The organism is Amycolatopsis sp. NPDC051372, from assembly GCF_040682095.1.
In the GTDB taxonomy this organism is placed as follows: Bacteria; Actinomycetota; Actinomycetes; order Mycobacteriales; family Pseudonocardiaceae; genus Amycolatopsis.
Genome location: NZ_JBFBAF010000013.1, coordinates 114,187 through 169,961, shown reverse-complemented (window position 1 = coordinate 169,961; position 55,775 = coordinate 114,187). Strand labels below are relative to the sequence as shown.

Sequence of the window (55,775 nt, the reverse complement as noted above, 5' to 3'; positions counted from 1 at the left end):
CATCACCGTGAGCGACGCGCCCGCCGAGCTGCTCGACGCGTTCGTCCGCCTGCTGCGCCTGGCCGACCACCCGGCCGACCGCCACGTGCTCGCGCCGCTCATCGAGAAGGAGATCCTCTGGCGCCTCGTCACCGGCGCCCAGGGCGCGACCATCCGCCAGATCGGCCTCGCCGACAGCAGCCTCTCGCACGTCGGGCGCGCCATTCGCTGGATCCGCGACCACCACGCGGAGTCCCTGCGCGTCGCCGACCTCGCGCGCCTCGCTGCGATGAGCGAGTCGTCCTTCCACCGCCACTTCCGCGCCGTGACGGCCATGACGCCCATCCAGTACCAGAAACACATCCGCCTCCAGGAGGCCCGCCTGCTCCTCCTCTCCCGCACCGACGACGACGTCGCGTCCATCGGCTACACCGTGGGCTACGACAGCGCGTCCCAGTTCAGCCGCGAATACCGCCGCCAGTTCGGTGTGCCGCCGGGCCAGGATTCGACGAGGCTGCGAGCGGGAATCGTGAACTGAATTCACCTGCCCCAGGCACCACACGGCGCAACGCGAAGAAATCCCTTCGGGGCAACAAAGGTCGCACAGCGTGCAGTTCACCCTTCGCCAACAGCGGCGAATTCCCTCGTGGGCAGCTATCGGACGAATGGCGAAGATCAGTAGCTTCGGTTCGCATGGTCAGAAAAAGCACGAAGAAGATTCTGCGGAGGCTGTGGGGCTACCTGATCCTCATCGCGGTCGGATTCTTCTGGCTGGTGCCGTCCGTCGGACCGGGCGTCATCGCGGTTCTGTCGGTCTTCGTGGTGCTGTATTGCCTTTTCCAGGCTCCGATGTGGTGCTGCGCTCCGACGAGGGCGGGCCAGTTCTGCCGCAACAACGCCAACGGCATCCTGCTCGGCTGCCACCTCCGGCAGCACAAGTTCGAGAAGCTCAAGCTCGCCGTGCGACAGCGGGCATGGAGCAAGGCCGCCGAGGCCGTCTTCAAGAGTGTCGGCGGTCAGGCCGCTACCTTTTCGGCGTTCGCCGGGATGGTGTCGGCAGGTGCGGCGACCGTGACGCTGGCTGTCAAATAGCCGCCAAGGCGTCATCCAAAGCTTTCGTGATGCGTTTCAGCGACACCGGATACGCCGTCCCGAGCGTCTGGGCGAAGAAGGACACCCGGAGTTCCTCGATCATCCACCGCACCTCCGACAGCGCGGGCGACGAAGTCCCCGCAGGCAGCGCGGCCAGAGCCGACCGGTACTCCTCCGTGATCCACGCGATGTCGGCGGTGCGCTGAAGGTCGCGGGTGGGCTCGGAGACGAGTTTGTCCAAGCGGCGCGAGATGCCCCTCAGATAACGCTCGACATCACGCAGCCGCGAAGCGCCCGTTTCCGTCACGAAGCCCACGTGGACCAGGCCGGAGAGCTGGGCTCGCATGTCCGCCAACGACTCGGCCGGGCCGCGGGTGTCGGGCAGGACCGACTCCACGTCGATGTCCGCGCGCAAGATCCGCTCGACGTCCGTCAGAACCGCAAGCACAGCGGGGTTCAAGCCGGCGCGGACGTGCTCCAGCAGCGAAGCGAAACCCGCCTCGTCCCAAGCCGGGCCGCCGTACGACGTCATCAACGAGTCCACCGCGCAGTCGACGCAGTCCTCCAGCAGGGCGGCGACGCTGCCGTGCGGGTTGCGGTTCAGCACGAGCTTGGAAGAGTTGGACAGCGACCGCGTGATGAACTTCATCGGCGAGTTCAGGTTCAGCCGCAGCATGCGCCGGGTGCCGGCCCACATCGCGTGCTGCTGTTGCCCCGGAGTGTCCAGCAGGCGGACGGCGACCGACGACCCCTCGTCCACCAAAGCCGGGTACGCCTTGACGTCGTGGCCGCGCTGGGTGGACGCGAAAACCTTGGGCAGGGAACCGAAAGCAGGCTGCGTGAGGCCGGCCTTCTCGATGCTGTTGGCGGCCTTCGAAATCGTCTCGCGCACCTTCGGGGCGAGGCTGAGCTTCAACGCCTCCAGGTCCTTGCCCTCGGCCACCTTACGGCCGCGGTCGTCGACCACGCGGAACGTCACCCGCAGGTGGTCCGGCACGGCGGACAGGTCGTAGGCCGACAGCGGTACGTCAACGGCACGCAAAGAAAACAGCTCGTCGGACAGGACCTCGATCAGCGGACCGTCCGAAGGCGATACTCGCGAAAGGACATACGCGGCCGTGTCGGGAGCCGGGACGAAGTTGCGCCGCAAGGCTTTCGGCAGAGACTTGATCAGCGCGGTGGCCAGTTCCAACCGCAGGCCCGGCACCTGCCAGTCGAACCCGTCGGGCGTCACCTGGTTGAGCACGGGCAGCGGGATGTGCACGGTGACGCCGTCGGCGTCCGCGCCGGGCTCGAACTGGTAGGTGAGCCCGAAGACCTGCGAGCCCTGCGTCCACGAGTCGGGGTAATCCGACTCGCGCACGCCGCCGGCGGTCTCGTTGATGAGCATGGACTTCTCGAACGACAGCAGGTCCGGGTCGCCGCGCCGCGCCTTCTTCCACCAGCTGTCGAAGTGGCGCACCGACACCACGTCGGCCGGCACGCGCTGGTCGTAGAACTCGAAGAGCGTCTCGTCGTCCACGAGGATGTCGCGGCGGCGAGCGCGGTTCTCCAGGTCCTCGACCTCGTCGAGCAGCGCGCGGTTCTCCGAGAAGAACTGGTGGTTGGTGTGCCAGTCGCCCTCCACCAACGCGTGGCGGATGAACAGCTCGCGCGACAGCTCGGGATCGATGCGCCCGTAGTTCACGCGGCGGTCGGCGACGAGCGGCACGCCGTAGAGCGTCACCTTCTCCACCGCCATCACGGCGCCCTGCTTGCGCTCCCAGTGCGGCTCCGAATACGACCGCTTCACGACGTGGGCGGCCAGCGGCTCGACCCACTCCGGCTCGATGCGCGCGTTCACGCGCCCCCACAGCCGCGAGGTCTCCACCAGCTCCGCCGACATCACCCAGCGCGGCTGCTTCTTGAACAGCGCCGAACCCGGGAACACGGAGAACCGCGCCCCGCGCGCGCCGAGGTAGTCACCCTTGGCCGGGTCCTTGAGGCCGATGTGGGAGAGCAGCCCCGCGATCAGCGACGTGTGCACGTGCTGCGGGTCGGCCGGTGTGGTGCTCAGCGAAATGTCCAGGGGCTTGGCCAGCTGGCGCAGCTGACTGAAGATGTCCTGCCACTCGCGGATGCGCAGGTAGTTGAGGTACTCGTTGCGGCACAGCCGGCGGAACTGGTTGCCCGTCAACGCTTTCTGCTGCTCGCTCACGTACTCCCACAGGTTGAGGTACGCGAGGAAATCCGACGTCGGGTCGGCGAAGCGCGCGTGCTGCTGGTCGGCCGCCTGCTGTTTCTCCGCCGGACGCTCCCGCGGGTCCTGGATGGACAGTGCCGCGGCGATGATCATCACCTCGCGCACACACCCGTTGCGCGCGGCCTCCAGCACCATGCGCCCCATCCGCGGGTCCACCGGCAGCTGGGCGAGCTTGCGGCCGATGTCCGTCAGCTTCGACGCGTCGTCCACCTCGAACGCGCCGAGCTCCTGCAGCAGCTGCACGCCATCGGTGACCTGGCGCCGATCCGGCGGCTCCACGAACGGGAACGCCGCCATGTCGCCGAGGCCGAGCGAAGTCATCTGCAGGATCACCGACGCGAGGTTGGTGCGCAGGATCTCCGGGTCCGTGAACTCCGGGCGCGACTCGAAGTCCTCTTCGGAGTACAGCCGGATACAGATGCCGTCGGACGTCCGGCCGCTGCGGCCCTTGCGCTGGTTGGCCGAGGCCTGCGAGATCGCCTCGATCGGCAGCCGCTGCACCTTCGTGCGGTGGCTGTAGCGCGAGATGCGCGCGTTGCCCGGGTCCACCACGTACTTGATGCCCGGCACGGTCAGCGACGTCTCGGCGACGTTGGTCGCGAGCACGATCCGGCGCCCGGTGTGGCGCTGGAACACGCGATGCTGGTCGGCCGACGACAGCCGCGCGTAGAGCGGCAGCACCTCGGTGTTGCGCAGGTCGAGGCGGTTGAGCGCGTCGGCCGTGTCGCGAATCTCGCGTTCGCCGGAGAGGAACACCAGCACGTCGCCGGGGCCCTCGCTCTGCAGCTCCAGGACGGCGTCGAGGATGCCCTGCGTCTGGTCGCGATCGGGATCGGCCTCGGGGTCGTCCGGGTCGATGAGCGGCCGGTAGCGGACCTCGACGGGGTAGGTGCGGCCGGAGACCTCGACGATCGGCGCGTTGTCGAAGTGCTTCGAGAAGCGCTCCGGGTCGATCGTGGCCGAGGTGATGATCACCTTGAGGTCGGGCCGGCGCGGCAGCAGCTGCTTGACGTAGCCGAGGATGAAATCGATGTTGAGGCTGCGCTCGTGGGCCTCGTCGATGATGAGGGTGTCGTACTGGCGCAGCATCCGGTCGGTCTGGATCTCGGCGAGCAGGATGCCGTCGGTCATCAGCTTCACGAGCGTGTCCTGGCCGGACTGGTCGGTGAAGCGGACTTTGTACCCGACGGCGTCGCCCAGCTCGGTCTTCAGCTCGCTCGCGATGCGGTCCGCGACCGTGCGCGCGGCCAGCCGGCGCGGCTGCGTGTGCCCGATCTGCCCGCGGATGCCGCGGCCGAGTTCGAGGCAGATCTTCGGCAGCTGGGTCGTCTTGCCCGAGCCGGTCTCGCCCGCGACGATCACCACCTGGTTCTCGGCGATCGCGTGGGCGATCTCGTCCTTGAGCTTGCTGACCGGCAGCTCTTCGGGGTACTCGATCTTGGGCACGCTCTCGCGCCGGCGCTGCACCCGCAGCTCGGCGGCGGTCACGTCGGCGGCGATGCGCTCGGCCACGGCTTGCTTGTCACGCGACCGGCGCGCGCCGTCGAGCCGACGGCGCAGACGGTGCTCGTCGCGCGACATCAGCTCGGGCAGCCGCGCGCGCAACGCCTCGAGGGGGAATTGAGTGGACATACTTGTTTCGAGGATAGCGGTGCGTGACAGGCCTGGCTCCTGAATATGCCCGGCGTCTCCCGTCACACCCGCAGCCGGACCAGCCGGGCCGGCAACAGCCAGGTCAGCCGCTCCGAACGCACCGCCGCGAGCGGCCCGATCACGGCCAGGAGCAGCACATATCCCGCGACGAACGGGGCCACTCGCTCGTCGAGCCCGGCCGCCACCGCGAGCGTCGCGAGAACCAGCGAGAACTCGCCCCGCGTGAGCACGGTCAGGCCGATGTTCACCCCGGCCTGGCGGTCGAAGCCGTGCAGCCGGGCGGCGAACGCGCCGGCGGCGAGGTTGAGGACGAGCGTCAGCGCGACGGCCGCGAGAACCGGGACCACGACCGTCCCCACGGCACCCGGGTTGATCGAGAGGCCGAAGATGAAGAAGAACAGCGCCCCGAACGCGTCGCGCAGCGGCAGCACCAGCTTGTGCACGCGCGGGGCGACCTTCGAGCCGCCGAGCATCATGCCGACCATGAACGCGCCGATCGCGTCGGACACGCCCACCTTCTCGGCGACGGCCGCGCCCAGCACCGCGACGCCGACGAAACACACGGTGAGCAGCTCGTCGTCAGCCGAGCCGAACAGCCGCGACACGAGCCGGCCGCCCCAGCGCGCCAGCGCCGCGAGCACGAGCAGGAAGCCGAGTGCCTTGCCGAAGTCGGCGAGCGCCGCGCCGAAGCCGTCGGCGCCGCTGAGCACGGGCTGCAGCAGGGCCAGGTAGAGCGCGAGGAACAGGTCTTCGAGCACGATCACGCCCATGATCAGGCGGGATTCGGGGTTGGCGGTGCGGCGCGTTTCGAGCAGCAGCTTGGTCACGATGGCCGACGACGAGATGCCGATCGCCCCCGCGATCACCAGCGCTTCGCGTGTGCCCCAGCCCAGCGTGAACCCGAACGCGAGCCCGCCGCCGACGTTGAGCACCAGGTAGCCCAGCCCCGCCGCGGCCAGGCGTCTGCCGCCGCGCGCGAGGTCGTCGAGCGAGAACTCGAGGCCGAGGTAGAACAGCAGGAACACGAGACCGAGCCCGGCCAGGACACCGAGCTCGGCGGGGTCGTCCACAAGCGACAACCCGGGCGTGTGTGGGCCGAACACGAAGCCGGCCAGCATGAACAACGGGATCGTCGGCAGCCCGATCCGCGCCCCGACGCGCGCGACGACCCCGGCCGCCAGGAACGCACCGCCGACGGCCAGCAAGGCATGACCGTTGGTCATGGGAAACCTCCAACAGCTGAGTACGGGTGAGGGGACGGCGTACTCAGCCGGCGGGAGGCGCGCGGGTGGGTGCTTTCGGGTCGGACCGGTGCTCCGCGGTGGTGGTTTCGTCGACGAGCGTGGTGCTTGTCGTGGCCGGCCGCTGTTTCTTTTGCTCCGGCGGCGTGGCGTCCGGGATCGGTTGCGCGGCAACGAAGTGCGGCGACTGCTGGGCAACCAGCACCGGCTTCGCGTCCTCGTGCGACAGGCCCGGGTGCACCGGCCCGGGCGCGGCGACGCCGAGGAGCAGCAACGCGGCGAGCAGGACACTGAGGATGGACCGGTGCCGTGGCGCGGTGGCGGCGGCAGCAGTCATCGTCGGGTCAGTTTACCATCTCTTTAATATTGATCAGGGGATCCACAGTGGACGCTGGTGACCGGGAGTGGCCGGATAGCGTTGCCGTCATGTCCACCGACGCGTGCAGGTGCATGGTCTGCCTCGACTACGGCGACCGCGACCGCCTCGGCTCCGTCGACGCCCGCCTGTTCGAGCACATCGCCGACCCGGGCTGGGGTCTGCTGGCCATCCCGGAGGACGAGGTCAGTGCCGGGTGGACGTTCACGATCGGGCTGTGGCACTCGTTCCGCGTGCCGGAGCTCGCCGTGTTCGGACTGGAGCCCCAGCCCGGGATGGGGCTGCTCAACGTGATCGGCGAGCAGGTGGCCGCGGGCCGGCGACCGGCCGCCGGTGACGAGCTGGACGACGTCCTCGAATCCGGCCGCCTGGCGCTGCGGCCGGTCGACGAGGGCTGGCACGACGTGTTCTTCGGGACGGCACAACGCTTCTACCGCGCCACCCACCCGGCCGTCCCGTTTCTGCAGGTGCTCTGGCCCGATCGCGACGGCCGTTTCCCGCCGCAGGAAGGGTTCGCTCCGGAACTCGCGCTGAGGCAGCCTCAGCTGTGGCTCAGCCCACCCCAGCACGCGAAGGGGCCCTGGACCGCCGACCTCTGAGCCGCCGTCACACCGAGCGTTCCGCCGCCACCTGCTCCCGGACGTCCGGGATCGTCTCGCCGAGGAACGCGCGTGACGCCCGGTCGTCCGCGCCGGAGAGGACGAAGGTGTCGAAGCCGCCGGCGAGGGCGAAGTCGGCGAGTTCCGGGGCGGTCGGGGTGGCGCCGACGTTGAGGACGCGGCGGATCGAAGCCGGGTCGCGGCCGGCGTCGACGGCGGCCGCGTCCACGGCCGCGGCCATGCGGAGGGCTTCGGCCGGGTCGTCGCGGAGGCTGACGACCCAGCCGTCGGCCAGGCGGCCGGTGAGGCGCAGCGCGCGGGGGCCGTACGAGCCGAACCAGAGGCCGATGGGACGCGTCGGCACGGGGCCGGAGTGGGCGCCGGCCAGGGTGTGGAAGCGGCCGTCGAAGCGGAGGTTGCCCTCGCCGCTCCAGATTTTCCGGATGACGGTGATCGCCTCTTCCTCGGCGGCGAGCGCGTCGCCTGGGCTCCGGCGCGGGCCGCCGTACGCGACGATCGCGTCCCAGAACGCGCCGGCGCCCACGGCGAGGTCGAAGCGGCCGCCCGACAGCAGGTCGAGGCTGGCGGCGGCCTTCGCGAGCACCGCGGGGTTGCGCAGCGGCAGGTTGGCGACGTCGGGGAACACCCGGATCTTCGTAGTCGCGCCGAGGAGCACGCCCATGAGCGCGAAGGTCTCCACGTACCGGCGCTGGTAGGGGTGGTCCTGCACGGCGAGGTGCTCGAACCCCATCCGTTCCAGCTCGCGCGCGTGCTCGACCAAAGGGTCGGCCGCGTTCGGCACCAGGAAGTAGCCCGTCGAGATGTCCCGCCCGAAGTCCGTCACCACGCGTTCAACGACCCCGGACGGGCGGAGATTCCGGCCCTGAAGTGACCCGGCGGTAACCTCGGGACCGGACCTTCGGGAGGCACGCGCATGGCCGACTACGACCTGGTGCTGTTCGGCGCCACCGGCTTCACCGGCACGCTCACGGCGGAGTACCTCGCGCGTTCCGCCCCGCCTGGCTGCCGCTGGGCGCTCGCGGGCCGCAACCGCGCCAAGCTCGAGGACCTGCGCACGCGGCTGGCGGCGATCGACGAGCGTCTGGGCACGTTGCCCCTGCTCAGCGCGGACATCGCGGATCCCGACTCGCTGCGCGCGGTCGCCGCGTCGGCGAAGGTCGTGGCCACCACGGTCGGGCCGTACCTGCACTACGGCGAGCCGCTGGTCGCCGCGTGCGCTGCCGAGGGCACCGATTACGTCGACCTCACCGGCGAGTCCGAGTTCGTCGACCGCATGTACCTCGCCCACCACGCGAAGGCCACCGACACCGGCGCCCGGCTCGTGCACAGCTGCGGCTTCGACTCGATCCCGCACGACCTCGGCGCCTGGTACACCGTGCGCCAGCTGCCCGAGGACGTCCCGCTGCAGGTCGACGGCTACGTCCGCGTCGGCGCCATGCCCTCGGGCGGCACCTTCCTCACGGCGATGACGGCGTTCTCCCGCCAGCCCGCCGCCAACCGCGCGGCCAAGGACCGCGCGGCGGCCGAACCACCACTCGCCGGCCGCCGCGTGCGCACCCCGATCGGCGGCCCGCACCGCGTGCCCGGCACCGGACAGTGGGCCGTGCCGCTGCCGACGATCGACCCGCAGGTCGTGGGCCACTCGGCGCGAGCGTCCGCGCGCTACGGCCCGGACTTCCGCTACCGCCACTTCGCGGCCTTCTCCGGCCTGCCGTCGGTAGCGGCCGCGACAGCCGGCGCGGGCGCGCTGTTCGCCGCCGCCCAGCTGGCCCCCGCGCGCGAGGCTCTGACGAAGCTGCTCGCGCCGGGCCAGGGACCCAGCCTGGCGCGCCGGGCGAAGTCCTGGTTCACCGTCCGCTTCACCGGCTCAGGCGGCGGCGAGCACGTGACCACCGAAGTCTCCGGCGGCGACCCAGGCTACGACGAGACGGCGAAGATGCTGGCGGAATCGGCCCTGTGCCTGGCTTTCGACGAGCTGCCCACCACCGCCGGCCAGGTCACCACGGCGACGGCGATGGGTGACGCGCTGATCGAGCGGCTGATGCGGGCGGGTATGTCGTTCAGGACTTTGTGACGTAAAGTCCTTTGTGGAATTACCATAGTCCACAAAGACCCGAACCCGGTTCCGTAATCCCTGGCCCCAGCAAACTTCAGGTTCTGCAAAGCAGCGACTTCGCGACTTGGGAGGCGGCGGGCACCAGACTGTCCCACAGTGATCGTGGCTCGGAAATGCTTTGGTGGAGCCAGATTCCCCAGATCTCCACCGCCAGCGCAGTGCGCACCTCGGCCGAGGTCGACCGCCACACAGGAATTGCTTCGCACCACCGGTCGGCTTCCTCGACGCCATGCCTCGCGGCGACCAGTCGCGCGAGGAGGAACGCGACATCGACCGGCGCGGCACCTTTGCGGGACCACGCCCAGTCGATGACCACGGCACGCTGGTCGATGAGCATGTTCAGCGAGTGCAGGTCGGTGTGGAGCAGATCGTCGCCATCGGCGGCTTCGAGGGAGCGGGCTTCCCAGGTGATCAGCTGGTCGAGGTGTTCCCGCGTCCAGTCGTCGAGGACTGCGGTCGGGTCTTTGGCCAGTCGGCGCCAGGGCGCGAGCCGGGCCCACTGCTCGGCCAGGCGTGGAGCGGGTGCGGCGGAGTTCGCGAGCTCCGTGGTGAGAATGGTGACGGTGTCGGCCACGGCGTCGAGGTCGGGTGATCCCGGTGAGAGATCGGCGTGGTGACCGCGGACGTGGTCGAAGCCGAGAAGCAACCACTCATCGGCTTCGGTCCGCCAGCGCAGACGGGGCGCGATCGCCGGGGGCAGCCACTCGTTGATGTCCGCCTCGTGGCGGTGCATCCGGCCGCGGCTGCCCTCGGCGTCGCTGATGCCCTTGCAGAACACCTCGCCCCGCTCGGTGTGCAGCGTCGCGGAGAAGTCGGAGTTGCGGCCGGCCGTGGGGAGCTCAATCCGCGCGGCCAGTCCGGCTTCTCGCTCGATCGCCACCCGCACCGATGCGGGAAGGTCGTCCCAGGAAGAGCGGGGCATCAGGCGGGTCGCTCCTTAGCGCGGCGGGGGCGGCGGGTCGTTGTGGCAGCCATTGTGACAGCCGGTGCACGTGCTCACCGGTGCACACGGCCACAGCTCGTGATCGACGGCGAACCCTGCGGCCTCGATCGCTCGCACCGTGCGGGACAGCACCGCGCGAGCGGTCTCACCGGTTGCGTCGGGATCGCCGGGCTCGGTGGGAACGTGGTGGATGAACCGGCCGGCGACCTGGTCGCAGAACAGCGCGTAGTCGCGGGTGTAGAGCAGGAAAGCGTGCCAGCCGAGGTCGACCTGCTCGCTCGGCGCGAGCAGGCCGCCGCTGTTCCCCGCGCACGCGCCGAGGTAAGCGAGCGCCTGATCGACGGTGCGCTCGGCGAGGCGTTGGTCCAGGTGGTCTTCGGCGACGACGCGGCGCACGAGCGTCGCGAACAGCTCGTCCGAGATCAGTGAGCGCCCGCTCGCGCGTTCGGTGACGACAGCGGTCATCAGTACATCCCTCCGTAGGAATGATCCGGATTCGTGCAATCCGCACGTGGGATTGATCTTGATTCCCCGTCCGGAGGCCGAGGAGGCCGGCGACGAGGGATTCACGGGGAAACCCGGGGCAGCCGACGCGCAGCTCGTGCTTCACCGGTCGCCCCTTGATTACACTTCGTGTAGGTGGGAGGGGGTGTGATGACCGAGCCGAATCGGCTGCTTCGCGCCGCGCGCGAACGGCTTCCCTCCCCGACCGCGCCCGGCGAGCACGCGAGCCGCAGCGACGTCGCCGATGCCGTCAACGTGTGGCTCTGGGAGAACACCGGCAAGCGGCACGCCCTCGACGCCCACTACCTGGCCAAACTCGAACGAGGCGTCGCCCGGTGGCCGAACGCCGCCTACCGCTCCGCGCTCCGGCACGTGCTCGGCGCACCCAACGACCGTGCACTCGGCTTCGCCCCGCCTCGCCGGGCCGCCACCGGTCCGGTCACACCGCCAGGCCAGCCGGCGCACGGGTGGGATCCCACTGCCGTCGTCGACCACGCCCAGCTCGTAACGGAACAGGACTTGACCACTCACACCCGCCGCCACGTCCTGACCAGCGCGGCTCTGCTCGCGGGCACGGCGCTGGCGACGGAGCTGCAACCCTTTCTCTTCCCACTGGAACTCAGAGCTCGCCACGCCGGCGAGAGCTACACCGGCGACGAGCTCGATGTCGCCGAACAGTTCGTCGCCGTGCTGCGTTCTTGGAGCACGAAGCACAACGCCATCTCCTGGCAGACGGTCGTCGCCCAGCTCAACGCCCACACCCGCCGACTACGCGCCGCGCCGCAGGGCCGGCCGGAAACCCTCCGCGGCTTCCGCGTCGGAGCCGAGCTCGCCGACATCGCCGCGACGATGGCCTGGGACACCGCCCGCCACGCCGACGCCCAGCGCTACTTCATCCTCGCGGCCAAGCTCGCCCACGCCGCGCGCGACGACGGGCTGGCCGCCGTCGCACTGTGCTCGCTCGCCCGGCAGTGCTTCGACCTCGGCCGCGGCGCCGAAGGTCTCGAGGTCGTGCAGCTCGCCCAATACCGCACCCGCCGCACCGCCTCACCACGGCTGCGAGCGGTGCTCGCCACCCGCGAGGCCTGGGCGCACGCGCTGCACGGTGACGCCCGAGCTTTCCGCCGCGCCGTCGGGCTGGCCGAGGACTACTTCAGCGAAGGTGCGAACGAGACCGACGCGCGAACCCCGTCCACCCGAAGCCTCGACGAGGCCGAACTGGCCGGCACGATCGGCGCCCGCTTCCGCGACCTCGCCCGCTTCGACCCCCGCCAAACCCGCCCCGCGCAGGACTACCTCACCCGCGCGCTCCAACTCCGGGCGCCCGAGCGGGTACGCAACCGAATGTTCGACACCATCAGCCTCGCGCGTTCGCACCTGATCAGCCGCGAGCCGGATCGAGCCGGCGAGCTGATCACCGAGGTACTGCCGGCGGCCGCCCAGTGGGCGTCCGGCCGGGTCGGCACCAAGCTCCAGGACTTCCGACGCGAGTCCGCGCCGTTCGCTACCGTGCCTGCCGTGCGCGACGCCCGCGAGGCGATCGCCGACCTGATCGCCGCTTGAAAGGGAACCTCGTGCCGCGTATCGGAATCACCGGGCACTCCAACCTGGCCGAGGCGGCGATCCCCGTCGTCGCCGACAGCATCAAGAACGCCCTCGCGAACCATCGGCCCGAAGACATCGCCGGGGTGACCTGCCTGGCCCGCGGAGCCGACCAGGTCTTCGCCCGCGTCGTGCTGGAACTCGGCGGCACCGTCGAAGTCGTGCTCCCCGCCACCAGCTACCGCGAACACACAGTGAAACCGGACAATCTCGCCGAGTTCGACGAGCTCCTCGCCAAGGCCACCACCATCACAACGCTGCCGTTCGACGAGTCCAACCGAGCCGCGTACATGGCTGCCAGCGAACACGTCCTCGGCACTGTCGACAGCATGATCGCCGTCTGGGACGGCGGCCCCTCCGGCGGACACGGCGGCACAGCCGACGTCGTCGACGCCGCCCGACAACGCGGAGTCCCCGTGACCGTGATCTGGCCGGCAGGCGCACACCGCCAATAGCCCACCTCCGCTCACCCGACTTCCGGCACCCTTCACAAGGCCAGCAGAGGGAAGGCTGCCCCATCCCCACGTGCGCACCGTTTCTGCGCACTCGAAACTGATTTCCACACCGGACGTTCGACGTGAAGAATGTCCTTTGCGGATAGCCAAAGCTCACTGACGAGCAGACAACTCTCGAGCACGGAACAGTTTCCCGATCACCGGAACCCCGTACCACCCTCCGGGCCACAGATCCCGCCGCGTGTTCACATCCGCGAAAACCTGATCTGCCCCTTGCCGCCGGGATCACGCGCGGTTATCGTTGCGCTACGCCGCAGCAGCACCGGAGCCGTGTTTACCCTGGTACGCCAGGGAATTCACGGCTTCGTCCGCCTTGCCCACCTGTCATGGTCCCGCCCTGACATTCCTGCGGAAAGGGAATTCCCCCATGCGCAAGACGATGCGGCCTGCTCTCGTTGCCGGCCTCACCGTGGCGTCGGCTCTCACCGTCGTCCTGGCCACACCGGCTCTCTCGAGTGCCGCCCCGGCTCCCGCCCCCGTAAGCGCTGCCCCCATCCTCGCCTCCGGCGGCGACCTCGCCTCGCCGGAGAAGAAGGACATCGCGATGCAGCTGGTCTCCAGTGCGGAGAACTCGAGCCTCGACTGGAAGGCCCAGTACAGCTACATCGAGGACATCGGCGACGGCCGCGGCTACACCGCCGGCATCATCGGCTTCTGCTCGGGCACCGGCGACATGCTCGAGCTCGTGCAGGCCTACACCGATTCCGTGCCGAACAACCCGCTGGCGAAGTACCTGCCGGCGTTGAGGAACGTCAACGGCACCGACTCGCACGCCGGCCTCGGCCAGGCGTTCGTGGACGCGTGGAAGGCGGCGGCGAAGACGTCGCAGTTCCAGGCCGCGCAGAACAGCGAGCGTGACCGTGTGTACTTCAACCCGTCGGTGAACCAGGCGAAGTCCGACGGTCTCGGCGCGCTGGGCCAGTTCATCTACTACGACGCCATCGTGATGCACGGCCCCGGCAACAGCTCCGACAGCTTCGGCGGCATCCGCAACTCCGCCATCAAGAAGGCGAAGCCGCCGTCACAGGGCGGCAACGAGACCACCTACCTCAAGGCGTTCCTCGACGCCCGCAAGGTGATCATGAAGCAGGAGGAGGCCCACGCCGACACCTCGCGCGTGGACACCGAACAGCTCGTGTTCCTCAACGCGGGCAACCTCGACCTCCACACGCCCTTGAAGTGGAAGGTCTACGGCGACTCGTACACGATCAACTGAGCACCAACCCGGGCCGCCGATTTCCCCACGGTGGCCCGGGTTGGTGCCGTAAGCTCACGCGCCATGAGAACCGTTCTGGGGACGCTGGTCTGCGTCGCGCTGGGTACGCTGGCAACCGCCGCACCGGCTTCGCCCGCCCAGAATCCCGTACAGAATCCCGTACAGAATCCCCCGTTGCCGTACCACGGTCCCGCCGGCCAGATGGTCACGGTCACCGCCTCGGATCCGTCGTCGACCACCGCCACGCTGATCGCCTGGCAGCGCCACGGTTCCCACTGGGTGCGCGCTCTGGGGCCGTTCCCGGCGTTCGTCGGCACGCAGGGCATCGGCGAGGCGAGCGAAACGACGTCGCACACCCCCGCGGGCGTCTGGACGCTCACCGAAGCGTTCGGCATCCAGCCCACCAACGGCACCCGGCTGCCCTACCGCCAGGTGACCGAGAACGACTGGTGGGTTTCCGACGTCACGTCGCCCTTCTACAACACGCACTACTCGTGCGCGCCCGGCACCTGCTCGTTCAACGAGGCGGCCGGCGAAGACCTCGGCAAGGCCGGCCCCGTCTACGACCACGCGACCGTGATCGACTACAACCGCTCGCCCGCCGTGCCGGGCAAGGGTTCGGCGTTCTTCCTGCACGTCGCGTCGGGCAAGCCGACGGCGGGCTGCGTGTCCATCCCGGGCGCGGACCTCGACGCCGTGATGCGCTGGCTCGACCCGGCCGGGCATCCCGTGATCAACATCGGGATCAGTCCACAGTAGACTAGACGAGCTCGTCCGCCGGCCGGGTGTTGATCACGCGATCCGCGGTGAGACCGACCTTTTCGGCGCGTGCACACCCGTAGACCTGCCAGTCGAGCTGACCGGGTGCGTGCGCGTCGCTGTCGATGGCGAACTCGCAGCCCAGCTCCACGGCCATCCGCAGCAGCGGCATGGGCGGGTCGAGCCGCTCCGGGCGCGAGTTGATCTCCACCGCCACGCCGTGGTCCCGGCAGGCGGTGAACACCTTCTCGGCGTCGAACGTCGACGGCGGCCGCGCGCGAGGACCGCGCACCAGCCGGCCGGTGCAGTGGCCCAGCACGCGCACGTGCGGGTTCGCGACGGCCGCCAGCAGCCGCGGCGTCAGCTCGCGCGAAGGCATGCGCAGCTTCGAGTGCACGCTGGCGACCACGAAATCCAGCCGCTCCAGCAAGTCCGAACGCTGGTCGAGCGCGCCGTCGTCGAGGATGTCGACCTCGATGCCGTGCAGCAGCCGGAACGGGGCGAGTTCGGAGTTTACGCGCGCGACCTCGTCCATCTGCTTGCGCAGCCGTTCGGGCGAAAGACCGTTGGCCACGGTCAGGCGCGGCGAGTGGTCGGTGAGCACGATCCACTCGTGGCCGAGGTCGCGCGCGGCCTCGGCCATCTCCTGGATCGGGCTGCCGCCGTCGGACCAGTCGGAGTGCGTGTGGCAGTCACCGCGCAGCGCGGCGCGCAGTTCGCCACCGTCGGGCAGATCGGCTTCGGCGACCTTCGCCGCGTACGCGGGCACACGGCCCAGCCACGCGTCCTCGATGACCCCGGCCGTCGCCTTGCCGATGCCCTTGAGCGCCTGCAGCGTGCCCGAGCGCACCCGGCTCTCCAGCTCCTCCTGCGACAGGTGGTCGACCACCGCCGCCGCCTGCCGGAAGGCACGAACGCGGTAGGTCGGTTCAGCCGCGCGTTCGAGCTGGAACGCGATGTCGCGCAGTGCGCGTGCCGGGTCCATGTGTCCTGTTCTACCCGTTCAGGCGCGCCGGGGCAGCTCGTGGAGCTCGACGTCGGTGAGTTTCCCGGCGCGGATCTCGGCGGTCTGGTAGGTGCAGAACTGCTGGCGCCGCCGGTCGGTGGGCGAGCCGGGGTTGAGCAGACGCAGGCCGCCGGGCGTCACGGTGTCCCAGGGGATGTGGCTGTGGCCGAACACGAGCACGTCGGTGTCGGGGAACTGCGCTTCACAACGCGCTTCGCGGCCCTTCGCGTCGCCCGTTTCGTGGATCACGGCCAGGCGCACGCCACCGAGCGTCACGCGGGCGACCTCGGGCAGCCACTCGCGCAGCTCGGGCCCGTCGTTGTTGCCGTAGACCGCGACGAGCCGTTTGCTGGCCACGGCGAGCGCGTCGAACGCGTCGAGATCCACCCAGTCGCCCGCATGCACCACCACGTCGGCCCGCTCCACCTCGGCCCAGACCTCGTCGGGCAGGTCTTTGGCGCGTTTGGGCAAGTGGGTGTCCGCGACGAGCAGCAGCCGCACGGTCGTTACGCCCCCTCGTCCGGGATCGCGGCCAGCACTCGCTCGAGGAACGCGCCGATGTGCTTGCGCAGCAACTCGGCCGCGCCCTCGGCGTCACCCTTCTTCGCGGCGCCGAGCACAGTCTTGTGCTCGGTCCACTCCTTGCGCCAGCTGGGGTTCGCGTCCCAGCCGACCACGGTGATGAGCGCGGCACGGTCCTTGAGGTCGTCGAGCATCGAGACCATCAGCGGGTTGCCGCAGCCGGCGTAGAGCGCGCGGTGGAAGCGGCGGTTGAGCAGGCTGAGCGCGGTGTGGTCCTTGTCCGCGAGCGCCGCCTGCGCCTCCTTCAGCGCTTCGGCCGCGTCGTCGAACGACGCCCCCGCCGCCACCGACCGGCGCAGCGCCTCGGGCTCCAGCACCATCCGCACGTCGTACACCGAACGCGCGAGCTCCGCGTCGACCACGCACACCGACGCGCCGCGGTACGGGCTGAACGTGACCAGCCCGGAGTTCGACAGCACCTTCAGCGCCTCACGCACCGGCGTCTTCGACACGCCGAGGCGCTGCGCCAGCTCGGCCTCCACCAGCGGCTGGCCCGGGAGCAGCTCGCGGGTCAGGATGCCACGCCGGATCTCCTCCAGGACCACTTCGGTCCGGGAGGCAGGCAGGCTGAACGTCGGTGGCATCGGACACTCCAGGCTCGCGCGGTCTGCCGCGGTGAACAGACCGACATTCAACCAGGCGAGCGCGGGCGCTGCCCGCGACCCGCGTGGCGGGCCGTGATCATATATCAGATGCCATACTGCTCGTAGCGACGAAAGGCGGCCCGGCCATGAAAACACCGGAGGATCTGCGCAGCCACCGCTGGTTCGGGGGCGACGAGCTGCGCAACTTCAGCCACCGTGCCCGGGCTCGCCAGCTCGGTTACGAGCCCGAGGAACACCTGGGCAAGCCGGTGATCGCCGTGCTCAACACGTGGAGCGACATCAACCCGTGCCACATGCATCTGCGCGAGCGCGCCGAGCAGGTGAAGCGCGGCGTGTGGCAGGCCGGTGGATTCCCGCTGGAGTTCCCGGTGGCGACGCTGTCGGAGACGTACCAGAAGCCCACGCCCATGCTGTACCGCAATCTGCTGGCGATGGAGACCGAGGAGATCCTGCGCTCCTACCCCGTCGACGGCGCGGTGCTGATGGGCGGCTGCGACAAGACCACGCCCGCGTTGCTGATGGGCGCGGCGAGCGCCGGCCTGCCGGCGATCTTCGTGCCGGCCGGGCCGATGCTGCGGGGCCACTGGCGCAACGAGGTGCTGGGCAGCGGCACGGACATGTGGAAGTACTGGGACGAGCGCCGCGCCGGCACGATCGGCGACGAGGAGCTGTCCGAGCTGGAACGCGGCCTGGCCCGCTCCCCCGGCCACTGCATGACGATGGGCACGGCGTCGACCATGACGTCGGCCGCGGAGGTCCTCGGGGTGACGCTGCCGGGCGCGGCGTCGATCCCGGCCGTGGACTCGGCGCACCACCGGATGGCGGCGTCGAGCGGCTCGCGGATCGTGGACATGGTGTGGGAGGACCTCACGATCACGAAGGTCCTCGACGAGCGCGCGTACGCCGACGCCATCACCACCGTGCTCGCGCTCGGCGGCTCGACCAACGCCGTGATCCACCTGATCGCGATGGCCGGGCGCAGCGGCCTGTCGCTGAGCCTGGCCGATTTCGACGAGATCGCGCGCCGCGTGCCCGTGCTCGCCAACATCCGCCCGGGCGGCGCGTGGCTGATGGAGGACTTCTACTACGCGGGCGGCCTGCCCGGGCTGCTGTCGCGCCTGACGGACCTGCTGCACACCGAGCGGCTCACCGTCTCCGGCCGCACCCTGGCCGAGACGCTCACGACCGCGCGCGTGCACAACGACGACGTGATCCGCCCGCGCGACAACCCGCTGGCGGCCGAAGGCGGCGTCGCCGTGCTGCACGGCAACCTGGCGCCCTCGGGCGCGGTGATCAAGCACATCGCCGCGACGCCGGAGCTGCTGACCCACACCGGGCCCGCCGTCGTGTTCGACGACTACGCCGACCTCAAGAAGCGCATCAACGACCCGTCACTCGGCATCACGGCCGACTCCGTGCTGGTGCTGCGCGGCTCCGGCCCGCTCGGCGGCCCGGGGATGCCCGAGTACGGCATGCTGCCGATCCCCGACCACCTGCTCGCGCAGGGCGTGCGGGACATGGTGCGCATCTCCGACGCGCGCATGAGCGGCACGTCGTACGGCGCGTGCGTGCTGCACGTCGCCCCGGAATCGCACGTCGGCGGCCCGCTCGCCCTGGTCCGCGACGGCGACCTGATCACGCTCGACGTGCCCGCCCGCGCGTTGCGGCTGGAGGTGCCCGACGACGAGCTGGCGCGCCGGCGAGCGGACTGGCTCGAGCCTGCGCCGCGCTTCGAACGCGGTTACGGTGCCCTGTACGCCGAGCACATCACCCAGGCCGACGAGGGCTGCGACTTCGACTTCCTCGCGCGCGCCGGCGCCAACCCGGAACCCGACGCTCGCTGACCGGTTTGTTCCACAAGGGGCACTAGTCCGGCATGTCCGGCTCAGGCCGTACGCTGTGGCGCGGGACGCAGCAAACGGAGGGTCGAACTGGTGCCGTACGAACCGCGCTGGCCGGAGTCCGAGGACGAGCAGACGGTCGTGCTGCCGGCGGTCCCCGCCGAGCCCGAATCGCGCCCTCGCCTGCGCAAAGCCCTGTGGATCTCCGGCGGCGTGCTCGCCGCACTGCTGGTCGTGTACCTGATCGACCTGCTCACCAGCCAGGGCAGCGTGCCACGCGGGACCACGGTGGCGGGCGTCGATGTCGGCGGCCTCGACCGGCCGGTGGCTGAGCGAGAGCTGCGGGGTCTCATCGAACCGCGGCTCACGCAGCCCCTGACCGTGACTGCGGGCGAGGCCCGCACCACGCTGTCACCGACGCTGGCCGGCTTGCGCCTCGACTGGTCCGCGACGCTGGACCAGGCCGGCGACCAGCCGCTGAATCCGTTCACGCGGCTGGCGTCGTTCTTCTCGACGCACGAGATCGGCGTCGTGTCGCACGCCGAGGGTGACCGGCTCGATCCGGCTCTGGAGGACCTGCGCGGGCGGGTGGATCGCGCCGCGGTGGAGGGCACGGTGCGGTTCGACGGCACCACGCCGGTCGCAGTGCCACCGCAGCCGGGACAGAAGCTCGATGTCGCCGCGGCGAAGGCTGCCGTGCTTAGTCAGTGGGCTTCGGGTGCCGAGCTGGCGTTGCCGGTTGTGCCGGCGCCGGTGCGGACCACTGCTGCCGGGGTGCAGGCGGCTTTGGCGCAGTTCGCTCGGCCCGCGGTGGCTTCACCGGTGACTGTCGAGGGTGAGGGCGCTGCCGCTGTTTTGGAGCCGCGTGACATCGCGGGGGCTTTGACTTTCGCGCCCGCTGACGACGGCGGGCTGTTGCCGGTTGTGGACCAGAAGAAGCTCGTCGCGGTTGCCGGCCCGCAACTGAAGTCCACCGAGAAGGAGGGCAAGGAGGCGACCGTCGGGTTCAGCGGGGGGAAGCCGGCCGTCGAGCCTTCGGTGGACGGCAAGACGGTCGATTGGGAGCCCAGCCTGAAGCCGCTGCCGGACGTGCTGAAGCGCGCCGACGGTCGTTCGCTGAAGGCCGTGTACAAGAACAGCCCGGCCAAGGTGACGACCGAACAGGCCAACGCGCTGGGCGTGAAGGAGGTCGTCGGCGAGTTCACCACCGGCGGCTTCGCCCCCGACTCGGGCGTGAACATCCGCGTCGTCGCCCAGAAAGTCAGCGGCGCCATCGTGAAACCTGGCGAAACCTTCAGCCTCAACGGCTTCACCGGCCCCCGCGGCAAACCCCAGGGCTACGTCGAGGCCGGCGTGATCGAGAACGGCGCCCCGGCCCGCGAAGTCGGCGGCGGCATCTCCCAGTTCGCGACCACGCTCTACAACGCCGCGTACTTCGCCGGCATGAAGGACGCGGGGCACAAGGAGCACAGTTACTACATCAGCCGCTATCCCGCGGCGCGCGAGGCGACGGTTTTCCAGAACCCCAATGGGTCCAGCGTGATCGATTTGAAGTTCACGAACGATTCGTCCACGGGGATTGCCATTCAGACGATTTGGTCGCCTTCGTCGTTGACGGTGAAGCTGTGGGGCACGAAACGGTACTCGGTGGAGTCGATTCCCGGCGAGCGGACCAATCCGACGCCTCAGCCGACAAAGCCGGGACCGGCGGAGAATTGCCACGCTTCGAACGGCGCGCCTGGGTTCACGACTACGGACACCCGGGTGTTGAAGGACGCGGCCACGGGGCAGGAAGTCTCGCGCCACACGCGGACGGTGCGGTACAACCCGCAGCCGAAGATCACCTGCGGGGCTTAGGTGCTTGTGGTCAACATGGTGGAGAAGTTCGGCGCGGACGAACTCCTCGAACGGGAGTGGGATCTGCCGGCGGAGGTCGTCGAGCCGTTGCGCGGGCAGGTCGACATGACGCCCGAGGGCTGGATCATGCATGTATGGCGGATAACCACGGAGATCGCCGACATCGTGCAACCTTGGGTCGATGAGCCCATCGACGTCGAGTCGGGCTCCTGGTACGTCAGCTCGGCACAGGTCGACTGAAGCGGCTCGGGCAGCTGGGCGGCGGTGGTTCGGCCGGTGCGTTTCGCCCTGAAGATCGCCGGCTGGCATCCTCCTGACAGAGCTTCAGGAGGATGCCTTGGCGACTGTGCTGATCCCTGTCCCGGCCCAGGACTCGGACCCGTCCGAAGTGGCCGTCAGCCGGGCAGTGCTGGCCGGGCACACGTTGTCTTCGCGACTCCCGAGGGCGCGCAGGCGAACTGCGACGAACTGATGGTCACCGGCGAAGGCCTCGACCGGTGGAGCCGTGTGCCGGGTCTGCGGAAGCTCACCGCCGTCGGCCGCGTGTTGCGGGCCGACTCGGCCGCACGCTCGGCGCACAGCGCGTTGCTCGCCGACCCGGCGTGGCGCGCCCCGATCCGCTGGGACGAGATCAGGCTCGACGACTTCGACGGCCTGCTGCTGCCGGGCGGGCACCGGGCCCGCGGCATGCGCGAGTACCTCGAAAGCCCGGTGCTGCGGAACGTGGTCGTCGAGGCGTTCCGGCGGGACCTGCCGGTCGGCGCGATCTGCCACGGTGTGCTGCTCGCCGCCCGCAGCGTCGACCCGGACACCGGCCACTCGGTCCTGCACGGCCGCACGACAACGGCGCTGACCTGGCAGCTGGAACGCACCGCCTGGCGCCTCGCGCGGCGGACCCGGTTCTCGGACCCGGATTACTACCGCACCTACCGCGAGGAGCCGGGGCAGCCCGCCGGGTACCTGTCGGTGCAGCAGGAGGTCACCCGCGCCCTCGCGCGTCCGGAGGACTTCCGCGACACGACGGACCGGGTGCAGGCGAGCGGCCGGGCTCGCGACTCGGTGGACGACGCTCGCCCGGCCTTCGTCGTCGAAGACGGCAACTACGTGTCGGCGCGGTGGCCCGGTGATGTGCACACGTTCGCGAAGGCGTTCGCCACGCGACTCTGACTCACGCGGGCGACCAGGACACCGTGGCGAGCTCCCGGCCCGACGACCCCAGATCGGGCGGCAACGCCGGATCGACACCCAGCTCCAGCAGCGCGTCGGCCACCTCACCTGAGCGCGCAACGGGCAGGCACAGCCGGCGCCGCGTCACGTCGACGAGGTCGGCGAACGTCTCGTGCTCGGCCTCGTCCAGGCGGCGCCACAGCGTGGTCTTCGGTTCGACGCCGAGTTCGACCAGCGCGGCGCAGAAGTCCTGGGCGGTCGGGCCGGCGGGGCGGCGGACGCCGTGGAACCGCGCCCACAGCTCGTTCAGCTCAGTCAGCGGGTGCTTGAGCGCGGTCTCGACCACCACGCGCCGGCGGGCCCGCTTCGTGAGGGCGTGGACGAACGGCGCGAGGTCGGGCACGTTGTAGATCACGTTCCCGCACAACACCAAGTCGGCGTCGGCCACCTGCTCCGCGACGCCGGGCCAGCGCCCGAGCACCGTCTCGGCGGGCACGCCGAGACGCGCGGCCCGGGCGGCGAAAGACGCGAGCAGCTGCTCGTCCCCGTCGACGCCGCATACCGCGGTGACGCCCACCCGCCCCACCAGCGACAAGCTCGTCGCGCCGGCCGCGACGCCGACGTCGAGCACGGTGCCCGGCTCGGCCAGCACCGCCGCCGCCTCGGCGAAAGTCGAGCCGATCGGCGCCGCGATCTGCGCGTCGGCGCGGCGCTCGAACACCCGCCGGGGCAGCACCCACGGCGGGTCCGCGACGGCGTCGGCGATCTCACCGGGAACCGCCCACGCGGCCAGCTGCTCCGCCCACCTCTGCACCTCCGACACTCGCATCGCCTCCCACTCGGATTCGTCCCCGGAATCCTCCCGCAAACACCGCGCGCACCTCCCCCAACCCGCGTAATCTCCCCATCCAGACCACGGAAGGGGGCACTCGTGGCCGACAACGGCACAGACGCCGCAATGGGCCTGTACGGGCTCACCAAACGGTTCGGCACCACGCTCGCAGTCGACAGCGTCACCTTGGAGGTCCCGCGCGGATCGTTCTTCGGGCTCGTCGGGCCCAACGGCGCGGGCAAAACCACGTCGCTGTCGATGGCGGTCGGGTTGTTGCGGCCGGATCAGGGCCAGGCGAACGTGTTCGGAGTCGACGTGTGGCGGGAGCCGGAGCGGGCGAAAAGTCTGCTTGGTGTACTTCCGGACGGACTGTCCATTCCGGAGCGCCTCACGGGCCGCGAGCTGTTGACCTACATGGGACTTCTCCGGGGTCTCGCTCCCGGCACCGTCGCGGAGCGGGCGCAGGAGTTGCTCGGCGTGCTGGAGCTGCTGGAGGCCGAGCGCACGCTCGTGATCGACTACTCCGCGGGTATGCGCAAGAAGATCGGGCTCGCGATGGCGCTGCTGCACGGGCCGCGGCTGCTCGTGCTGGACGAGCCGTTCGAAGCGGTGGACCCGGTGTCGGCGTCGACGATCCGGACGATCCTGCAGCGGTTCGTCGCCTCGGGTGGCGCGGTGGTGCTCTCGAGCCATGTGATGGCGCTGGTCGAGCAGCTGTGCAGCCACGTCGCGGTGATCACGCGCGGCCGGGTGGTCGCGGCGGGCGCCGTGGACGACGTGCGGGGTGGCGGAAGCCTGGAAGACGCGTTCGTGCACATCGTGGGCGGGCGCACCGGCGGAGCGGAAGGGCTGTCGTGGTTGGCGTCCTCGTCCGACTGAAGCTGTGCGTCCTGCGCAATTCCCTGCGCGGCGGCCGGGTCGCGGGCATGGTCGTCGGCGGGGTGATCGGGCTCGTCGCCGCGGTGCTGACGATCGTGCTGGGTCTCGTGCCGATCCGGGGCGGCGACGGGGTCACCGTCGACCTCCTGACCACGGTCTACGCGGGGTGGGCAGCCGGCTGGGTACTCGCGCCCATCGCCACCGGCGGCGGGGACGACACGCTGCGCCCGGAGCATTTCGCGCTGCTGCCGATCGGCCGGCGCAAGCTCGCCGTCGGGCTGCTGGCCGCGAGCTTCGTCGGGGTGACGACGCTGGTCAGCCTCGTCGCGTTCCTCGGCCTGTTCTTCTACGGCCTGCGCCTCGGCGCGGGCGCGGCGCTGGTCGGGCTCGTGTTCACGGTGCTGCAGCTGGCGTTCGTGGTGCTGCTCTACCGCGTGGTGATGGCGGCGCTCGGCGCGCTGCTGACGTCACGCAAGGGCAAGGAGCTCGGCATCATCCTGGTCGCCCTCACCGGTCTGTCCGGTGTCGGTGTGAACCTGGCGATCAACAGCCTCGGCCCCGCGATCATCAACGGCCGCGTGCCGGGCTTCGTGAACGTGATGCACGTGCTGCCGTCCGGCTGGGGCACGGTCGCGGTGCACGCGGCAGGCACCGGCGAATGGGGCACCGCGCTCGGGTTGCTGGTCGCGATGCTCGCGCTGATCGCCGTGCTGATCGCGGCGTGGGGCGCGCTGCTCGCGCGGCAGGTGACGAGCCCGTCGTTCCGCGGCGCATCGCGCACGAAGGTGCGGGCCGAGGGGGCGCGCGTGCGCCGCAGCCTGCTGCCCGCGACGCCCGTGGGTGCCGTGGCACGCAAGGAGCTGTTCACGTGGTGGCGCGACGCCCGCCGGCGCGTCGCCCTGCTGTCGACGCTGATCGTCGGCGCCGTGGTCACGGTCCTCCCGGCGCTGTCCGGCGGCGGGCGGCCGGCGATCGTGCCCTATCTCGGGGTCGCGGTGGTGTTCTTCGCGTGCATGCAGTCGGGCAACCTCTACGGCTTCGACGGCAGCGCGCTGTGGCACACGCTCACCGTGCCCGGCGCCGAGCGCGCCGACGTGCGCGGCCGGCAGCTGGCGTGGGCGTTGATCGTGGCGCCGGTGGCGCTGGTGCTGGCCGCGGTCCTGCCGGGCGCGGTCGGCGAGAGCGGCGCGTACCCCTGGGTGTTCGGTTTGGTGCCGGCGCTGCTGGGCGCCGGCGCGGGCGTGCTGATGCTGCAGTCGGTGTACCTCGCCTACCCGCTGCCCGACCAGCGCAAGAGCTCGAGCCCGTGGTCGTCCGGCGGTCGCCCGGGCTGCGCGCGGCTGCTGCAGATGTTCGCGACGATGCTGCTGGTCGCCGCCGGAGCGCTGCCGGTGCTCGCGCTGTGCATCGCCGGCGCGGTGCTCGGCTCGCCGGTGCTGCAGTGGCTCGGTGTGCCGGTCGGGATCGTGGTCGGCGCCGTGCTGGCGTGGTGGTGGGGCGGGCTCGCGCGCCAGCGTCTGGCGACGCGTGGCCCCGAGCTGCTGGCGACGGTGTCGAAGGAGCGGTGAACCCCGGGCCGCGGGTCCGGTGACCCGCGGCCCGGGGTGTCACGGCAACGCGGCCAGCGAAGTGGCGAGCACGTCGTCGGACAGCTCGTTGTCCACCATCTCCCCCGAGAGGTAGGCGCCGTACGCGGGCAGGTCGAGGTGCGCGTGGCCGCACAGCGCCGTGAGGATCACCTTCTCCTCGCCAGTTTCCTTGCAACGCAACGCTTCCTGGATGCACGCGGCCAGCGCGTGCGTCGGCTCGGGCGCCGGGACGATGCCCTCTGCGCGGGCGAAGCGCACGCCCGCAGCGAAGCACTCCTGCTGCCCGACGGCGAGCGCCTCCATGAGGCCCAGCTCGTAGATGTGCGAGATGAGCGGCGACATCCCGTGGTAGCGCAGGCCGCCCGCGTGGATCGGGTCGGGGATGAAGCCGTGGCCGAGCGTGTGCATCTTCAGCAGCGGGGTGAGGCCCGCCGTGTCACCGAAGTCGTACGCGTACGTGCCGCGCGTGAGCGTCGGGCACGCCGCCGGCTCGACGGCGCGGATTACCGGGTTCATCCGGCCCGCCAGCTTCTCGCGCAGGAACGGGAACGCGAGCCCGCCGAAGTTGGAGCCGCCGCCGGTGCACCCGACGAGGATGTCCGGGGTGTCGCCCGCGAGTTCGAACTGCTTGAGCGCCTCCTCGCCGATCACCGTCTGGTGCATCAGCACGTGGTTGAGCACGCTGCCGAGCGCGTACCTCGCGTTCGGGTCAGCCGCGGCCTGCTCCACGGCCTCGCTGATCGCGATGCCGAGGCTGCCGGTGGAATCGGGGTCGTCGGCGAGGATCTTCCGCCCGGACTCGGTGAGCGCGGACGGACTCGGGTGCACGGTCGCGCCGAACGTCTCCATCATGAGCTTGCGGTAGGGCTTCTGGTCGTAGGACGCGCGGACCTGCCACACCTCGCACTCGAGCCCGTACTGCGCACACGCGAACGCCAGCGCGCTGCCCCACTGGCCGGCGCCCGTCTCGGTCGTCAGGCGCGTGACGCCCTCCGCGGCGTTGTAGAACGCCTGCGGCACCGCGGTGTTCGGCTTGTGCGAACCGACGGGGCTCACGCCCTCGTACTTGTAGTAGATGCGCGCCGGCGTACCCAGCGCCTTCTCCAGCCGGTGCGCGCGGTAGAGCGGCGAGGGGCGCCACAGGCGGTAGACGTCGCGGACCTCCTCGGGGATGTCCACGTAACGCTCGGTGCTCACCTCCTGCGCGATCAGCGCCTGCGGGAACAGCGGCGCCAGGTCCTCGGGCCCCACGGGCTCGCGCGTGCCCGGGTGCAGCGGCGGGGGCGGCGGCTCCGGCAGGTCGGGCACCACGTTGTACCACTGCGTCGGGAGATCGGCTTCGTCCAGGATGTACTTGGTGCGCTCCGCCATCACGCCTCCTGAGGTCTGGAAAACTCAACATAGATCGCCGGAGGCCGGTGGGCCAGCCCGTCGTGATTGTCCACAGTGGAATTATTCGGGAGGAAACTTGCCCACTCGTGTCGATCGCGTGCAGCTCGCCGACGGTCCCGTCGACCTGCCCGTGTGGCTCCCCGCCGGCGGCCACGGCCCCGGCCTGGTGCTGATCCAGGAGATCTTCGGCCTGGACGCTTATCTCTCCGGCGTGGCCTCGGACCTCGCTGAGCTGGGTTACGTGGTCGCCGTGCCCGAGTTGTTCCACCGCTTCGCGCCGGGCTGGTCGTCGGCGCATGACGAGGCCGGGGTCGCCCGGTCGATGGAGATCTCCGGTCAGCTGGACCCCGCGCTCGCTCTGTCGGATGTCCTGGCGACCCTCGCGCACCTGCGCGGTGTGGCCTCTGGTGCCGGCGTGCTGGGCTTCTGCCTGGGTGGGTCTCTCGCCTTCGCCGCGGCCGCCGCGGGTACGCCGGACACGGCGGTGTCGTTCTACGGGTCGACGGTGGCTGCGGAGATCGCTTCGCTGGACGAGGTGGGTTGCCCGATCCAGTTCCATTTCGGTGGGGTGGATCCGTTCATTCCGCGGTCGGATGTGGCTGTGGTGGAGGCCGCCGTGGCTTCGCATCCTGGCGCGGAGATCTTCGTCCAGGAAGACGCGGGGCACGCGTTCCACAACCGGGTGGCGCCGATGTTCTACCGGCCGGAAGCGGCGGCGAGGGCTTGGGATCTGGCGGTGGACTTCTTGCGGAGGACATTGCCGGTGTGACGGCAGCCTCACGACTGTAGGGTCGGCCGGTGACCGTCGAGCACATTGACTAAGTCCGGATCATCACAACCAGTTGGTCGAACGATCCCGAACCGCCGCCCCGACCGGCGCCTCATCTGCGATGGCACCGCGACGCCCGCTATTGGATGTCCGTGTGCACCGACGAGGACGAAACAGACCCGGACTTCATCACCTACACCCACCTGTACGCCAGCCGCACGGCTTGGCAATCCGGTTCGATCGACGACCTGCTCCATGCGGTAGCCGACGATGCCACCCGCGGGGTGATGATCACCAGCCTTTCCTTCGACCGGATCCACCATGTACCCGGGCGCCGTGAGCGCGGGCGCCCGCGACCAGCCGCTCGGTCACAACAGAGGTGGGAGGTGCGGAGCCCGCTGACCGTAAGATCAGCAACGTGGTGAGCTCACAGGTGAGCAGAAACCTGGTGGTCGTCCGCTGTCTCCACCACAGAAACGTCCGACCGCGGGATGAACGGATCCTGCCCACCGAGGTGGAGTGAGTTTTGTATACATATCGTGACCCGTGCGGTGGGTCTGCTCCAGGCGCTCACAGGCCGGAGGGATGACCGGAGAGCCAGTCGGTGTGACGGTGTTTCATCGCGTCGCGGTCGGCAGTCGTGGGCAGCAGGATGCCGGCGCCTCCGTCGTTGGGGGTAATTCCACTGTCAGATCCCAAGCCCGGGCAGCCGCTTCCGACCGGTAGAACATCGGAGCGACCCGGTTGTGGAACGCGTGGCCGGCATCTTCTTGGACGTGGATTTCTGCGCGCGGGTGTGAAACCACTCGGCAGCTCCGCCTCGAGCCGGCGGTACTCCTCCGCCGCGGTCACCCGCAGCCCGGCGGCCGGCCCGGTGCGCACACCGGCCGCTCCGATCCAGGCGAACGAGCCCGCCGTCACAGAGGTTGGAGTGGAATGCAGCAGGGTCGTGGTCATCCCTTTCCGTGGCCACTCAGGGGCCGGCGGCACCTCAGCCCAGTCGTCGCGCAGTCCGAGGCGTTCGGCGCGCACCAGCCAGGACATGGTGCGCTCAGTGTGGAAACGCACCCATCGATCTACACCGACAGAGTCCGGCGCAGGCAGGACCGCTGCGTGGCCGGCGGCGTGCGCTTCGTGCGCGACGAGCTCGCCTGGCACCGGTCCCCCGTCCGCGGGCAGCGGGGTGAGCAGCGCGACCAGTTCGAGCGGGATGCCCGACACGCTCTCCGCGGCCATCGCCCGGGCCCGCTCCCGGGCTCCGCTCGCGACCTCGGCGCAGGCGGCGGTGGCGTAGCGCGGCACGTCGCCGAACCGGGAGTGCCAGAGCAGGTGGTCCCAGTGGGGATGGGTCGCGAACCCGGCGACCACCGGAACGCCGAGCCGCTCCACGTCGTCGGCGAGCTCGGCCAGATCGGCACCGCCGATGCCGGGATCGACCAGGACCAGCCCGTCGTCGGCGCGCACCACGGTGGCGTTGCTCCAGACCCACTCGCTCTGCCGCACCCAGACGCCGTCGGCCACCTGATTCAGCATCGGTCCACTGTGTCAGGTGTCCCCACCCGGCGCGAGGGGCGCCGGTGCGGCGAATGTCGAAGCGGCGCCGGCCGCCGGGGTGCAGACTTCCGGGGTGGACATGGCGGAGGTCGGTGCGCGGTTGGCGGGGCGGTTCGGTCCCGAGGTCGAGGATTGGCTCGCTGAGGTGCCGGCCCTGGCGGCGCGGCTGGCCTCCCGGTGGGGCCTCGTGCTCGGTGAGGCGTTCGCGAGTGGAGCCTCGTCTGTGGTCATGCGCTGTCGATGGCACGACGGGACCCGAGCGGTTCTCAAGCTCAGTCCGGATCGGGCGTTGTTGACCAAGCAGGTGGAGATGCTGCGCGTGTTCGCGCCCTCGGGCCGGGTGCCGGTCGTCTTGGCCACCGATGCCGACGCCGGGGTGATGGTGCTGGAGGAGATCGTCCCGGGCACCGAGGCCGAAGACCTGCCGCAGCCGGCTTTGCCGCGGCGGTGGGGTGAGTTGCTTGGCGCGCTGCACGCCGTGGCCCCGCCCGCGCACTGGCCGTGGGACCTGCGCGGTCGGTGTGACGAGGCCTTCGCCCGGATCGGCCGGAGGCTCTCCGACCCGGCCATCGGCGCACGGATCGATCAGGCCACGTGGCGGCGGGCGATGCGGCGCTGCGAGATGTTGCTGGCCACCCAGACCAAGCTCGTGCTGGTGCACGGCGATCTGCATCTCGGCAACGTCCTCGACGGCGGCCCGGCGCGGGGGCTGGTCGCGATCGACCCGAAGGCGTGCCTGGGCGATCCGTGTTTCGATGCCGTCGACTACGTGGTTGCCGGTGCCGGGCACGAGGGTGTCGCGGCCCGGTGCCGGCGGGTGGCGGCCGCGTGTGGGCTCGACGAAAACCGGCTGTACGCCTGGAGTCAGGTGATCGCGCCGATGGCAGCCATCGCGCGCCTCACCCATGGCGGGCCGGAGCCCGTGATCGAGGAACTGCTCGCCCTGACTCGGTGATCAAGCCGCGCTCACAGCCAGCCGCGGCGTTCCGCCAGACTGCCCGCCTGAAAGCGAGTCGACGCGCCCAGCTCAGTCATCAGACGCTGAAGCCGGCGGTACGTCGTCCGGGTGCTCCAGCCGTTCACGCGCGCGATGGCCGTGTCGGTGAGGCCCGCCATCATCATCGTGAGCAGGGCCCGGGTTTCGTCGTCCGGCCGGGGACCGCCACCAAAAGGACCGGGCGTCACCGCGGACGCGTCGAGCGGGGCGGCCTGGGCCCATTCGCCCTCGAAGAGGGCCTCGAGGGCGGTCAGGAGCGGGGAGCGGCGGACGAGGTAGGCGACCTGCAGGCCGCTGTGGCTGAGGTCGAACGGGATGAGGGCGTCCTGGTCGTCGCGGATGATGAGCTTGATGGGCAGGGTCCGCCGGGTCCGGGCTTCTTCGCCGCCGCGGACGGCGGGCAGGATGTCGGTTTCCAGCTTCTGGGGCCAGGCCACCGCGTCGAGGCTGTAGATCACGCGGTGCGCGACGCCGTCGTTCTGGTGGCGGGCGATCTGTGCCTGGGTGTTGCGGGCGGCGCCTTCGCCCCCGGGCGGCTCGTAGTACGGCGGCGTGTCGAACACGCGGACCTGGTGCAGCGCCTCGGATTCCAGGTGGGCGACGGCCGCGGCGATCGTTTCGCGGTCGGTGAGCTGCTCGATCACGAGCTCGGGGCTCGTACGGTGCGCACTGCGGTGGATCTCCGAGAGCGAGTGCACTTTCGCGCGCGCCGCGCTGAGTTCGCGCTCCCGCTGCTGCACGAGCTGGTTGATCGCGATGTCCGGCGGAGCGGCCAGGTACCGCGCCGGGCTGCCGCTGGCGGCCACCAGGTGCTTGTCGACGAGAGCGTCGAGCGTCCGTTGCACCGGGCCCGCCGGACCCGACAGGTGGTCGGCGAGCGCCGCGACCGTCGACCCGGGCAGGGCGACGAGCGCTTCATAGACCCGCTCCTCGTCGGCGGACAACCCCAGCACCGCGAGTTCCATGCGAATGTTCTACCCGAGTTGTCGGGATTGTGCCAGGTGGCAGTGAGCAGCCACTCGGGGATCTTGTGACGGGTTCCGGCGGCTGGCACTGTTCGGCCGTTCCGGTGTGGCAGTTGCGCTCGCCGGTCTGCCCCTGCGCAGAAAGGAAACCCCTCGTTGAGAACTTCACGCAAGCGTCGGGCCGTCGCGGCGGCCGCGTGCCTCGCGTCGTCGCTCAGCTCGATTCTGGTCGCCGGTCCGGCCTCGGCCGCTCCCGGCAGATCGTCGGGGCCCGCGGCCCCGCCAACCCACACCGTCACCCTGGTCACCGGCGATGTCGTCACGGTGAACACGACCGGCGACGCCGGTGACAGCGGGGGGACGATCTCGGTCAAGGGGCCGGACGGCGGCCCCTCCGACGCGCGGATCCTCGAGTCGGCAGGCGATGTGTACGTCTACCCGTCCTCGGCGATGTCCTACCTCGCCAAGGGGATCCTCGACCGGCGCCTCTTCGACGTCACGGACCTGATCGCCGCCGGCTACGACGACGCGCACCGCGCCGACCTGCCCCTGATCGTCTCCTACGCCAACGCTGCCCCGGGATTCCAGGCGAACACCGCGCCCCGCGGCTCGGCCCTGGTCCGGCCGCTGGCGAGCGTCGGCGGCGCCGCCGTCACCGAGAACCACGCGCAGGCGCGGGACTTCTGGACCGCGGTGACAGCAGGGGCGCCGTCGTCCTTCGCGGCGGCACCGGCCTTCGCGAACGGCATCAAGCAGATCTGGCTCGACGGCAAGGTCTACGCCGACCTGGCCGAATCGACCGCGCAGATCGGCGCGCCCGAGGTCTGGACCGGTGGTGACACCGGGCAGGGCGTCGACGTCGCGGTGCTCGACACGGGCGTGGACGAGGGCCACCCCGATCTGGCCGGACGCATCGTCGACACGCGCAGCTTCATCCCCGGTGAGGACGTCAAGGACCTCCACGGCCACGGCACCCACGTCGCCTCCACCATCGCCGGCACGGGCGCCGCGTCCGGCGGCACCGAGAAGGGTGTCGCCCCGGGCGCTCGCCTGCACATCGGCAAGGTGCTGGCGAACTCCGGCTCCGGCAGCGACTCCGAGATCCTCGCCGGCATGGAGTGGGCGGCGGTCGACGAGCACGCCAAGATCATCAACATGAGCCTGGGCACGCAGGAGCCCTCCGACGGCACGGATCCGATGTCGCAAGCGGTGAACCGGCTCAGCGCGCAAACCGGTGCTCTGTTCGTGATCGCCGCGGGCAACACCTCCGGCCCCGGCACTGTCAGCTCCCCCGGCGCCGCCGACGCGGCACTGACCGTGGGCGCGGTGGACGGCACCGACCACCTCGCCGAGTTCTCGAGCCAAGGCCCTCGCGTCGGCGACGGCGCGCTCAAGCCGGAGATCACCGCCCCCGGCGTCGACATCCTGGCCGCGCGGTCGCAGTACGCGTCCGAAGGCGAGGGTTTCTACCAAACGCTGAGCGGCACGTCGATGTCCACGCCGCACGTGGTCGGCAGCGCCGCGCTGCTCGCCGCGAAGCACCCCGAGCTCAGCGGCGCCCAGCTGAAGGACCTGCTGACCAGCACCGCGAAGCAGACTCCCGACTACACCGCGTTCCAGGCCGGCAGCGGCCGCGTGGACGTGGCTGCCGCCGCCCGCGCCGGGATCTTCGCTTCGGCCACCGCGTACGCCGGGCAGGACGGGTCCGGCCCGGTCAGCCGCCCGGTGACGTACACCAACTTCGGTGCCACGCCGGTGAACCTCGCCCTGTCGATCGCCGCGCCCGGCGTGCCGAAGGGCCTGTTCACGCTCTCGGCCGACCGGGTCACCGTGCCCGCGCACGGCACCGCCGCAGTCACCGTGACCATCGACCCGCACGCCGCGCCCGCGGCGTCCGAGGGCTTCACCGCCCAGATCCTGGCCACCGGTCCGGACGGCGCGCTCGCCGCGCACACCGCTGTCTCGCTCGGCGCGCTGACGCACCTGCTGACCATCAAGGTCAAGGACTCCGCCGGACAGCCGGCGTCCGCTTTCGTCATGGTGCTCCGGGCGGGCGATCCGAACCCGATCCCGGTGCCGGTCGACGGCAGCGTGAGCTTCTACACGCCGGACGACCAGTACTCGGCGCTCGGTTACCTGACCGTGCCCGGTGTCCACGGCCCGAATTCCCAGGGCGTGGCGCTGCTCGGCGATCCCGACTTCACGTTCGACGGGGACCGCACGATCACGCTCGACGCCGGACACGTCCGGGTGGTCGACGAGACCACCCCGCAGCCCGGCGTCCCCAGCTACCTGCGGCTCGAGTACTCGCGGATGCTCAACCAGGACGGCCGCTGGCACGACTTCGGTCTGGCCGCCACCGGCGTCGACAGCCTGTGGATCCAGCCGCAGGGCAAGGTGACGCACGGCGACTTCATCGTCGGCGCGCGGTGGCGCAAGGAACAGCCGGCGCTGACGGTTTCCGCGCGGGGCACCGACTACACCGACGTCCTGCGGCAGGGCGGCATCACCCCGCTGCCCGACGGAACTCGCAACCTGCCGCTCGTCTTCGCGGGTAATGGCGCGCCTTCGGACTACGCCGGCCTCGGCGCGCGCGGCAAGGCGGTGGTCGTCCGGCGCACCGCGTCGGCGACCCCGGCCGCGCTGGCCAAGGCGGCGGCCGACGCCGGCGCCAAGCTGCTGCTGGTCGCCAACGATCAGCCCGGTCGGCAGAACCTGTTCTTCGGCACGGACTCGCTGCACCCGAGCCCGATCGACGTCGGGCTCCTCAGCCCCGACGAAGGCAACAAGCTGATCGCCCAGGCGAGGCAGCGCAACGCGACGCTGCGCACGGAGTCGCACCCGGCGCCGGCGTACCTCTACGACCTCATGCACACGTGGCAGAACGACCTGCCCAAGGACATGGTCGTCCACGCGTCGGGCAAGAACCTCGCGCGCGTCGACGAGACGTTCGCCGGGTCCGTCCCGAACGGTGGCGGTGAGGAATGGCGGTACGACTTCCCGTCGTACTCGGAGTGGGGCATCGGAACCTACGTCGCGATGGCCGCCAGCGGCCACCGCACCGACTGGGTCACCACCGACGGCGCGAACCGGTGGGGCCACGAAGTCACCGACGGCGTGCTGGGCGAGTGGGGCGTCGCGCGGACGTACCGGCCCGGCACCGTGTCGAGCGACGACTGGTTCACGCCGATCCAGCGGCCGTACCTCAACAACAACTACCTCGGCCCGACGCGCACCGGCGACCAGATGCGGATCGACGTGCCGGGCTACGGCAACGCCGACCACGTCGGGGCCAGTTCCGACGCGCGCCAGACCGTCACCCTTTTCCAGGGCGACACCGAGCTGGGCAAGTCCGACAACGGGCTCATCATGTACCCCACCGCCCCCAGTTCCGGGCCGCGGCAGTACCGCCTGGTCGTGGCGAACGAGCGCGACGCGAACCCGTACTCGTCCTCGACCACGACGGCGTGGACGTTCACCTCGGCCGCCCCGAAGGTCTCCGGTGAACAGGACCTGTTGCCACTGCTGCAGATCCGCTACGACCTCGACCCGAACGCCGCCGGATCCGTGCCCCGCGACTCGAAGTTCGGCGTCACCGTCGAACAGCGCGCCCCGGTGTCCGTGGGTCTGACCCCGGTCTCGATCGCGGGCGGCGGCACCGTTGGCGCGCCCCGCGTCGAGGTCTCCTACGACGACGGCACCACCTGGACCCGCCTCTCCGATGACCACCGAGGCGACTACCGGCTGGACGCCCCGAAAAAGGCGCGGTTCGCCTCGCTGCGGGTGACCGCTTCCGATTCCGCGGGCAACTCCGTCACGCAGACGATCGTGCGGGCTTTCGGGCTTCGCTGATCGTTTCTTGCGGCCCGCCCCTGTCTCGGGGCGGGCCGCAAGAGCGCAGTCTCGCTCCCCTGCGCCTAGGCTCGGTGTTCGACGCCGGACCGAGCCGCGGAGGTACTCATGCCCCACACCGTCGACTTCGTCACCGTATCGACCGACGGCCTGGAGTCCTCGCCGGTCGCCGCCGCACTCGCCGGCCTGCGCGCGAACGAAGCCCGGTACTTCAAGAATAAATACGACCACCTCTTCACGGTCGAGCCCGCCGCCGACGCCGCGGCGACCATCGAGTGGGTCCACCGGATCCTTTCGGAGGAACGCGGCATCGTCATCGCCTCCCCTCCGTTGGAGGCCACCGCGTTCCAGGTCGAGAACATCCGGATGGCCTACGTCTTCTACGAAAACGGGCTGTCGATCAACGTCATGTACACGGTCAACGAGGCCGGCAAGCGGGCCGTCGGGTTCAAGCTGTCCGACGGGATGGAGGTGCCGGAGGAGCTCGGCGCGTTCAAGTTCGCTCGCCAGAAGTCGAAGCTGGCGGGAACGATCCGAGGGTCTTACTTCGTGATCAAGAACGAGTACTGACCCCGAGGTACGGCCGCACAACCTGGCGGGAGATTCCGACAGATGGGCGGACTAGCGTGGGAACCCCGTGTCACCGTCGGCCGCAGAGATCCTGTTCCCCACCCGCGCACGCGTAGTACTGAAATCCCACCATCGCGTTCCGAGCCTCCGGCGTCAGCAGGTAGTCCCGAAACGCCGCCGCCAGAGATCCCGACTCCAGCGGTCCCCGGCTGAACACGTACTCCACCGTCCAAAAGGGATAGCCGGCGCGGATGTCGTCGAGGGTGGCGTTGCGGCCGTCCAGGCTGATCTTCTTGACGGCGTTCGACTGGGCGACGTCGGAGACGTCCGCGTAGCCGATGGCGTCGCCGAGGGTGGCGATGCGGTCGATGAGGTCGCCGGTCGAACCTTGTTCGCAGATGATCGGGGACGAGGCCGCGGCGCCGGGGCGCAGGTCGCGGCAGGAGTCGGACGTGGCTTGGGCCTGGCCGACCGGGGCGGCAGGCGTGCCGAGGAGGTACTTCTCCAGCGTGCGGCGCGTGCCGGACGAGGTGGAGCGGCCCGCGACGCGGATTTCGCCGGTGTCGCGCGGGTTGCCGGTGATGTCGCTCCAGACACGGGCGCCGCCGGTGAAGATCTTGCGCACGTCCGCCACGGACAAGCTGTCGACGGGCACGTTTTTGCTCGCCACCAACGTGAACGGGACGATCGCGAGCTTCTGCGGCACGAACTGCGCGAAGTCGGGCTCGTCGAACTTGCCGTCGGACAGGGCGAGGTCGATGGTGCCGTCGTGCAGGCGCTGCAGGCCTTCCACGCTGCCGGGCGTGCCGACCTTCACGGCCGACCCCGGGCAATACGCCTCGTACGAGCCGGCCAGCTCCGTCGCGGCGCGGCCGAACGCGCTGGACCCCTCCACACTCAGCGAGCCGGCCTCGCACGCCACGCCCCGCGGCAGCTTGGTGAACGGCGCGACGTTGTTGAGCAGCAGCACCACTGCGAGCGCGCCGGCGCAGATCGCCGTGAGCCCGCCCCACGCGAGCGTGCCCGGGCCGACCTTTTCCTTGCCTTCGCGAGTGGTGATCCGGCCGTCGCGCAGGAGCCCTTCGACGGCGATCTGGTGCTTCTCCCCCGGCGTCGTACCGGAGAGCACGATCACGAGCTTGTACGAGGCTTCCCGTTCGAGCGGAACCTTCGGCAGCTGCACCCGATCTTCCTCGATCGTGAACCCGGGCAGCTTGCTGATCACCCGCTGCAGTTCGACGGGTTCGAACTCGGTGGCGTCGACGGAGATCACCTGCCGGCCCGGGAAGTGCAGGGCGAGCGGGGAAACGTAGTCCGCGGCCGTGATCGTCGAGCCGCCGGTGTTCTTCACCCGCACCACGACCACACCCGGGTCCGTCACGGCCGCGTGTTCGCCCTCCAGGCGCACGGTTTCGCCGATGTCGACGCCGAACGGCGCGTCGATCCGCACGCGGCACGACAGGATCTGGCGCCGGCGCACCCGCACGTAGCTGACGCTCGTGGCCAGCGCGGCCACCACCGCCGCGATCGAAAGGCCGAGGATGCCGTCACCACTGATCGCGGTCTCGGCAACCCATTGCCGCTCCGCGATCCCGAGCACGACGGCCACGAGCACCACCGCGGCCAGCACCACCCCGGCGGCGATGCGCGGCCCCCGGCGTGGCTTCGGCGCGGCGCGGTTGATCACCGCGTCGGTCAGTGGGCGGGCGCCCGGCGACGTCGAGGGGTCGGCCTGCTCCGCGCGGCTGATCCGCTCGACGGCCACCGACACCTGCTCTTCGACCCAGTCGGGATCGTCGGTCCGCTCCGGGTACGCCGTCTGGTACAGGCTCCTGGCGATCTCGTCGACGGTCTGCGGCGGCTGCGGGTCATTGGCGGGCATCGGTTTTCCCCTCCCCCTTCGCCGCGGTTTCCTCGCAAACCGGGCACTTTCCGGACATTCCGTCCAGGACGTAGGAGGCCTCCAGCACGGCCTGCCACATCGCCTGACGCGGCCCGTGGGTGCGATCGGACTCGGCGACGTTCAGGAACTTCTCGACGATGATCTCCCAGTGGTCCTGCGCGCGAGCCCAGTCTCCGTCGTGGCGCAGGGCGAACCGGATGCCGAAGTAGTGCGGCACCTCGAACCCGTGCCGGCGGTACTGCAGGCGGTCGAGCAGCGGGATGAGGGCGATGCGCCGGGCGTTCCCCCGGCCGCGCATCCGCCCGATGGTGCGGTTGTCCGTCACCTCGGTCACCACGTAACCCGCCACGGCGCCCGCGAAACCGGTCACCACGAGCCACCCGGAGAGTGACAACGGCAGGGCGAGCGCGGGGCTCGAGGTGTCCCACGGCGAGTCGATCTGCACGGTCACGTCGTAGGCGACCCGGCCCCCGATGACCAAGGCGTTGACCACGAACAGGCCCGCGAACGCGGCGAGGAAGTAGTAGCCCCGCACGCGCAGCCAGTACTGGATGCCCCTGAACCGGCCGACACCCCGGCGTCGGCGCCGCAGCAACGCCCGCAGCGACTCGCGCGGCGGCGGTGGATCGACCTTGGTCGTTTCGGTGATTTGCCTGGTCATGTGCCGCGCGGCCACGCTCGAACCGAGCGAGGCCCCCCTCCGCCACCCATGGCCGAAAATCTACCGGACAGTGGCGGTCAGTCAAAGAAGCGTGGCAGGAGGCTGCCACCCGGAAATACCGAGCAGGAATGGAGAAGCACTGGTCACGGGTGCGCACCTACCGTTCCAGCCATGACCTCAATCGACACGATCACCCTCGAAGTGACCGATCCCACCGCCGCCGAACGCTTCTACGCCGACGCCTTCGGACTCGGCTCCCGCCTGCGTCTGCGGGCTTCGCAAGAGCCGTCCGAAGGCTTCCGCGGCTTCACGCTCTCGCTGACGGTTTCCCAGCCCGCCAACGTCGACGCCCTCATCTCGTCGGCTCTCGCAGCCGGCGCCACGACGCTCAAGGCCCCCGCGAAATCGATGTGGGGCTACGGCGGCGTCGTCCAGGCGCCCGACGGCGCGATCTGGAAGGTCGCGACGTCCGCCAAGAAGGACACCGGCCCGGCCGCGCGGGAGTTCGACGCCATCGTGCTCCTGCTCGGCGTTGACGACGTGGTGGCGAGCAAGAAGTTCTACGCCTCGCGCGGGTTGAGCGTGGGGAAGAGCTTCGGCCGCATGTACGTGGAGTTCGAGACGGGCCCGGTGAAGCTGGCCCTGTACCGCCGCCGCGCGCTGGCCAAAGACGCCGGCGTGGCCCCGGCGGGCACGGGTTCGCACCGGATCGCCGTGGTCGGCGGAGAGGAAGCTTTCACGGACCCGGACGGTTTCGCGTGGGAAACCACCGCGTCGGCCGAGGTGTCTTGATGTGCCGCTACCGGTTGTACGCGATGGCCCGGCCGGGGTCTGCCGAGGAGGAAGACCCTTGAAGAGATCGGGCCGACGAACGCCACACGACGCACGAAACACCTGACGTCGAGACGCAGATCGTTGCCCTGGCGGGGAAATCGATGGACGGCGAACCCGCTGACTGACCACAATGGCCGGATGACACCCGTCGAGGTCGAGCTGCTTTCGCGCCAGGGCAACTACACCGTCCTCCGGCTGCCCGGCCGGGCGTTCCCCGGAGTCCACATCGCGGGCGACTCGTTCTCCATCCTCGTGGCCGAACTCCGCGAGCTGGCCGCCGAATCGGAAGGGGTACCCGAAGCGCGCGAGCACGCCCAAGACCTGGCCGAGGAACTCGAAGGAATCCTGGGCGCGTACGAGACAGCGATGGCCGAGCACGGAATTCGCCCGGCGTACATCCCCGCGCAACCCGCGCGAACCACGGCTGACGGCGCGGCTCGAGATCGACGAAGCCGGCCACGTCATCGTGACCGTCACGGGCAACCCGAACCGGCGCTGCGAATCCGGCTGGCCACGCTCTTCGACACGCTCACGCACCCACGGCTCGGTGGCTGAGGCAGCGTCGGCGAAACGCTGAAGTCGTTGCCACACCGGGACAACGACCCGCCCGGCCCGGGGCCGAAACCCCGGGCCGGACAGTTTCACTTCACCAGCTCGTCGAACATCCCCGCCACGTAGGACCCACCCGGGTTGCGCACGATCACGTTCATCCGGTTGGCCGCGTTGATCATCGACACCAGGCACACCAGCGCCGCGATCTGGTCGTCGTCGAAGTTCTTGCGGACGTGGGACCACGTTTCGTCCGAGACGCCCGCGGAGTCGGCCATGCGGGTGACCTCCTCGGTCAACGCGAGGGCCGCGCGCTCGGCTTCGGTGAACACGGTGGACTCGCGCCACGCCGCCACCAACGCGAGGCGCACCGGGGTTTCGCCGGCGGCCGCGGCGTCCTTGACGTGCATGTCGACGCAGAAGCCGCAGCCGTTGAGCTGGCTGGCGCGGAGGTTGACCAGCTCCTGGGTGGCCTTGGGCAGGGCCGAGGATTCGAACAGGAGGCTCGCGGAGGCGAAGCGCTTGGCGAACTTCGTGGCGAACTCGTTCTCGAACAGGTTCATGCGGGTCATGGGGTCGTCCTCACTCGTGGTTTCGCGAACTGATGCCCACCAGATGCCGGCGGCCCCGTCGTTGTGACATGTCACGAAACACAGCCGGGCGGCGTCTCGTGGGGGAAGCTGTCGAAACCGAAGGGGAAGCGCATGGCCGACCGCAGCACGGAGCTGTTCCTCACGCACCGCAACCTGCTGTTCACCATCGCCTACGAGATGCTCGGCTCGGCCGCCGACGCGGAGGACGTGCTGCAGGAGACGTGGTTGCGGTGGGTGGACGTCGACTTCGACGCGGTGCAGAACCACCGCGCGTATCTGGTGCGCATCACCACGCGCCAGGCGCTGAGCCGCCTGCGGACGCTCGGGCGCCGCAAGGAGTCCTACGTCGGGCCGTGGCTGCCGGAGCCGTTGCTGACCGCGCCGGACGTCGCCGAGGACGTGGGGCTGGCCGACAGCGTGTCGATGGCCATGTTGCTCGTGCTGGAGACGCTCACGCCGACCGAACGCGCGGTGTTCGTGCTGCGCGAGGTGTTCGACCTGGGCTACGGCGAGATCGCCGACGCCGTCGGCAAGAGCGGCGCCGCCGTGCGGCAGATCGCGCACCGCGCGCGGGAGCACGTGGCCGCCCGCCGGCCGCGCGGGCCTGTCTCGCGCACCGCCACGCGCGACGCCCTCGCCGCCTTCCAGCACGCCATCGAAACCGGCGACCTGCAGCACCTGCTCGACATCCTCTCCCCGGACGTCGTCTTCCTCGGCGACGGCGGCGGCGTCAAGCAGGCCGTGCTCAAGCCCGTCGTCGGCGCCGAACGCGTCGCGCGCATCCTGGGCGCCGGCCTGGGCCACCTCGCCACGGCCACCCGCCTGCCCGCGCAGGTCAACGGCTACCCTGCCCTCACCGTCCACTTCGACGGCGCCCTCGACACCGTCCTGGCCCTGCGCATCGACGACGGACTCGTCACCGGCATCTACGCGGTGCGCAACCCGGAGAAGCTGTCGCACATGGACAAGGAGCGGAGCTTGCAGCGATAGGCGAGGCCGGAATGTTCACCCGGCCACCGGATTTTGTCGGTCCCCGCGGGTAAGTTCGATGACATGGCAACAATGGTGACGTTCCACGCCCACCCCGACGACGAGTGCATCGTGACCGGTGGCGTGATGCGCAAAGCGGCCGACGACGGGCACCGCGTGGTGCTGGTGGTCGCGACGCGCGGCGAGGTGGGCGAGGTGCCCGACGGGTTCCTAAGCGACGGCGAACAGCTGTGGGAGCGCCGCGTGCGCGAGACCCACGGGGCGGCCGAGGTGCTCGGCGTCAAGCGGGTGGAGTTCCTGGGCTACCGCGACTCGGGGATGATGGGCGAGCCGACCAACGACGCGCCGGGCGCGTTCTGGCGGGCGTCGATCGAGGAGGCGGCCCAGCGGCTCGCCGAGATTCTGCGTGAGGAAGACGCCGAAGTCCTCACGGTCTACGACGACTACGGCAACTACGGCCACCCCGACCACATCCAGGTCCACCGCGTCGGCATGCGCGCCGCCGAGCTGGCCGGCACGCCGCGCGTCTACCAGGCCACCTCGAACCGCGACCACATGCGCCGCGGGCTGGAGCTGGCCGTGGAGATGGGGGCGATGCCGCGCGAGGCGGTGCCGGACGTCGACGCGCAGGAGAAGCTCGGCAAGCCCGAGGCGGAGATCACGGCGGCGGTCGACGTCAAGCCGTACCTCGCCGCGAAGCGCGCGGCCATGCGGGCGCACCCGAGCCAGATCAGCGAGGAGTCATGGTTCCTCGCGATGCCCGACGAGGCGTTCGGCCACGCGTTCGGCATCGAGTGGTTCATCCGCGAGGGCCACGGTCCGGGGATCACGGAGACGGACCTGATGGCGGGCCTATGACACCGCGGCGGTGACGTCCAGCTCCACCAGCTGGCCCGGATAACCCAGGCACGTCACGCCCGGCAACGTGCTCGCGGTGCTGAACGCCGGCCCGATCGCCGAGCCGGTGAACCGGTCCCACACGGCGGAGAGCACGGCGCGATCGGCCGTGGCCTCGTGGATCACCGTGCGGACCACGTCGTCGGCGGTGGCGCCGGCGGCCGCGAGCGCGGTCGCGGTGTTGGCGACGACGACCTGGTCCACCTGCGCGAGCACGTCTCCCCCGACCACGACGCCGTCCAGCCCGAGCGGGCACTGGCCTGCGAGGTGCACGGTCGTACGGCCGGAGACCGTGGTCACGTGGTGGTAGCCGGGCGTCGCGTGCAGAACGGGCGGGTTCTGCCGTTGAATGGTCACGGGCCGCATGGTGGGGCACCCACCGCGTGGCCGGCCAGTGGTTTTCGGGGCTCGGGAGGACAGATGCGCAGGACCGTGAGCTGGGCCGACGGCGCTGTCGTGATCATCGACCAGGTCGCGCTGCCCGGCGCGTACCGGACGCTGGAGCTGCGGACGGTCGACGAGCTCGTCGACGCGATCCAGCGGCTCGCCGTGCGGGGCGCCCCGGCCCTGGGTGCCGCGGGCGCGCTCGGCGTCGCGCTGGCGGCGTTCGCGGGTGGCTCGGACGGCACTGTGCGGGCCGAAGCCGAACGCCTGGCCAGCGCCCGCCCGACGGCCGTCAACCTCCGCTGGGGTGTCACCCGTGCCCTCGGCAAGCTCGACGACGGCCCCGAAGCCGTGCTCGCCGAGGCCTTGGCCACGCTCGACGAGGACGAACACCTCAACCGCGCCGCGTCGGGCCACGCGGCGGAAGTCGTGCTGCGCGAGACCACCCGCCGCCCGCTGCGGCTGCTGAGCCACTGCAACGCGGGCCACCTCGCCACCGTCGCGTGGGGAACGGCGCTCGGCGTCGTCTGGCACCTGCACGAGCGGGGTCTCGTCGAGTCCGTGCTGGTCGACGAGACCCGCCCCCTCCTGCAGGGCTCCCGCCTCACCGCGTGGGAACTCGCCCAGGCCGGCGTCCCCTACCGGGTCCAACCCGACGGCGCCGCCGCCCTCGCGATGTCCCGCGGCCTCGTCGACTGCGTCCTCGTGGGCGCCGACCGCATCGCCGCCAACGGCGACGTCGCCAACAAGATCGGCACCTACGGCCTCGCCATCGCCGCCGCCCACCACGGGGTGCCGTTCGTGGTCGTCGCCCCCGAGTCCACTGTGGACGCCTCGATCGCCACGGGCGCGGACATCGAGATCGAAGAGCGCCGGCTTTCGGAGCTCACGGAGTTCGGCGGCGTCCGCATCGCTCCCGAGGGCGCCGAGGTCTTCAACCCGGCCTTCGACGTGACGCCGGCCGTGCTCATCACGGCGGTGGTGACGGAAAACGGCGTCCGCGCGCCTCAGCCGACGCCGTAGACCGCGATGGTTCCCTTGGCCGCCACCACGATCCGGTCCGGGCCGAGCACGCGAAGGTCCTCCGCCCGCCTTGCCACGCGGACCCGGCCGAGGCGGGTGCCGTCGGGTGACCAGTGTTCGAGGTGGCCGGCGCGGTCGAGGGTCACGGTGATTTCCGTGCCCGGCAAGGCGAGTGAGCCGGCCAGTCGTTCGCCGCTCGTCGGGCGGGGGACCGACGGGCGCGTTCGCCGTGAACCGGAGTTCAGCGGCTGCCCGCTCACCAGGGCGTGGGACTCATCGATCACCTCGAAGACCGGCTCGGCATCGGCGTTCGGCACGTGGGTCCGCCAGGTCCGCGTGGGTTCGCCGGTGCCGGGGTGCAGCAGCTCGACGCCGGCGCCGCGTGGTTCTCCGACAAGGAAGCCGCCGGCGAACCACGCGGGGAGCACGGTGACCCGGGAGCGGGTCCAGAGAAGCTCGCCGGTGGAGCGGGACAGGCCGCGCAGCGGGGTGTAGCCGCGCCAGCCGCCCACCAGCACGACCTCCGGTGACACCACGACGTGCCCCGAAAGCCAGCCGACGTCGTTGGTCCAGTGAGGAAGGCCGTCCGCCCACGAGAGGCAGAACAGGCGGCCGGGTTGCTGAGGCAGCGCGACCACGTCGGAGCCGTCCAGGACGACGGCTCGCGGCCACGTGCCGAGCGGCACGTCCCAGCGCACTGCGCCGTCGGAGCCGGAGAGACGGACGAGGCGAGTGGACCGTTCGTGCACCAGAACGTCACCGTCGGAGACGGCGATGTCCGCCGCCGCGGGTCGCTGGTGCAGTGGGCGTTCCCACCTCAACTCGAACACGTCCACATCGGACCAGCCCACCGGCCACCCGGCAAGGCAATTACCCCGCGAGCGACCGGTACAACTCCAGATGCGCCCGCGCGGCAGCGGACCACGTGTGGCGCTCAGCCAGAGCCACGCCCGCCGCGCGGTCTTCCGGCCCGGAATTCAGCGCGGCTTCGATCGAGGCCGCGAAGCCGTGCGGCGTGGCGGCGAACCGGGCCACCCCGCCGAAAACCTCGCGCAGCACCGGGAGATCACGCGCCACCAAAGGCACCCCCGCGGCCAAAGCCTCCATCGCCGCCAGACCGAAGCCCTCCTTCGTCGAGGGGAAGGCGAACACCGCGGCCGACCGGACCAGCGACGGCAGCGAGTCGTGCGCAACCGGCCCCAGCACCACCGGATCCACGCCCAGCGCGGCCGCCCGCTTGTCCCAGCGTTCGCGGTAGTCGCGGTAGTCGAAGAGCGTCTCGCCGCCCGCGATCACCAGGCGTACCGCGGGGTCGAGAAAAGCGACGGCCTCCAGCAGGTCCAAAGAACCCTTGCGCGGCTCGATTCCGCCGACCGCGAGCACATACCGGCCGAACCGCACTCGCCAATCCCCGTACGGCGCCGAAGAAAATCGCGCGGCATCAACGCCGTTGGGGATCACCGTGGCTTCGATCCCCCAGCCCGCGCGCACCTCCGCGGCCACCGACGCCGACACGCACACATGGGCGAACGGCCGCGTGATCGCCCGCTCGTGACACGCGGCCAGCTCCGGCGTGGTGAACGTGTCGAGGTGGTGCACCGTTCGCACGCAACGATCCACGGCGTTGGCCGAAATGCAGTCCTGCGCGTGCACGATGTCGTACTCACCGCGCGGAAAAGCCGTTCCCAAAACCGCGATCGAGCGCACGATCCGGGAACCCACCGACTCGCCCGGCACCTCGGGAAACGGCACCACCATCGTCGTCACCCGCGGATCCACCGGCCGGAAGAACCCGCTGTCACCGCCACGACCCAGGGTCCACACGGTCACGTCCTCGCCGAGCGCGGCCAGGGCCTCCGCCAGCGCCAGCGTGTGCACCACACCGCCGCGGGGTTTCGTCGAATAGCTCAGCAACGCGATGCGCAACGTCAGCCCTCCCGGTACGCGAAAGGTTTGCGTTCCCCCAGGTGGTGCAGCACGCGGCGGGCGTTCGCGACTTCCCCGGCCACGTCGACCTCGGCCACCGCGAGCCCCGCCTTCGACCAGGTGCGTGCCAGGATCTCGCCACCGGGGCCGACGACCTTGGCCTGGCCGAGGAACCGCATGCCACCCATCGCGCCGGTCTGGTTGGACGACACGAGCACCACCTGGTTCTCCGCGGCGCGCGCCTGGTCGTACAGGTCGAACAGCCGCGACTGGCGGTCCTGCGCCATCCGCGGTGCCCGGTCGGTGATGCTCGTCGGCCACGCCGAGAGGCACGCGACGATCTCCGCGCCGTCCACCGCGAGCGAGCGCGCCGACTCCGGGAACGTCTTGTCGTAGTCGATCAGCATCCCGACGCGCCCGACCGGCGTGTCGAACGCGGTGAAGGAATCCCCCGCGTCGTACGCGACACTCTCCCCCGGCGGCTGGTGCACCTTCCGGTGGTGGCCGAGCACACCGTCGCCCGTCACGCACACGGCCGCGTTGTAGCGGCGCGCACCGTCAGCCTCGCAGTAACCCACGCACACGGTCATCTCCGCCGCCAGCGCCTGCACCGTTTTCAGCTCGGGGCAGCCGGGTTCGAGCGCCGGCGGCAGCGCGTCCGGGTCGGGGTGGCGCAGGTCGGCGAGGTAGCCGCCGAGCGCCGCGTCGGGCAGCACCAGCAGATCGGCGCCGCTCTGGCGCGCGTGGTCGATCAACGTGGCGATGCGCCGCAGGTCGAACTCGAGGTCACGCCCGAAGTGCGCGGCCACGGCGGCGATCCGGAGCCGGCCCATTCACCCGCCCACGGTATACGCGGCGGGCCGGCGGTCGGCCAGGTGCGCCATCGCCCGGCGCGCACCCGCCAACGCGGCGGCGACGTCCAGCTCCGCGATCGCCAGCCCCTCGCCCACGCCCGTGTCGGCCAGCACCTCTCCACCCGGGTCGACGATCTTCGCACTCGCCACGAACCGCAGGTCGCCGAACGTCCCCGACTGGTTCGCCGAGACCCACACGATCTGGTTCTCCAACGCACGGGCCCGGTCGAACAAGTCGAACCGGCGCTTCCACCGGTCCTCGGCGAGGTCGGCACTCGGGTTGGTCCGGCTGCCCGGCCACGCCGACATGCACACCACCACCTGCGCGCCATCGAGCGCCAGCGCCCGTGCCGATTCCGGAAACGCCTTGTCGTAACAGATCATCATGCCCAGCCGGCCCACCGGCGTGTCGAACGCGGCGAACCCGCTGCCCGCGCCGTAGCTGGCGTCCTCCGACAACGGCTGGTGCACCTTCCGGTGGTGCCCCAGCACGCCGTCGCCGGTCACGCACACGGCCGAGTTGTAGCGCAGGTCGCCGTCGCGCTCGCAGTACCCGGCCGTGACCACGAGGTCGCCTGCCAGCTCGGCCAGGCGGCGGATCTCCGGGCCCGCCGGGTCGAGCGCGGGCGGGCCCTCCGCGCCACCGTCGAGGTTCGCGAGGTACCCGCCGAGCGCCGCCTCGGGCAGCGCGAGCAGCCCGACGCCCTCGGACCTGGCCTCGCCGATCAGCTTCTCGATCCGCGCGAAGTCGCCCTCGACGTCGCGGTCGAAGGGCGCCGCCACCGCGGCCATCCGCACCGTGCTCATGTTCTCTCCTCGGTCATGCCGCCTCCTCTTCGGACACGCCAAGGCGCGGCAGCATCACACCGTCGGCGAGCATGGTGTTCGATGATTCGGACCTGCAAGCAGTTCTCATGCTGCCTCCCCCAACCCCGTGACCCCGCCGTCCACGACGGTGGTCACCTCGCCGTCCGGCCACCGCAGCCGCACGCCGGATCCCGCCACGAGCTCACCGCATTCGGCGGTCACGGCGGCGCGGGCCGGAGCGGGCGCCCCGGCCGTGAGCATCGCGAAGCCCGGGAAGCAGGTGAACCAGTCGCCCACCGTCGTCCCGGCCGGGCGCGGCACCTTCGTGACGTCCAGCACCGCGCCGCAGCCCGACGCCTCGGCGAGCATCCCGAGCGTGCCGGCAAGGCCCGCCATCGACACGTCCTTCGCCGCCGCGGGCCGCGCCCGGGCGACGGCGCCGAGCTGGTCACGCAGCTCGGGTGTGCGCCGTGAGCTCGTCGAATCCCATAACCGCCCGGTGTATCCGGGCCGCCAGCGGCCCTCGAGGTCGGCGGTCAGGTAGAGCGCCTGCCCGGGTTTCCCGCCGCCACCGGGCACCGGCTCGGCAGCGCGGCCCAGCGCGGTGACGGCCAGCGACGCCGGGACGCCGAACTGCGTGTGCCCGCCGAGCACGGGCACCCCGTACGCGCTGCTCGCCTTCCGGAGTCCGGAAAGGACTCTCGCCGCGAACGACGCGTCCCGCGCACCCAGAGCGTCCAGCAGCGCAACGGGTTCCGCGCCCATCGCCGCGAGGTCGTTCACGTTCACCAGCACCGAGCACCAGCCCGCCCACTCCGGATCGCGCTCGACCATCGACGGCACGATCGCGTCGCACGCCGCGACGAGGTCGCTGCCCGGAATCGGCACGCCGTCGTCACCGAAGAAGCCCGGGCTGCCGGTGAGGCCGGGCAGCAATGTCCCCAGTGGACGCTTGGTGGCTTGCGCCAGCACGGCCACGCGGCCGATCGGCCACCGCATCAGGATGTGCCGGACATCCGCGACCGTGACCGGCCGCACGTGCTGCCAGCCCAGACGCGTGAACATCCGCTCGTTCTGCACCTGCACCGTCGCCTCGAACCGCAGCGCGCCTTCCGATTCGGCCCGCGCGCACGCGGCCCGCACGAGAGCGCGTCCGACACCGTGCGGGCTGCCCGGCGCGACGACCAGCCGTCCACCGGTCCACCAGCCGAAGTCCGGGCCGTCTTGCGCCGGGCCGAGCCGGACGCCGCCGAGCACGGTGCCGGCCTCGTCGCGCGCCACGAGCACCAGTGTCCGCGGGTCGGTGTCGCGGTCGTCGACGTCATGGCTCGCGAACAGGCCTTGGCGCTCGACGAACGTCTCGTGCCGCAACGCGCGATACGCCGTCAGTCCACTGTGGTCGGCCGGTTCGATCCGGAACTCAGGTGGGGCAGCGCCGCCGCGGGAATCGTCGAGCAACGCCAGGATGTCGTGGTCCACGTCAGCCTCCCGCCGCGCTGAGGACGCTGCACGCTCCGCAAGCCGCGCAACCCGCTCCCTGGTCGGCCCCGGTCATCCCCGCGGCCCGCAACAGCTCGGCCACCCGCCGCGTCACGTCACGGACCAACGCGGGCGTCGGGGCCACCGCACCGTCGCGTCGGGCAAGCGTGCCGAGCATCGGCCGCATCGGCACCACGAAGGGGTACACGCCCCGCTCGATCAGCCGACGGGCGCCCGCGACGAGCTCATCCGGATCCTCACCGAGGCCGATCAGCAGGTACGTCGACACGCGGTTGGGGCCGAACACGCGCACGGCCTCGTCCCACGCCGCCTCGTACTCCGCCATCGGCACGCTCGACTTGCCGGGCATCCACCGGCGGCGCACGTCCTCGTCGAGCGACTCCACGTGGATGCCGATCGACGTCGCGCCCGCCTCGCGCAGCTCGCTCAGCACGGCGAGGTCGCCGGGCGGCTCGATCTGCACCTGGATCGGCAGCCCGGGCACGGCCTCGAGTACCGCGCGCACGCAGCGCACGAGGTGCCGCGCCCCGCGATCCGGCCCGGCCGTGGTCCCGGTGGTCAGCACCATCTGCTTGATCCCGTCGAGCCGCACGGCCGCTTCCGCGACCTCGGCGAGCTGCGCCGGGGTCTTGGCCGCGACCGTCGAATCGGCGCGCAGCGACTCTTCGATGGTGCAGAACCGGCAGCGCTGGTCTTCGACGTAACGGATGCAGGTCTGCACGACGGTGCTCGCGAGCACGTCCTTCCCGTGCAGCAGCGCGATCTTGCGGTAGGGCACCCCGTCCGCGGTGGACAGGTCGTAGAACTTCGGCCGGGCCACGGGCTCGACGCTGAGGCCGAGGTCGAGCGAGCCGCGGAAGACACGTCCTTCCCGTACCTGGTAGGGGCTTTCGTCGTTGAGCGGCAGCGTGGCGTTGGCACCGTCGACGACCAGGTGCCCGTCGTCACTCGGCCCGGCGCCTTTGCTGCGCTGCACGGGTGCGTCCATCCGCACCCCGCGGACGGCCATGTCGGCGCGGGTGTCCAGAAATTCCTCGGTAGTGGTGCCAACGCGCACGCCCGCCTCCTAGAACATGTACGTGGAGTTGATGATCGCGCCCTTGCGCGCGTAGTGGATCAACGCGTCCTGCACGTCGAGCGGGTGTGCCGGGATCACGCCCTCGATGAGGTCCTCCTCGCGCGCGCCGTGCAGCGAAAGCCCGAAGCGGCAGCAGTAGACCTTGCCGCCCTCGGCGATGAACGTCTTGAGCTGGTCGTTGATGTTCAGCTCGCCGGGGAACGCGGCGTTGCCGGTGGTGGGGAACCCGCGCGTGGCCAGGCAGTTCAGCGAGCCCGGGCCGTAGAAGTAGATCGCGGTCTCGAAACCCTTGCGCAGTGCGCGGGTCGCCTGCAGGATCGCGACGAAGCTCACCGACGACTCGTGCGCGATGCCGTGCACGAGGGTGAAGTAGGTCTCCCCGTTCTCCGCCTGGTAGTCGGGGAAGATCTTGGTGGCGCCGTAGAGGTTCGAACCCTGCGGCAAAGACGGGTGCGGAATCTCGTCGAGGCTGGTCTTCTCAAGGTCGGTCAGCTCGGCCATCGGTCATTTCCCTTTCTTCGGTCCGTACAGCACCTCGAACGTGCTCCGGAAAACGTGGTCGGCCAGCTCGCCGTCGCCGACCACCGCGGTCAGCTTCGCGAGCTCGCCCTCGTGGTCGCCCCACGGCTCGTCGGAGGCGAAGAGCACGCGGTCGTGCCCGATCCCGCGCCGGGAGATCTCCTCGGCCAGCCATCGCGGGGTGAAGCCGATCGCCCAGGACAGGTCGGTGTAGACCTGTTTGCCGGCGGCGATCCAGTCGAAGAAGCGGCCGCCGGCGAGCTTGATGTGCCCGCTCATGCCACCGCCGAAGTGCACGAGGTGCAGCTTCGAGTGGTCGGCGTATTCGTCGACGAGCTTGCCCACCTCGTCCACATCGGACGCGGCGCCGGGCGAGGTGTGGACGTGGACGACGAGGTCGTGCTCGCGGGCGGCGGCGAAGATCTTGTCGAGCTGAGGTTTGCAGGCCGGGTCGCTCGCGCGGCCGCCGAGGAGGAAACTGAGCTTGAGCGCGCGGACGCCGGGTTCGCCGGCGAGCTTGAGCGCCTGGTCGGTTCTCGCGGCGTCTTCTTTTCGAGGCGACACCCACAGGGCCGCGGCGATCCGGTCGTCCTTTCCGGATGCTTCGACGCAGAGCTCGTTGAAGGAGAACGCGATCTCCGGGTCGGGCACGCCGTAGTTGGGGATCACGAGGGCGCGTTCGGTGCCTTCGCGGTCCAAATCGGACAGGAGCTCGTCGATCGTCGCGCGCGCACCGACGGCCGGGGCGACCGGCGGGCCGCCGTAGAAGGGGTACGCGGGCAGCACGCCGAGGTGGCGGTGGGCGTCGGCGATCCAGCGCATCACGCGACCGTCCTCGGGGCGACCCAGTCGTCGGCCGGCTCGGTGTTGCGTGGTGTGCCGGAGATCCAGCGGACGTCGGCCGCGCGCTCGCCCGCGACGATGCGCCGCGCCAGATATTCCGCGTCGGCGCCGACGCCGCAGAACCGGCCGGAGCCCCAGGTGTGCTGCCACGGCAGGCCGAGGAAGAACAGACCGGGACAGGTCGTGACGCCGCGGCGGTGCGTCGGATAGCCCTTGCCGTCGAACACCGGGACGTCGATCCAGCGGTGGTCCCGGCCGAATCCGGTGCTCCAGACGACGGCGGAGATCCCTTTCGTGTCAAGGGTTCGCGGCTCGTCGTCCGGCTGCCAGACGGGGGTGTAGCGGGGTTCTGGTGGTGCTTCGATGTTCGCCCGGGTGAGGTAGGCGTCGATCGAGTCCTTGATGCCTTCGGACACGGCGTCGGCCGCGTCGAGGTTGCGCCGGAGATCGGGAGCGAAGGTCAGGGTGCGGTCGCGGACGTCGGTGAGACGCCCGTAGAGCTGCATGCCCTCACGGGCGAACGCGCGCAGGTCGATGTCGTGGCCGCCGTCGCGCCCGGTGACGTAGTGGTTGGCGCGGAACCGGACGGCGTCGGCGTCGGCGAACTCGTCGATTCCCCTGGCGTAGTAACCCATGTCGTCGAGCCAGGCCACCACGTCGCGGCCCCGGTAGCGCCGCGCCACCCGCGGCGCCGACCCCACCGCGAGGTGCACGCGGCGGCCGGCAAGGTGCAAGTCCTCGGCGATCTGGCAACCGGACTGGCCGGTGCCGACCACGAGCACCTCGCCATCGGGCAGCTGCTCCGGGTTGCGGTACTCGGAACTGTGCAGCTGCGCCGTGGCGGCCGGCAACCGCTCGGCCAGCCGCGGCTTGAGCGGCACCTGGTACGGGCCGGTCGCCACCACGACGTGTTCCGCCGTCAGCTCACCCTGCGTGGTGGCCACGCGGAACCCGCCGCCGGGCACCTTCGTCAGGCGCGTGGCCTCGACCCCCTCGACGATCGGCACGTCGAAGGATTTCTTGTAGTCTTCGAGGTAGGCGACGATGTGGTCGCGCACCATGAACCCGTCCGGATCATCGCCCGGGTAGGGGAAACCGGGAAGCCGGCACTGCCAGTTGGGCGTCACCAGGCAGAAGCTGTCCCAGCGGCGTTCTCGCCACTCGTGCCCCGCGCTCGCGCGCTCGAGCACCACGTGCCCGACCCCGGCGGTCGTCAGGCAGTGGGACATCGAGAGCCCCGCCTGTCCGCCGCCGACCACGATCACCGGCCGGTGCAGGCCGTCGAGCTGGAAGTTCATGCCGCACAGTGCACCGCCGGGCGGAGTCCGAACCGTTTCATCCGGAACACCGCCGTGTTACATGCACCGCGCAGAGTTACGGTTCCCGGTGGTGCGCGTTAACACGATTTCGGGTGGGGGTAAGAAATCGCGGCGCCCGCCTCACCCGATCGAGTGACGTCAGGCAGGACAACCCTTCAGGCGTCTCAGGCGTGTGAGCTCAGGGCGCTCCTCCGCGGGCGCAGCGCGGCGAGCGAGCGAGGGGAACTCGAGTGGGACGCTGGATCACGAAGAACGGCCAGCACATCTACATCAGAGGCAGCGGCAAGGGCGTCGCCGTCGCAGTCGCCGGCCTGATGTTGTTCGGTGGCGTTGCTGGCACCGGAGCGCTCGGAGGTGCCGAGGGCGGAGCCGCAGTGGATGCGGCCGCCGACTCGCTGGCCGGGAACACCGCAGGCGACGTCGTGGACTCGCTGCCGGGACGCTCGCTGAAGGCCCGAACCAAGTCCGGGCAGGAAAGCGCACGCAAGGGCGATGCCAAGAACGCGTGGAGCCGGCTGAAGTTCAAGGAGCTCGAGCGCAAGGTCGAACGCAAGCTCGAACGTGAGGCCGACTGCTTGGTCGCCGCGTCGGGCCGGGTCCGAGAGTTCCTGGCCAAGACCCCGTGCACATCGCTGGGCCGGATGCTCCTGGCCGTCGGAGACGGTCATGGCAACGCGGCGGTCGTCTCGGTGGTACGTGTCGGGTTCAAGACCAAGGCGCAGGCAGGCAAATTCCGTCAAGTCGAGACTGTGCAGGGCAGTGGCGACGTCCGCCCGCTGGAGGCCGCCGTGACACTCGGGCTGGCCGGTGTCCGCATGACCGGCCTCAACTACTCCGACCGTCCCGACGGTACCGGCCTGGTCGTCGCCGAAGCCGATCAAGCCACTGGGCACGTGCCGCGTGAGACCTTGTAGGCGCTCGCCGACGTCGCCGCGTACCTGCCGGTGAAGTAATCGAAAAGGGCCCTCCGCCGGCAGCGGAAGGGCCCTGTTTCACCACCTCAAGGCCGTGGCCCCACAACCTCCGCGCCATCCGTGATCGTGATCGCCATCGCCGGGCACGAGTCCGCGGCGTCGAGGGCGGTCTCATCCGGCGCGACGGTGTCCGCCAACGTGTGGGCGACCGGGCCGTCCAGGGCGAAGAGCTCCGGCATCAGCGAGGCGCACATGCCGGAGCCGATGCACGTGTGTTCGTCGACTTCCACTTTCCAGGTCATCGTCACCACCCGATCGGCATGGAGCGTGGTCCGCGGACCAGCATCTGGGTTTTCCACACGATATCGCCGGCGAGGTGGAGATTCGGCATTTCGCGCGTGAGAGCCTTCAGCGCCTCCTGCAGCTCCAGGCGGGCGAGCGGCGCGCCGAGGCAGTGGTGCACGCCGTGGCCGAAGCCGAGGTGGTGGGTGTCCTCACGGTCGAATACGAGGGTGTCCGCGTCGCCGAACTGGAGGCGGTCGCGGTTGGCCGCCCCGATCGCGACGAGCACCGGTTCGCCCTCGCGGACGAGCACGTCGCCGACCTGCACGTCTTCGGTGGCGTAGCGCGCGAAGCCGGCGCCGGCGCCCAGGGGGACGAAGCGCAGGAGCTCCTCGACGGCGGCGTTGATCAGCGATGGGTCCTCGACGAGCTTCTTCCACTGCTCCGGCTGGTCGAGCAGCGCGTAGACGAAGTTCGGGATCTGGCTCGCCGTGGTCTCGTGGCCGGCGATCAGGATCCCGACGCACAGGTCGGCCAGCTCCAGCTCCGTGAGCCGGTCGCGCACGTCGCGCGCCTCGATCAGGGCCGTCATCAGGTCGTCCTGCGGCTGCTCGCGGTGCTGCGCGATCAGGCCCGACATGTACGCGCGCAGCTCTTCGCGGTTGCGCTGGAACTCCTCGGCGGTCAGGCCGCTCGTGGTCAGCGCGGCGTCGCTCCACACGCGGAACTTCGGGCGGTCCTCGGTCGGCACGCCGAGCAGCTCACAGATCACCGCGACGGGGATCGGCAGCGCATATGCGTCGACCAGGTCGGCGGGCTGCCCGGCCGCCTTCATGTCCTCGATCAGCCCGGTCGCCAGCTCCTCGACGCGCGGCCGCAGCAGCTCCACGCGCCGGACGGTGAACGCCTTCGCGACGAGCGTGCGCAGCCGCGTGTGGTCCGGCGGGTCCATGGTGAGGATGCCGCCCGGACGCCGGTGCGCGGCCATCCGCGGCTCGTCCTTCTGCTCCGACATCGCGCGTGAGAACCGCCGGTCGCCCAGCACGAGCCGGGCGTCGGCGAACCGCGTGGCGAGCCAGGCGGGCTCACCGTGCGGCATCTGCACGCGGATCATGCCCTCCGCGTCACGGGCGGCGGCATACGCCGCGTTGAGCGTGAGCCCCGCCTCTTCGTTGAACGGGTACGCAAGCGGCTCCGACTGCGTGGTGGTCATGTGGAGAACTCCCAATCTGACGGAAAGTCCGGTTTGTAAGCGCGCGCTTACAACCACCGTACCGAGTCGGCCGCAGCTTGTCAGCCGCTGCGCAGCGGAAGATCAACGTGACTGTCCGTGACCACCGGTGGGCGCGCTCGAACCCCGCCCGTGCCTGGCGAGTTACCGCGGGCCGTCCCCCCGGGTGTGGCCGCCGGTGAAATTCCCCGTCCCGGGGTCGAGGTGCCCGTGCATCACCTGCTCGTGCACAGCCGCCGGGATGGCCGGTGGCTCGGGCGCGGTCCCGGTCCACTCCCCCAGGTCACCGCCGCCGGCGACGACCTCGTCCAGGAACTCGCGCACGGGCAGCGAAGACGGCGGGAGGAACGCCGCCAACCCGTTGCGCGGCACGGCGATCACACTCGGGATGCACGCCTTGTCGAAGTCCCCGTCCTCGAGGAAAGCGACGCTGTTGAACGGCACGATCCACGCCAGTTCGTGCTCCGACACGTATTCCTCTTCCACGACGAGCCGCCCGACCACGGGGTGGATGAGCTCCGGGCCGACCTGGTCGGCGATGAACCGCGTCGCGATCGCCACGGCATCGTGTTTCTGCATGTCTTCCGCCTGTCCGAATCAGCCGTTGAAGTGCTGGTCTGCCTTGAGCCAGTCCTGATAGACGTCGTCGATGTTGTTTCCCGCGGCCGGGGTCGGCACCGGGTTCGGCGCGGGTGGGGGCGCCGGCGCCGCGGCCGGCGGGGGCGTCCACCCGGGCGGCGGGCCCTGCGCGCCGTGCGTCGGCGGGTCGTAGCGGAAGTACTGCAGGTTTCGTGGGTCGGTGTCCAGCTTGCCGAGCTTGCCCGACTGCCCGTCGAGGAAAACGACGCCCTTGTCCGTGTTGACCACGTTCATCACGTGGGAGCTGCGGTCGTCGCGGTGGACGATGACGTAGCCCTTGCTGCCGGGGTGCTCGCTCGCCTTGTCGATGACCTGGTCCCAGTTGTCCAGGTCCTCCGGGCGCCCGGCGTTGGGGTTCTTCTGCCGCAACGGGTGGTTCGGCCCGACCGCGGTCCCGATCGTCTGGTCCTCGGGCAGCTTGGGGGCGGGCTTGACCTTGCCGCCCAGCATGTCATCGACGGACGTGATGGCCAGCGTGCAGTTCTTCCCGTCCTTGGTCGGGTTCAGCTTGTTGAGGTTCGGGTAGTACTTGCTCGCGAAATTGCCCGCGCCGAGGGTGTCGGCGTTGATCGACGGCTTGGTCGTCCCACCCGGGCCGGCTGAAGCCTTCACCTTGTTGCCGGGCACGAAGACACCACCGACCTTGTTGAAGAAGGAGCTGGTGGTATCGCCGAGGCCGTGCACCGGCGAGTCGACGGGGTCGGGGCTGCGGGG

Annotated in this window: 53 protein-coding genes and 2 pseudogenes (1 of these 55 running past the window's edge); 24 read left to right on the top strand and 31 right to left on the bottom strand. The window is 70.5% G+C overall.

Annotation, left to right across the window (positions count from 1 at the left end; all coding sequences use genetic code 11):
* A protein-coding gene (locus AB0M56_RS21250) for an AraC family transcriptional regulator (protein ID WP_364178741.1) crosses the window boundary here: on the top strand, positions 1-517 show its 3' portion. It extends 359 nt beyond the left edge of the window; 517 of the gene's 876 nt are visible here — the last part of the coding sequence; its start codon lies off the left edge, out of view; its stop codon occupies positions 515-517.
* Between the two features lie 155 nt (positions 518-672).
* Positions 673-1,071, top strand: coding sequence for a hypothetical protein (locus AB0M56_RS21245; protein ID WP_364178738.1), 399 nt, complete (start codon positions 673-675; stop codon positions 1,069-1,071).
* Here AB0M56_RS21245 and hrpA read toward each other — a convergent pair.
* The 3 genes from hrpA to AB0M56_RS21230 form a co-directional block, all read right to left on the bottom strand.
* The gene (gene hrpA / locus AB0M56_RS21240) at positions 1,064-4,945 is read right to left on the bottom strand and encodes an ATP-dependent RNA helicase HrpA (RefSeq protein WP_364178735.1); all 3,882 of its coding nucleotides are present in this window, start codon (positions 4,943-4,945) and stop codon (positions 1,064-1,066) included. The genes AB0M56_RS21245 and hrpA overlap by 8 nt on opposite strands.
* 62 nt (positions 4,946-5,007) lie before the next feature.
* Positions 5,008-6,189 (bottom strand): cation:proton antiporter, encoded by a 1,182-nt coding sequence (locus tag AB0M56_RS21235; RefSeq protein WP_364178732.1) that lies wholly within the window; start codon positions 6,187-6,189, stop codon positions 5,008-5,010.
* 43 nt (positions 6,190-6,232) lie between these two features.
* Positions 6,233-6,544 (bottom strand): hypothetical protein, encoded by a 312-nt coding sequence (locus AB0M56_RS21230; protein ID WP_364178729.1) that lies wholly within the window; start codon positions 6,542-6,544, stop codon positions 6,233-6,235.
* A gap of 89 nt (positions 6,545-6,633) precedes the next feature.
* Between AB0M56_RS21230 and AB0M56_RS21225 the strand changes: the two genes are divergently transcribed.
* The gene (locus tag AB0M56_RS21225; protein ID WP_364178727.1) at positions 6,634-7,182 is read left to right on the top strand and encodes a DUF4262 domain-containing protein; all 549 of its coding nucleotides are present in this window, start codon (positions 6,634-6,636) and stop codon (positions 7,180-7,182) included.
* A gap of 7 nt (positions 7,183-7,189) precedes the next feature.
* On the opposite strand, the gene AB0M56_RS21220 is transcribed toward AB0M56_RS21225, so the two are convergent.
* On the bottom strand, positions 7,190-8,026 hold the full coding sequence (locus AB0M56_RS21220) for an LLM class flavin-dependent oxidoreductase (protein WP_364178724.1): 837 nt from the start codon (positions 8,024-8,026) through the stop codon (positions 7,190-7,192).
* 90 nt (positions 8,027-8,116) lie between these two features.
* On the opposite strand from AB0M56_RS21220, the gene AB0M56_RS21215 reads away from it, so the two are divergent.
* A complete protein-coding gene (locus AB0M56_RS21215; RefSeq protein WP_364178722.1) occupies positions 8,117-9,277 on the top strand; it encodes a saccharopine dehydrogenase NADP-binding domain-containing protein in 1,161 nt (386 codons plus the stop codon).
* Positions 9,278-9,353: 76 nt separating this feature from the next.
* On the opposite strand, the gene AB0M56_RS21210 is transcribed toward AB0M56_RS21215, so the two are convergent.
* Both AB0M56_RS21210 and AB0M56_RS21205 read right to left on the bottom strand, forming a co-directional pair.
* A complete protein-coding gene (locus AB0M56_RS21210; protein ID WP_364178719.1) occupies positions 9,354-10,241 on the bottom strand; it encodes a phosphotransferase in 888 nt (295 codons plus the stop codon).
* A gap of 15 nt (positions 10,242-10,256) precedes the next feature.
* Positions 10,257-10,727, bottom strand: coding sequence for a hypothetical protein (locus AB0M56_RS21205; protein WP_364178716.1), 471 nt, complete (start codon positions 10,725-10,727; stop codon positions 10,257-10,259).
* A gap of 189 nt (positions 10,728-10,916) precedes the next feature.
* Between AB0M56_RS21205 and AB0M56_RS21200 the strand changes: the two genes are divergently transcribed.
* From AB0M56_RS21200 to AB0M56_RS21185, 4 genes are all read left to right on the top strand, one after another.
* Positions 10,917-12,329, top strand: coding sequence for a hypothetical protein (locus tag AB0M56_RS21200; protein WP_364178713.1), 1,413 nt, complete (start codon positions 10,917-10,919; stop codon positions 12,327-12,329).
* 11 nt (positions 12,330-12,340) lie between these two features.
* Positions 12,341-12,823 carry a hypothetical protein gene (locus AB0M56_RS21195; protein ID WP_364178710.1) on the top strand — a complete coding sequence of 161 codons (483 nt, stop codon included), beginning with the start codon at positions 12,341-12,343 and terminating at the stop codon, positions 12,821-12,823.
* A 427-nt stretch (positions 12,824-13,250) separates the two neighbouring features.
* Positions 13,251-14,099 carry a chitosanase gene (locus AB0M56_RS21190; RefSeq protein WP_364178708.1) on the top strand — a complete coding sequence of 283 codons (849 nt, stop codon included), beginning with the start codon at positions 13,251-13,253 and terminating at the stop codon, positions 14,097-14,099.
* A 63-nt stretch (positions 14,100-14,162) separates the two neighbouring features.
* Positions 14,163-14,858: a L,D-transpeptidase family protein gene (locus AB0M56_RS21185; RefSeq protein ID WP_364178705.1), complete on the top strand. Its 696-nt coding sequence runs from the start codon at positions 14,163-14,165 to the stop codon at positions 14,856-14,858.
* Between the two features lies 1 nt (position 14,859).
* Here AB0M56_RS21185 and AB0M56_RS21180 read toward each other — a convergent pair whose 3' ends face one another.
* From AB0M56_RS21180 to AB0M56_RS21170, 3 genes are read right to left on the bottom strand one after another with little or no spacing between them, the layout of a single operon-like run.
* Positions 14,860-15,843, bottom strand: a complete 984-nt coding sequence (locus AB0M56_RS21180) for a PHP domain-containing protein (RefSeq protein ID WP_364178702.1) — start codon at positions 15,841-15,843, stop codon at positions 14,860-14,862.
* Between the two features lie 18 nt (positions 15,844-15,861).
* The gene (locus AB0M56_RS21175; RefSeq protein ID WP_364178699.1) at positions 15,862-16,365 is read right to left on the bottom strand and encodes a metallophosphoesterase; all 504 of its coding nucleotides are present in this window, start codon (positions 16,363-16,365) and stop codon (positions 15,862-15,864) included.
* 5 nt (positions 16,366-16,370) lie between these two features.
* Positions 16,371-17,030, bottom strand: coding sequence for a GntR family transcriptional regulator (locus AB0M56_RS21170; RefSeq protein ID WP_364178696.1), 660 nt, complete (start codon positions 17,028-17,030; stop codon positions 16,371-16,373).
* 146 nt (positions 17,031-17,176) lie between these two features.
* Between AB0M56_RS21170 and araD the strand changes: the two genes are divergently transcribed.
* The 4 genes from araD to AB0M56_RS21150 all read left to right on the top strand — a co-directional run bounded on the left by araD (position 17,177) and on the right by AB0M56_RS21150 (position 21,916).
* Entirely contained in the window at positions 17,177-18,895 is a 1,719-nt protein-coding gene (gene araD, locus AB0M56_RS21165) for an L-arabinonate dehydratase (RefSeq protein WP_364178693.1), read from the top strand.
* Positions 18,896-18,985: 90 nt separating this feature from the next.
* Positions 18,986-20,749 carry a VanW family protein gene (locus AB0M56_RS21160; RefSeq protein WP_364178690.1) on the top strand — a complete coding sequence of 588 codons (1,764 nt, stop codon included), beginning with the start codon at positions 18,986-18,988 and terminating at the stop codon, positions 20,747-20,749.
* A 15-nt stretch (positions 20,750-20,764) separates the two neighbouring features.
* A complete protein-coding gene (locus AB0M56_RS21155; protein ID WP_364178687.1) occupies positions 20,765-20,989 on the top strand; it encodes a hypothetical protein in 225 nt (74 codons plus the stop codon).
* A gap of 24 nt (positions 20,990-21,013) precedes the next feature.
* Positions 21,014-21,916 carry a DJ-1/PfpI family protein gene (locus AB0M56_RS21150; RefSeq protein ID WP_364178684.1) on the top strand — a complete coding sequence of 301 codons (903 nt, stop codon included), beginning with the start codon at positions 21,014-21,016 and terminating at the stop codon, positions 21,914-21,916.
* 1 nt (position 21,917) lies between these two features.
* On the opposite strand, the gene AB0M56_RS21145 is transcribed toward AB0M56_RS21150, so the two are convergent.
* Positions 21,918-22,739: a class I SAM-dependent methyltransferase gene (locus AB0M56_RS21145; protein WP_364178683.1), complete on the bottom strand. Its 822-nt coding sequence runs from the start codon at positions 22,737-22,739 to the stop codon at positions 21,918-21,920.
* Positions 22,740-22,874: 135 nt separating this feature from the next.
* Here AB0M56_RS21145 and AB0M56_RS21140 point away from each other — a divergent pair, with 135 nt between their 5' ends.
* A complete protein-coding gene (locus tag AB0M56_RS21140; protein ID WP_364178902.1) occupies positions 22,875-23,627 on the top strand; it encodes an ABC transporter ATP-binding protein in 753 nt (250 codons plus the stop codon).
* Positions 23,603-25,195, top strand: a complete 1,593-nt coding sequence (locus AB0M56_RS21135) for a hypothetical protein (RefSeq protein ID WP_364178681.1) — start codon at positions 23,603-23,605, stop codon at positions 25,193-25,195. The genes AB0M56_RS21140 and AB0M56_RS21135 overlap by 25 nt, the downstream gene beginning before the upstream one ends.
* 39 nt (positions 25,196-25,234) lie before the next feature.
* Here the strand turns inward: AB0M56_RS21135 and AB0M56_RS21130 are convergent, their stop codons facing one another.
* The gene (locus AB0M56_RS21130) at positions 25,235-26,587 is read right to left on the bottom strand and encodes a TrpB-like pyridoxal phosphate-dependent enzyme (RefSeq protein ID WP_364178678.1); all 1,353 of its coding nucleotides are present in this window, start codon (positions 26,585-26,587) and stop codon (positions 25,235-25,237) included.
* A gap of 97 nt (positions 26,588-26,684) precedes the next feature.
* Here AB0M56_RS21130 and AB0M56_RS21125 point away from each other — a divergent pair, with 97 nt between their 5' ends.
* Positions 26,685-27,377, top strand: coding sequence for a dienelactone hydrolase family protein (locus tag AB0M56_RS21125; protein WP_364178676.1), 693 nt, complete (start codon positions 26,685-26,687; stop codon positions 27,375-27,377).
* 617 nt (positions 27,378-27,994) lie between these two features.
* Here the strand turns inward: AB0M56_RS21125 and AB0M56_RS21120 are convergent.
* Together AB0M56_RS21120 and AB0M56_RS21115 are read right to left on the bottom strand one after the other, a co-directional pair.
* Positions 27,995-28,183, bottom strand: a pseudogene (locus AB0M56_RS21120) (dienelactone hydrolase family protein); the annotation flags it as partial.
* A 334-nt stretch (positions 28,184-28,517) separates the two neighbouring features.
* Positions 28,518-28,910 (bottom strand): annotated as a pseudogene (locus AB0M56_RS21115) (MBL fold metallo-hydrolase); the annotation flags it as partial.
* Positions 28,911-29,010: 100 nt separating this feature from the next.
* Here AB0M56_RS21115 and AB0M56_RS21110 point away from each other — a divergent pair.
* Positions 29,011-29,886 (top strand): aminoglycoside phosphotransferase family protein, encoded by an 876-nt coding sequence (locus tag AB0M56_RS21110; RefSeq protein WP_364178900.1) that lies wholly within the window; start codon positions 29,011-29,013, stop codon positions 29,884-29,886.
* A gap of 11 nt (positions 29,887-29,897) precedes the next feature.
* Here AB0M56_RS21110 and AB0M56_RS21105 read toward each other — a convergent pair whose 3' ends face one another.
* On the bottom strand, positions 29,898-30,893 hold the full coding sequence (locus tag AB0M56_RS21105; protein WP_364178673.1) for a helix-turn-helix domain-containing protein: 996 nt from the start codon (positions 30,891-30,893) through the stop codon (positions 29,898-29,900).
* A gap of 156 nt (positions 30,894-31,049) precedes the next feature.
* Between AB0M56_RS21105 and AB0M56_RS21100 the strand changes: the two genes are divergently transcribed.
* Positions 31,050-34,745, top strand: coding sequence for a S8 family serine peptidase (locus AB0M56_RS21100; protein ID WP_364178670.1), 3,696 nt, complete (start codon positions 31,050-31,052; stop codon positions 34,743-34,745).
* Between the two features lie 108 nt (positions 34,746-34,853).
* Positions 34,854-35,315 carry a phage tail protein gene (locus AB0M56_RS21095; RefSeq protein WP_364178667.1) on the top strand — a complete coding sequence of 154 codons (462 nt, stop codon included), beginning with the start codon at positions 34,854-34,856 and terminating at the stop codon, positions 35,313-35,315.
* Between the two features lie 70 nt (positions 35,316-35,385).
* On the opposite strand, the gene AB0M56_RS21090 is transcribed toward AB0M56_RS21095, so the two are convergent.
* Both AB0M56_RS21090 and AB0M56_RS21085 read right to left on the bottom strand, forming a co-directional pair.
* Positions 35,386-37,197, bottom strand: coding sequence for a substrate-binding domain-containing protein (locus AB0M56_RS21090; RefSeq protein WP_364178664.1), 1,812 nt, complete (start codon positions 37,195-37,197; stop codon positions 35,386-35,388).
* Positions 37,184-37,879 (bottom strand): DUF6313 family protein, encoded by a 696-nt coding sequence (locus AB0M56_RS21085; RefSeq protein ID WP_364178662.1) that lies wholly within the window; start codon positions 37,877-37,879, stop codon positions 37,184-37,186. Before AB0M56_RS21085 ends, AB0M56_RS21090 begins: the two co-directional genes overlap by 14 nt.
* A 171-nt stretch (positions 37,880-38,050) precedes the next feature.
* Between AB0M56_RS21085 and AB0M56_RS21080 the strand changes: the two genes are divergently transcribed.
* Positions 38,051-38,671, top strand: a complete 621-nt coding sequence (locus AB0M56_RS21080; protein WP_364178660.1) for a glyoxalase — start codon at positions 38,051-38,053, stop codon at positions 38,669-38,671.
* Positions 38,672-38,851: 180 nt separating this feature from the next.
* Positions 38,852-39,268, top strand: coding sequence for a hypothetical protein (locus AB0M56_RS21075; protein WP_364178657.1), 417 nt, complete (start codon positions 38,852-38,854; stop codon positions 39,266-39,268).
* Positions 39,269-39,354: 86 nt separating this feature from the next.
* Here the strand turns inward: AB0M56_RS21075 and AB0M56_RS21070 are convergent, their stop codons facing one another.
* Positions 39,355-39,834, bottom strand: a complete 480-nt coding sequence (locus tag AB0M56_RS21070) for a carboxymuconolactone decarboxylase family protein (RefSeq protein WP_364178654.1) — start codon at positions 39,832-39,834, stop codon at positions 39,355-39,357.
* Positions 39,835-39,966: 132 nt separating this feature from the next.
* Here AB0M56_RS21070 and AB0M56_RS21065 point away from each other — a divergent pair, with 132 nt between their 5' ends.
* Both AB0M56_RS21065 and AB0M56_RS21060 read left to right on the top strand, forming a co-directional pair.
* Positions 39,967-40,845, top strand: a complete 879-nt coding sequence (locus AB0M56_RS21065; protein ID WP_364178651.1) for an RNA polymerase sigma-70 factor — start codon at positions 39,967-39,969, stop codon at positions 40,843-40,845.
* 63 nt (positions 40,846-40,908) lie between these two features.
* Positions 40,909-41,703, top strand: a complete 795-nt coding sequence (locus AB0M56_RS21060; protein ID WP_364178648.1) for a PIG-L family deacetylase — start codon at positions 40,909-40,911, stop codon at positions 41,701-41,703.
* On the opposite strand, the gene AB0M56_RS21055 is transcribed toward AB0M56_RS21060, so the two are convergent.
* On the bottom strand, positions 41,698-42,108 hold the full coding sequence (locus AB0M56_RS21055; RefSeq protein ID WP_364178645.1) for a RidA family protein: 411 nt from the start codon (positions 42,106-42,108) through the stop codon (positions 41,698-41,700). The two genes, AB0M56_RS21060 and AB0M56_RS21055, sit on opposite strands and share 6 nt — an antisense overlap.
* A gap of 54 nt (positions 42,109-42,162) precedes the next feature.
* On the opposite strand from AB0M56_RS21055, the gene mtnA reads away from it, so the two are divergent.
* Positions 42,163-43,149, top strand: a complete 987-nt coding sequence (gene mtnA, locus AB0M56_RS21050) for an S-methyl-5-thioribose-1-phosphate isomerase (protein ID WP_364178642.1) — start codon at positions 42,163-42,165, stop codon at positions 43,147-43,149.
* On the opposite strand, the gene AB0M56_RS21045 is transcribed toward mtnA, so the two are convergent.
* The 9 genes from AB0M56_RS21045 to AB0M56_RS21005 form a co-directional block, all read right to left on the bottom strand.
* Complete coding sequence (locus AB0M56_RS21045) at positions 43,134-43,979, bottom strand: hypothetical protein (protein WP_364178639.1); 846 nt, start codon at positions 43,977-43,979, stop codon at positions 43,134-43,136. The genes mtnA and AB0M56_RS21045 overlap by 16 nt on opposite strands.
* Before the next feature lie 40 nt (positions 43,980-44,019).
* A complete protein-coding gene (locus tag AB0M56_RS21040; RefSeq protein WP_364178636.1) occupies positions 44,020-45,075 on the bottom strand; it encodes an MSMEG_0565 family glycosyltransferase in 1,056 nt (351 codons plus the stop codon).
* 2 nt (positions 45,076-45,077) lie between these two features.
* Positions 45,078-45,908: a carbon-nitrogen hydrolase family protein gene (locus AB0M56_RS21035; RefSeq protein ID WP_364178634.1), complete on the bottom strand. Its 831-nt coding sequence runs from the start codon at positions 45,906-45,908 to the stop codon at positions 45,078-45,080.
* Positions 45,909-46,736, bottom strand: coding sequence for a carbon-nitrogen hydrolase family protein (locus AB0M56_RS21030; RefSeq protein ID WP_364178631.1), 828 nt, complete (start codon positions 46,734-46,736; stop codon positions 45,909-45,911).
* 105 nt (positions 46,737-46,841) lie between these two features.
* Positions 46,842-48,215 (bottom strand): MSMEG_0567/sll0787 family protein, encoded by a 1,374-nt coding sequence (locus AB0M56_RS21025; RefSeq protein WP_364178628.1) that lies wholly within the window; start codon positions 48,213-48,215, stop codon positions 46,842-46,844.
* Position 48,216: 1 nt separating this feature from the next.
* Positions 48,217-49,293: an MSMEG_0568 family radical SAM protein gene (locus AB0M56_RS21020; protein ID WP_364178625.1), complete on the bottom strand. Its 1,077-nt coding sequence runs from the start codon at positions 49,291-49,293 to the stop codon at positions 48,217-48,219.
* A 9-nt stretch (positions 49,294-49,302) separates the two neighbouring features.
* Positions 49,303-49,815, bottom strand: a complete 513-nt coding sequence (locus AB0M56_RS21015) for an MSMEG_0572/Sll0783 family nitrogen starvation response protein (RefSeq protein WP_220243137.1) — start codon at positions 49,813-49,815, stop codon at positions 49,303-49,305.
* A 3-nt stretch (positions 49,816-49,818) separates the two neighbouring features.
* The gene (locus tag AB0M56_RS21010; RefSeq protein ID WP_364178898.1) at positions 49,819-50,655 is read right to left on the bottom strand and encodes an amidohydrolase family protein; all 837 of its coding nucleotides are present in this window, start codon (positions 50,653-50,655) and stop codon (positions 49,819-49,821) included.
* Entirely contained in the window at positions 50,655-51,974 is a 1,320-nt protein-coding gene (locus AB0M56_RS21005; RefSeq protein WP_364178623.1) for an MSMEG_0569 family flavin-dependent oxidoreductase, read from the bottom strand. Before AB0M56_RS21005 ends, AB0M56_RS21010 begins: the two co-directional genes overlap by 1 nt.
* Before the next feature lie 251 nt (positions 51,975-52,225).
* On the opposite strand from AB0M56_RS21005, the gene AB0M56_RS21000 reads away from it, so the two are divergent.
* On the top strand, positions 52,226-52,909 hold the full coding sequence (locus AB0M56_RS21000) for a hypothetical protein (protein WP_364178620.1): 684 nt from the start codon (positions 52,226-52,228) through the stop codon (positions 52,907-52,909).
* 86 nt (positions 52,910-52,995) lie between these two features.
* Here AB0M56_RS21000 and AB0M56_RS20995 read toward each other — a convergent pair whose 3' ends face one another.
* The 4 genes from AB0M56_RS20995 to AB0M56_RS20980 form a co-directional block, all read right to left on the bottom strand.
* Positions 52,996-53,211 (bottom strand): ferredoxin, encoded by a 216-nt coding sequence (locus tag AB0M56_RS20995; protein WP_364178617.1) that lies wholly within the window; start codon positions 53,209-53,211, stop codon positions 52,996-52,998.
* A 2-nt stretch (positions 53,212-53,213) separates the two neighbouring features.
* On the bottom strand, positions 53,214-54,404 hold the full coding sequence (locus tag AB0M56_RS20990; RefSeq protein WP_364178614.1) for a cytochrome P450: 1,191 nt from the start codon (positions 54,402-54,404) through the stop codon (positions 53,214-53,216).
* A 162-nt stretch (positions 54,405-54,566) separates the two neighbouring features.
* On the bottom strand, positions 54,567-55,001 hold the full coding sequence (locus tag AB0M56_RS20985) for a YrhB domain-containing protein (protein WP_364178611.1): 435 nt from the start codon (positions 54,999-55,001) through the stop codon (positions 54,567-54,569).
* Between the two features lie 18 nt (positions 55,002-55,019).
* Positions 55,020-55,673, bottom strand: coding sequence for a toxin glutamine deamidase domain-containing protein (locus tag AB0M56_RS20980; protein ID WP_364178896.1), 654 nt, complete (start codon positions 55,671-55,673; stop codon positions 55,020-55,022).
* Positions 55,674-55,775: the final 102 nt, after the last annotated feature.

Bases quoted from the DNA above. Each gene is read 5' to 3' on its own strand.
- AB0M56_RS21245 (WP_364178738.1), top strand. From the start codon at position 673: ATGGTCAGAAAAAGCACGAAGAAGATTCTGCGGAGGCTGTGGGGCTAC.
- hrpA (WP_364178735.1), bottom strand. From the start codon at position 4,945: ATGTCCACTCAATTCCCCCTCGAGGCGTTGCGCGCGCGGCTGCCCGAG.
- AB0M56_RS21235 (WP_364178732.1), bottom strand. From the start codon at position 6,189: ATGACCAACGGTCATGCCTTGCTGGCCGTCGGCGGTGCGTTCCTGGCG.
- AB0M56_RS21230 (WP_364178729.1), bottom strand. From the start codon at position 6,544: ATGACTGCTGCCGCCGCCACCGCGCCACGGCACCGGTCCATCCTCAGT.
- AB0M56_RS21225 (WP_364178727.1), top strand. From the start codon at position 6,634: ATGTCCACCGACGCGTGCAGGTGCATGGTCTGCCTCGACTACGGCGAC.
- AB0M56_RS21215 (WP_364178722.1), top strand. From the start codon at position 8,117: ATGGCCGACTACGACCTGGTGCTGTTCGGCGCCACCGGCTTCACCGGC.
- AB0M56_RS21210 (WP_364178719.1), bottom strand. From the start codon at position 10,241: ATGCCCCGCTCTTCCTGGGACGACCTTCCCGCATCGGTGCGGGTGGCG.
- AB0M56_RS21205 (WP_364178716.1), bottom strand. From the start codon at position 10,727: ATGACCGCTGTCGTCACCGAACGCGCGAGCGGGCGCTCACTGATCTCG.
- AB0M56_RS21200 (WP_364178713.1), top strand. From the start codon at position 10,917: ATGACCGAGCCGAATCGGCTGCTTCGCGCCGCGCGCGAACGGCTTCCC.
- AB0M56_RS21190 (WP_364178708.1), top strand. From the start codon at position 13,251: ATGCGCAAGACGATGCGGCCTGCTCTCGTTGCCGGCCTCACCGTGGCG.
- AB0M56_RS21185 (WP_364178705.1), top strand. From the start codon at position 14,163: ATGAGAACCGTTCTGGGGACGCTGGTCTGCGTCGCGCTGGGTACGCTG.
- AB0M56_RS21180 (WP_364178702.1), bottom strand. From the start codon at position 15,843: ATGGACCCGGCACGCGCACTGCGCGACATCGCGTTCCAGCTCGAACGC.
- AB0M56_RS21170 (WP_364178696.1), bottom strand. From the start codon at position 17,030: ATGCCACCGACGTTCAGCCTGCCTGCCTCCCGGACCGAAGTGGTCCTG.
- araD (WP_364178693.1), top strand. From the start codon at position 17,177: ATGAAAACACCGGAGGATCTGCGCAGCCACCGCTGGTTCGGGGGCGAC.
- AB0M56_RS21155 (WP_364178687.1), top strand. From the start codon at position 20,765: ATGGTGGAGAAGTTCGGCGCGGACGAACTCCTCGAACGGGAGTGGGAT.
- AB0M56_RS21140 (WP_364178902.1), top strand. From the start codon at position 22,875: ATGGGCCTGTACGGGCTCACCAAACGGTTCGGCACCACGCTCGCAGTC.
- AB0M56_RS21130 (WP_364178678.1), bottom strand. From the start codon at position 26,587: ATGGCGGAGCGCACCAAGTACATCCTGGACGAAGCCGATCTCCCGACG.
- AB0M56_RS21110 (WP_364178900.1), top strand. From the start codon at position 29,011: ATGGCGGAGGTCGGTGCGCGGTTGGCGGGGCGGTTCGGTCCCGAGGTC.
- AB0M56_RS21105 (WP_364178673.1), bottom strand. From the start codon at position 30,893: ATGGAACTCGCGGTGCTGGGGTTGTCCGCCGACGAGGAGCGGGTCTAT.
- AB0M56_RS21095 (WP_364178667.1), top strand. From the start codon at position 34,854: ATGCCCCACACCGTCGACTTCGTCACCGTATCGACCGACGGCCTGGAG.
- AB0M56_RS21090 (WP_364178664.1), bottom strand. From the start codon at position 37,197: ATGCCCGCCAATGACCCGCAGCCGCCGCAGACCGTCGACGAGATCGCC.
- AB0M56_RS21085 (WP_364178662.1), bottom strand. From the start codon at position 37,879: ATGACCAGGCAAATCACCGAAACGACCAAGGTCGATCCACCGCCGCCG.
- AB0M56_RS21080 (WP_364178660.1), top strand. From the start codon at position 38,051: ATGACCTCAATCGACACGATCACCCTCGAAGTGACCGATCCCACCGCC.
- AB0M56_RS21075 (WP_364178657.1), top strand. From the start codon at position 38,852: ATGACACCCGTCGAGGTCGAGCTGCTTTCGCGCCAGGGCAACTACACC.
- AB0M56_RS21070 (WP_364178654.1), bottom strand. From the start codon at position 39,834: ATGACCCGCATGAACCTGTTCGAGAACGAGTTCGCCACGAAGTTCGCC.
- AB0M56_RS21065 (WP_364178651.1), top strand. From the start codon at position 39,967: ATGGCCGACCGCAGCACGGAGCTGTTCCTCACGCACCGCAACCTGCTG.
- AB0M56_RS21060 (WP_364178648.1), top strand. From the start codon at position 40,909: ATGGCAACAATGGTGACGTTCCACGCCCACCCCGACGACGAGTGCATC.
- AB0M56_RS21055 (WP_364178645.1), bottom strand. From the start codon at position 42,108: ATGCGGCCCGTGACCATTCAACGGCAGAACCCGCCCGTTCTGCACGCG.
- mtnA (WP_364178642.1), top strand. From the start codon at position 42,163: ATGCGCAGGACCGTGAGCTGGGCCGACGGCGCTGTCGTGATCATCGAC.
- AB0M56_RS21035 (WP_364178634.1), bottom strand. From the start codon at position 45,908: ATGGGCCGGCTCCGGATCGCCGCCGTGGCCGCGCACTTCGGGCGTGAC.
- AB0M56_RS21030 (WP_364178631.1), bottom strand. From the start codon at position 46,736: ATGAGCACGGTGCGGATGGCCGCGGTGGCGGCGCCCTTCGACCGCGAC.
- AB0M56_RS21015 (WP_220243137.1), bottom strand. From the start codon at position 49,815: ATGGCCGAGCTGACCGACCTTGAGAAGACCAGCCTCGACGAGATTCCG.
- AB0M56_RS21010 (WP_364178898.1), bottom strand. From the start codon at position 50,655: ATGCGCTGGATCGCCGACGCCCACCGCCACCTCGGCGTGCTGCCCGCG.
- AB0M56_RS21005 (WP_364178623.1), bottom strand. From the start codon at position 51,974: ATGAACTTCCAGCTCGACGGCCTGCACCGGCCGGTGATCGTGGTCGGC.
- AB0M56_RS20995 (WP_364178617.1), bottom strand. From the start codon at position 53,211: ATGACCTGGAAAGTGGAAGTCGACGAACACACGTGCATCGGCTCCGGC.
- AB0M56_RS20990 (WP_364178614.1), bottom strand. From the start codon at position 54,404: ATGACCACCACGCAGTCGGAGCCGCTTGCGTACCCGTTCAACGAAGAG.
- AB0M56_RS20985 (WP_364178611.1), bottom strand. From the start codon at position 55,001: ATGCAGAAACACGATGCCGTGGCGATCGCGACGCGGTTCATCGCCGAC.